The organism is Cupriavidus sp. 10L45 (assembly GCF_056395225.1).
Genome location: NZ_JBFTJC010000007.1, coordinates 283,351 through 341,021 on the forward strand (window position 1 = coordinate 283,351; position 57,671 = coordinate 341,021).

Genomic DNA, 57,671 nt, shown 5'->3' on the forward strand with positions numbered 1-57,671 from the left:
CTCCAGGAGATGGTGAAGAAGGGCTACTTCAGCTACGGCGGCCGCAAGGCAGAGTCGCAAGCCAAGTTCTTCAACGGCGAGTGCGCGATGTTCACGGGCTCGTCGGCATCGCTGGCCAACATTCGCAAGAACGCCAAGTTCCAGTTCGGCGTGTCGCAGTTGCCGTACTACCCGGACGTGCAGGGCGCCCCGCAGAACACGATCATCGGCGGCGCGTCGCTGTGGGTGATGGGTGGCAAGAAGGCCGAGGAATACAAGGGCGTAGCCAAGTTCTTCACGTTCCTGTCGCAGCCTGAGATCCAGTCGGACTGGCACCAGGCCACCGGCTACCTGCCGGTGACGATGGCCGCCTACGATCTGACCAGGAAATCGGGTTACTACGACAAGAACCCGGGCGCCGATGTGTCCGTGCAGCAAATGGTCGTGAAGACCACGGACAAGTCGCGCGGTGTGCGCCTGGGCAACCTGGTGCAGATCCGTACCGTGGTGGACGAGGAACTGGAAGCCGTCTGGGCCGGCAAGAAGGAGCCGAAGGCTGCGCTGGACACGGCGGTGGCGCGCGGCAACGACCTGCTGGAGCGCTTCCAGAAGACTGCGAAAGAGTAAGTCAGGGGCGTCGCGCGGCCTGGCCGGTATGACCGGTCCGGGCTGAGGGCGCCAGACGTGCGGCAAGTGGGCGGCGGCGAAACCGTCGCCCGCTTGCGTTATGAAAAGGTTTGACGATGGAAAAACGCGTCGTTTTCCGGTCGCCGTGGCTGCCGTATCTGCTGGTGTTGCCGCAGATCGCCATCACGATGATCTTCTTTTTCTGGCCGGCCGGCCAGGCGCTGTGGCAGTCGCTGCTCCAGCAGGATGCCTTCGGCATCAATCTCGAATTCGTAGGGCTCGACAACTTCAGGACGCTGTGGGCAGACCCGCAGTATGTGGAGTCGTTCGAGGTCACGGCCATCTTCGCCATTGGTGTGACGGTGGTCGGCCTGTCGGTGGCGCTGCTGCTTGCCTACTTCGCCGACCGCGTGGTGCGCGTGGCCACGGGCTACAAGACCCTGCTGATCTGGCCGTATGCCGTGGCCCCGGCCGTGGCGGGCGTGCTCTGGATGTTCATGTTCAACCCGACGCTGGGCGTGGTGTCGTACGCGCTGCGCAAGGGCGGCGTGGACTGGAACTTCCTGCTCAATGGCAATCAGGCGCTGACGCTGGTGGTGCTGGCCGCCGCGTGGAAGCAGATCAGCTACAACTTCCTGTTCTTCCTGGCCGGGTTGCAGAGCATTCCACGCTCGCTGATCGAGGCGGCCGCCATCGATGGCGCCGGACCGTGGCGGCGCTTCTGGTCCATCATATTTCCGCTACTTTCGCCGACCACGTTCTTCCTGCTGGTCATCAACGTGGTCTACGCATTCTTCGATACCTTCGCCATCATCGATGCCGTGACGCATGGCGGCCCATTCAATTCGACGAACACGCTTGTGTACAAGGTGTTCCACGACGGCTTCCGCGGCATGGACATCGGCGGCTCGGCCGCGCAGTCCGTGGTGCTGATGGTGATCGTGATTGCGCTGACCGTGGTGCAGTTCCGGTTCGTGGAACGCAAGGTCCAGTACTGACACGAAAGGCGCCCAAAAATGGTAGAACGTCGTCCAATTCTTGATGTCATCACCCACGTGGTGCTGATCCTCGGCATCATCGTCGTGGCGTTTCCGGTGTACCTGACCTTCGTGGCGTCCACGCTGACGGCCGAACAGGTGCTCGATTCGCCCATGACGCTGATCCCCGGCAGCCACATGGTTGAGAACTTTCGCACCGTGCTGTTCAAGGGCGTGGGGGAGGCCGCCTCGCCGGTCGCCACCATGATGAAGAACAGTCTGATCATGGCGCTGGGCATCGCGCTCGGGAAGATCGCGATCTCGATCATCTCGGCCTTCGCCATCGTTTATTTCCGATTTCCGCTGCGCAAGACCTTCTTCTGGCTCATCTTCATCACGCTGATGCTGCCTGTGGAAGTGCGGATCCTGCCGACCTACAAGGTGGTGTCGGACCTCGGCCTGCTGGACAGCTACTTCGGCCTGACCATTCCGATCATCGCATCGGCCACGGCCACGTTCCTGTTCCGCCAGTTCTTCCTGACCATTCCCGATGAACTGGCCGAGGCCGCGCGCATCGATGGCGCCGGTCCGCTGCGCTTCTTCTGGGACGTGGTGCTGCCGCTCTCGCGCACCAGCATCGCGGCGCTGTTCGTAATCCAGTTCATCTATGGCTGGAATCAGTACCTGTGGCCGCTGCTGATTACTACGCAAAAATCGATGACGCCGGTGGTGGTTGGCGTGACGCAGATGATTTCGCGCTCGGGCGATGCCGCGACGGACTGGAATCTCGTGATGGCCACTGTGATGCTGGCGATGATCCCGCCTGCCGTGGTGGTGGTGCTGATGCAGAGGTGGTTCGTCAAGGGCCTGGTCGAAACAGAAAAGTAAGCGAAACAAGCGGATTACGAGAAAGCCATGGCAAAACTGTCACTTCGCAACGTTCAGAAAACCTACGCCGGCGGCACGCAGGTCGTGCACGGCATCGACATGGAAATCGCCGACGGCGAGTTCATCGTCATCGTCGGCCCCTCGGGCTGCGGCAAGTCCACGCTGCTGCGCATGGTCGCCGGGCTGGAAACCGTTACCGGCGGCGAGATCCATATTGGCGACAAGGTAGTCAACGACTTCGAGCCGGCCGAGCGCGACATCGCGATGGTGTTCCAGAACTACGCGCTCTACCCGCACATGACCGTGTACGACAACATGGCCTACGGCCTGCGGATTCGCGGCATGTCCAAGGCCGAGATCGACCAGCGCGTGAAGCACGCGGCGGGCATCCTGGAGCTGGGCGCGCTGCTCGAACGCAAGCCGCGCGCGCTCTCGGGCGGTCAGCGCCAGCGCGTGGCGATGGGGCGCGCCATCGTGCGCGAGCCGGCCGTGTTCCTGTTCGACGAGCCGCTGTCCAACCTCGATGCCAAGCTGCGCGTGCAGATGCGGCTCGAGCTGAAGGACCTGCATCGCCGCCTGGGCACCACCAGCCTGTACGTCACCCATGATCAGGTCGAGGCCATGACGCTGGCCGACCGCATGATGGTGCTGAACGGAGGCCGGGTGGAGCAGATCGGTACGCCGCTCGAGGTCTACTCGCGTCCGGCCAGCACCTTCGTGGCCGGCTTTATCGGCTCGCCGCCGATGAACCTCGTGCCCGTGGTGCGTACCAACGCCGCCCAGGGCGAGGCGCAGATGCGCGTGGTGCCGAAGGCGAATGGTGCCGGCGAAGGGCAGGGTGCGCCGGCCACGCTCGGCCATCTGCCGATGGGCCTGCACCTGCCCGAGCAGGCGTTGATGGGGCTGCGCCCCGAGCATATCGAGCCGTGCGCGGCCCACGACGCCATCGCGCATGTCGATGTGCGCGTGGTCGAGGCGCTCGGCGCCGATTCATTCGCCTATGGTTCGCTGGGCGGCCAGTTGATCGTGGTCCGGCTGGACAGCCACATGCCAGTGCGTGCCGGTGACCGTCTGCCGATCACGGCTTCGGCTGATCATCTGCACTTCTTCGACGCGACGTCGGGCAAGCGTATCGAGGCACTGGCATGAGTGCGTCAATCGTCACGTTTCCTGTGGTCGATGCAGCCAACTGGCCGTATCCGCGCCATATCGCGCACCGGGGTGCCGGCAAGCTCGCACCCGAGAACACGCTGGCCGCGTTCCGGCACGGGGCGTCGTTCGGCTACCGGATGTTCGAGTTCGACGTGAAGTTGTCGGCCGACGGCAAGCCGGTGCTGATGCACGATGCCACGCTGGACCGCACCACGTCCGGCAAGGGCCGCGTCGACGCTATGACGCTGGGCGAACTGGCCGCGCTGGACGCCGGAAGCTGGCATAGCCCGGCCTATGCCGGCGAACCGGTGCCGACCCTGGCGACGATCGCCCGCTACACGCGCGCCAATGGCTTCCACGTCAATATCGAGATCAAGCCGGTGCCTGGCACGGAATGGCGGACCGGCGCAGCAGTGGCGATTGATGCGCTTTCGCTCTGGCAGGGCGCCGACGTGCCGCCGCTGCTTTCGTCGTTTTCCGAGGAGGCGCTCGACGCCGCCCGCCAAGTGGCGCCCGGCCTGCCGCGCGCGCTACTGCTCGACAAGCTGCCCGCCGACTGGCCCGAACGCCTGCGCCGGCTGGGCTGCGTAGCCTTGGACGCCAACCATCGCGAGCTGGACGCGGCCGTCATCGCCCGCGCCCATGCGGACGGTTTTCAAGTGTTGTGCTACACGGTGAACGACGCGTCCCGGGCCGCCGAGCTATTGTCCTGGGGGCTGGACGGACTGATCACGGACGCGGTCGATCGGATCGAGCCGGCCGCCTGATGGCGTAGCACCGATGTGTGGCGGCAACGGTCATGATTTTGCATCACGAAAAGTCCCCACTGTCGTTGGGCAAACGTGCTATGCTTTTGCGAGTGAAGACTAAGGTCCTTCCCCGCACAACTTGCCCTTTCGGGCTGTCGGTGAGACCCCAGACAGACGGCACCTTCGCGGTGCCGTTCGTTCAAGGTAGCGCTGTCTGGCTCCCAAGAGTTGTTTGCAATCCGCTAACCGGTCAAGCCGTGTCGCGGAAGGTTGATGAACCCGCTTAACTCCGGCATTCCCGGAGAATAGTGAGCGCCCCATGATGCAGCAGTATCAGAGCAATTCGTACCTCTTCGGCGGCAACGCCCCCTATGTGGAAGAGCTGTACGAGGCCTATCTCCAGAATCCCAGCTCGGTTCCCGACAACTGGCGCGCGTATTTCGACGCGATGCAGAATGTCCCGGCTGTGGATGGGTCCAACTCCCGCGATATCCCCCACGCACCGATCGTTGCCTCGTTCGCCGAGCGCGCCAAGCAGGGCCCCATCAAGACCATCGTTGCCTCGGCCGATTCCGACATGGGCCGCAAGCGCGTTGCTGCGACCCAGCTGATCGCTGCCTACCGCAACATCGGTACCCACTGGGCCGACCTCGATCCGCTGAAGCGCCAGGAGCGTCCGCCCCTGCCTGATCTGGATCCGGCGTTCTACGGTTTCTCCGAGGCCGACCTCGACATCGTCTTCAATGCCAGCAACACGTATTTCGGCAAGGAATCGATGAGCCTGCGCGAGTTGCTCAACAACCTCCGTGAGACCTACTGCGGCACCATCGGCGCCGAGTTCATGTACGTGAGCGACCAGGCGCAGAAGCGCTGGTGGCAGGAGCGCCTGGAAACCACGCGTTCCAAGCCCGTGTTCACGCTGGAAAAGAAGAAGCACATCCTGGACCGCCTGACCGCGTCCGAGGGCCTTGAGCGCTTCCTCCACACGAAGTACGTCGGCCAGAAGCGCTTCTCGCTCGAAGGCGGCGAGAGCTTTATCGCCGCGATGGACGAGCTGATCCAGCACTCCGGTTCGAAGGGTGTGCAGGAAATCGTGATCGGCATGGCCCACCGTGGCCGTCTGAACGTGCTGGTCAATACGCTGGGCAAGATGCCGGCCGACCTGTTCGCCGAATTCGAAGGCAAGCACGTCGATGACCTGCCCGCCGGCGACGTCAAGTACCACAAGGGCTTCTCGAGCGATGTCTCGACCGAAGGCGGCCCGGTTCACCTGTCGCTCGCGTTCAACCCGTCGCACCTGGAAATCGTCAACCCGGTGGTCGAGGGTTCGTCGAAGGCCCGCCAGGAACGCCGTGGCGAAGCCGGCCACAAGGAAGTGCTGCCGGTGCAGGTGCACGGCGACGCCGCCTTCGCTGGCCAGGGCGTGGTCATGGAGACGCTGAACCTGGCGCAGACCCGCGGCTACGGCACGGGCGGCACCATGCACATCGTCATCAACAACCAGATCGGCTTCACGACGTCTGACCCGCGCGACGCGCGTTCCACGCTGTACTGCACGGACGTGGTCAAGATGATCGAGGCTCCGGTGCTGCACGTGAACGGCGACGATCCCGAAGCCGTGGTGTACGCCATGCAACTGGCCACCGACTTCCGCATGGAATTCAAGAAGGATGTCGTGGTTGACATCATCTGCTTCCGGAAGCTGGGCCACAACGAGCAGGACACGCCGGCTGTAACGCAGCCGCTGATGTACAAGAAGATCTCGCAACACCCGGGCACGCGCAAGTTGTACGCCGACAAGCTGGCCGCGCAGAACCTGGTGCCCGCCGACTTTGGCGACCAGCTGGTCAAGGAATACCGTGCCGCGATGGACGCGGGCAAGCACACGGTGGACCCGGTCCTGTCGAACTTCAAGAACAAGTTCGCCGTGGACTGGATGCCGTTCCTGAACCGCAAGTGGACCGACGCAGCCGACACCGCCGTGCCGGTGACCGAGCTGAAGCGCCTGGCCGAGCGGATCACGACCATCCCCGAGCACCTGAAGCTGCACCCGCTGGTGGAAAAGGTCATTAAGGACCGCGCCAACATGGGCCGTGGCGACCAGCCTCTGGACTGGGGCATGGGCGAGCACCTGGCGTTCGCATCGCTGGTGGCCTCGGGCTACCCGGTGCGTATCACCGGCCAGGATGCTGGCCGTGGCACCTTCACCCACCGTCACTCGGTACTGCACGACCAGGGTCGCGAGCGCTGGGATGCCGGCAGCTACGTGCCGCTGCAGAACGTGTCCGAGAATCAGGCCCCGTTCACCGTGATCGACTCGGTGCTGTCCGAAGAAGCCGTGCTCGGCTTCGAATACGGCTACTCGACTGCGGAACCGAATGCGCTGGTGATCTGGGAAGCCCAGTTCGGCGACTTCGTGAATGGCGCCCAGGTGGTGATCGACCAGTTCATCTCGTCGGGTGAAGTGAAGTGGGGCCGCGCCTCGGGCCTGACGATGATGCTGCCGCACGGCTATGAGGGCCAGGGTCCGGAACACAGCTCGGCCCGTATCGAGCGTTTCCTGCAGCTCTGCGCAGACCACAACATTCAGGTTGTGCAGCCGACCACGCCGGCACAGATCTTCCACCTGCTGCGTCGCCAGATGATCCGGCTGTTCCGCAAGCCGCTGGTGATCATGACGCCGAAGTCGCTGCTGCGTAACAAGGATGCGGTGTCGCCGCTGTCCGACCTGGCCAAGGGTCACTTCGAGACGGTCATCCCCGATCACGAAGAACTGAACGCCAGCAAGGTCAAGCGCGTGATCATGTGCTCGGGCAAGGTCTACTACGACCTGGTCAACACCCGCAAGGAGCGTGGTGCCACCGACACGGCGATCATCCGCCTGGAACAGCTGTACCCGTTCCCGCACAAGGCTGTGGCCGCCGAGCTCAAGAAGTACCCGGGCGTGACCGAAATCCTGTGGTGCCAGGACGAGCCGCAGAACCAGGGTGCCTGGTTCTTCGTGCAGCACTACATCATGGAAAACATGACGGAAGGCCAGAAGCTCGGTTATGCCGGTCGTCCTGCCTCGGCTTCGCCGGCGGTGGGCTACTACGCAAAGCACAACGAGCAACAGAAGGCGCTGCTGGACGCTGCGTTCTCCAAGCTCAAGGGCTTTGTGCTGACCAAGTAATAAGACGGCCGGCCCGGCGCGCAGTGGTGCGCGCCGGGCTTCGGCCTGTTTGAACATACACGCATACATCGAGGAAAATTTCTCACCATGGCTATTGTTGACGTCAAGGTTCCGCAACTGTCTGAATCGGTCGCCGAAGCGACCATGCTGAACTGGAAGAAGAAGCCGGGCGAAGCTGTTGCCCAGGACGAGATCCTGATCGAGATCGAGACCGACAAGGTCGTGCTGGAAGTGCCGGCGCCCGCCGCCGGCGTGCTGTCGCAGATCATCAAGAACGACGGCGATACCGTCGTGGCCGATGAACTGATCGCCAAGATTGATACCGAAGCCACCGCTGGCGCCGCCGCTCCGGCTGCCGCCGCCCCGGCTCCGGCCGCTGCACCTGCCGCCGCCGCCCCGGCTCCCGCTGCCGCCACCGGCGCCAGCGGCATCGCCATGCCGTCGGCTGCCAAGCTGATGGCCGAAGGCGGCCTGTCCGCCGGTCAGGTTGCCGGCACTGGCAAGGATGGCCGCATCACCAAGGGTGACGTGCTGGCCGCCGGCTCGGCGCCCGCACCGGCCGCCAAGGCCGCCCCGGCACCGGCTCCGGCCAAGCCGGCCCTGCAGCAAGTGTCCGCCCAGGTGGACTTCGCCGCGCTGGGCGACCGCCCGGAAGAGCGCGTGCCGATGAGCCGCCTGCGCGCCCGTATCGCCGAGCGCCTGGTGCAGTCGCAGTCCACCAACGCCATCCTCACTACGTTCAACGAAGTGAACATGAAGCCGGTGATGGACCTGCGCAACAAGTACAAGGACCGCTTCGAGAAGGAGCACGGCGTGAAGCTGGGCTTCATGTCGTTCTTCGTCAAGGCTGCCGTGCACGCCCTGAAGAAGTACCCGATCATCAACGCCTCGGTGGATGGCAACGATATCGTCTACCACGGCTACTTCGACATCGGTATCGCGGTGGGTTCGCCGCGTGGCCTGGTGGTGCCGATCCTGCGCAACGCCGACCAGATGAGCCTGGCCGACATCGAGAAGAAGATCGCCGAGTTCGGCGCCAAGGCCCGTGACGGCAAGCTGTCGCTGGAAGAACTGACGGGCGGCACGTTCTCGATCTCGAACGGCGGTACGTTCGGTTCGATGCTGTCGACGCCGATTATCAACCCGCCGCAATCGGCCATCCTGGGCGTGCACGCCACCAAGGATCGTGCCGTGGTGGAAGACGGCCAGATCGTGATTCGCCCGATGAACTACCTGGCCATGTCCTACGACCACCGGATCATCGATGGTCGCGAGGCTGTGCTGGGCCTGGTGGCGATGAAGGAAGCGCTGGAAGATCCGGCCCGCCTGCTGCTGGACCTGTAAGCGTCCGTCTCCTCCCTCTGAATTGAAGGACACCCGCTCCCCGCCGCCCGTTGAATCGGGCGCGTGGGAGCAGGCCGTCCAGAAGGAAACTCCATGAGCAAACAATTCGACGTGCTGGTGATCGGCGCCGGCCCCGGCGGCTATATCGCCGCCATCCGCGCAGCCCAGCTGGGCCTGAACGTGGCCTGCTGCGAAGGCAACGCCTATGACGACCCCAAGGGCGAGCCGCGCCTGGGCGGCACCTGCCTGAACGTGGGCTGCATCCCCTCCAAGGCATTGCTGGCTTCCTCGGAAGAGTTCGAGAACGCCTCGCACCACCTAGCCGACCACGGCATCACCGTGGGTGACGTCAAGGTGGACGTGCCCAAGATGCTCAAGCGCAAGGACGACATCGTCGGCAAGATGACCAAGGGCATCGAGTTCCTGTTCCGCAAGAACAAGGTGACGCTGCTCAAGGGCTACGGCAAGTTCGCCGGCAAGGCTGCCGAGGGCTTCCAGGTGGAAGTGGCCGGTGAGGTCGTGACCGCGAAGCAGGTCATCATCGCTACCGGTTCGAAGGCCCGTCACCTGCCGGGCATCACCGTGGACAACAACCTCGTCAGCGATAACGAGGGCGCGCTGAAGTTCCCGACCGTGCCGAAGAAGCTGGGCGTGATCGGCGCCGGCGTGATCGGCCTGGAACTGGGCTCGGTGTGGCGCCGCCTCGGTGCCGAAGTGACCGTGCTGGAAGCGCTGCCTGCGTTCCTGGGCGCTGCCGATGAAGGCGTGGCCAAGGAAGCGCAGAAGCTGCTGACCAAGCAGGGCCTGCAGTTCAGCCTCGGCGTGAAGGTCAACCAGGTCAAGACCGGCAAGGACAGCGTCACCGTCAGCTATGACGACAAGGACGGCAAGGCCCAGACGCTGGAAGTGGACCGCCTGATCGTGTCCGTCGGCCGCGTGCCGAACACCGACAACCTGAACCTGGAAGCGGTGGGCCTGGGCGCGGACGCGCGCGGCTTCATCGAGGTGGACGACCACTGCCAGACCAAGGTGCCGGGCCTGTGGGCCATCGGCGACGTGGTGCGTGGTCCGATGCTCGCCCATAAGGCGGAAGACGAAGGCGTGGCCGTGGCCGAGCGCATCGTCGGCCAGAAGCCGCACATCGACTTCAACACGGTTCCTTGGGTGATCTACACCTTCCCGGAAATCGCGTGGGTCGGCAAGACCGAGCAGCAGCTGAAGGCCGAAGGCCGCCAGTACAAATCGGGCCAGTTCCCGTTCATGGCCAACGGCCGTGCGCTGGGCATGGGCGCCTCGGACGGCTTCGTCAAGATGCTGGCCGATGCCAAGACCGACGAGATCCTGGGCGTGCACATCGTGGCCGCCAACGCGTCGGACCTGATCGCCGAAGCCGTCGTGGCGATGGAGTTCAAGGCCGCCAGCGAGGATATCGGTCGCGTCTGCCATCCGCACCCGTCGATGTCCGAAGTCATGCGCGAAGCCGCGCTGGCCGTGGACAAGCGCCAGCTCAACATGTAAGGCTGATGCCTGCCATTGCGTGAGCACCGGCGCGCCGCAACCAGCGGCGCGCCGTTTTCACTTGCAGCGCCCGCGCATCTTGCGCCGGACGCCCCCAGCGTGAACCCAGCATGAACGTCACCGAGTTTTACGAGAAAGAACTGCAACAGCGCGGCTACCAGTCGGACGAGGCGCAACTGCGCGCCGTGGCACGGCTGCAGCAGTGCTACGACGAATGGGTGGCCTACAAGAACCGGCGCAACAACGCGCTGAAGAAGCTTCTGGTGCACCCCGATGTGCCCAAGGGCGTCTACCTGTGGGGTGGAGTGGGGCGCGGCAAGTCGTTCCTGATGGACAGCTTCTACTCTTGCGTGCCCGTGGTGCGGAAGACGCGGCTCCATTTCCACGAGTTCATGCGCGAAGTGCATCGCCAGTTGGAGGAATTGCGAGGTCGGCCCGACCCCCTCGACGAACTGGCCAAGCGCATCGCGCGCAAATACCGGCTGATCTGCTTCGACGAATTCCACGTCAGCGACGTGGCGGACGCCATGATGCTGCACCGCCTGCTGGACCAGATGTTCGCGAATGGCGTGCAATTCGTGATGACGTCGAACTATCGCCCGGACCTGCTGTACCCGGATGGTCTGCACCGCGAACGCGTGCTGCCCGCGATCGACCTCCTCCAGGAGAAGCTCGACGTGCTCAACGTGGACGCGGGTATCGACTACCGCAAGCGCGCCCTGGAGCAGGTCGAGGCGTACCACACGCCGCTGAACCGCGAGGCCAGCGCGGCGCTGCGCGATGCCTTCGTGGGTATCGCCGGCACGGCCGACGAATCGCCGATCCTCCATATCGAGCACCGTGAACTCAAGGCGCTGCGTAAGGCGAACGGTGTGGTCTGGTTCGACTTCGCCACGCTCTGCGGCGGCCCGCGCTCGCAAAACGACTATCTGGAGCTGGCGTCGCAGTTCCATACGGTGATCCTGTCGGATGTGCCGAAGATGACGCCGCGGATGTCGTCGGAGGCGCGCCGCTTCACCTGGCTGATCGACGTGTTCTACGACCACAAGGTCAAGCTGCTGATGTCCGCCGAGGTGCCTGCCGACGAGTTGTATACCGAAGGGCAGATGGCTGGCGAGTTCCATCGCACGGTGTCGCGGATCATCGAAATGCAGTCACGGGAGTACCTGGAGTCCGAGCGACGGACCATGGATACCTCGCTGACCTGAGCGGGCTGGAAGCTGTTGTCGGACTGGTACGAATCCGACCTATTTGATCTGCATCAAGGCGTATGGTGTGCGTGCTACCTACTATCCGTGGGTATTAAAAGCGCGCCATGCCGTCCCCGTCCCTACCTACCCCATCGCTCGCACCAGCCGGCGGCCCCCTTGGGGTGCTGCCAGCGACAACGACGACCTTACCGCCCCCATCCGCCGCCCGGCGCGCGATTCCCGCGACGCCTGCGGCCCCCACGATGGCGGGCGCTTCGCCATCCCCATCGACTTCCACGCACGTAGACGGCCATTGCTTTCACTGCGGCCAGCCGCTGACGCCAGCGGAGCCGGTATTCATTGCCGATGTCGAAGGCAGCGCGCGCAGTTTCTGCTGCGGCGGCTGCCAGACGCTGGCGCAGATGCTCCACGCGGCCGGTTTCGGCCATCTGTATGGCGATACCTCTCGCTTCGCGCGTCCTATCGACGACGCCGCGCGCCGGGAAGCCGAGCCGGTCTGGGCTGCCTACGACACGCCCGAGCTGCGCCAGCAGTTCGTCCGCCCGCTAGGCGATGGCAAGGCTGAGGTCACTCTGGCGCCGGAAGGTATCCGCTGCGCTGCCTGCGCGTGGCTGATCGAGCAGCGCCTGGGCCAGCTGCCGGGTGTGGAACTGGCGGTGGCCAACGTGGCAACGCGCCGCGTGGTGGTGCGCTGGCGGGAATCGCGACAAACCGTGTCAGCCTTGCTCGGCGCCCTAGCGGACATCGGCTATATGGCGTGGCCATTCGAGGTGTCCCGCAGCGACCGCCAGGACCGCCGCGAACGGCGCGGGCTGCTGATGCGGATGGCCGTGGCGATGCTCGGCATGATGCAGGTCATGATGTACGCGTGGCCGATCTACACCCATGAAGCCACGATCGATGCTGGCCAGTTGCAACTGATGCGCTGGGCCAGCTTCGCGCTGACGCTTCCGGTCGTCTTTTATTCTGCCTCCCCGATTTTCACCGGCGCCTGGCGCAGCCTGCGCCAGCGCGCGATGGGCATGGACGTGCCCGTGGCCATCGGCGTGGCCGCCGGCTTTCTGGCCAGCGCAGCCGCCACGGTGCGCGGCGTGGGTGAGGTCTACTTCGATTCCGTGACGATGTTCGTGGCCTTCCTGCTGCTGGCCCGCTATCTGGAACTGCGCGTGCGTCAGGCGTCCCGAAGCGGCGCCGAGATGCTCGCGCGTCAGCTTCCGGCCACCTGCGAGCGCCTGACGGAGGGCGGCACCGCCGAGCGCGTGCCGGTGGCCCGCCTCGGCGCGGGCGACCGTATCCGGGTCAAGGCCGGTGAAATCATGCCCGTGGACGGCGTGGTGCTGGCTGGCATCAGCGAACTCGACGAATCGATGCTGACCGGCGAGGCACGACCGGTGCGGCGGGGTATCGGCGATGCGGTACTCGCCGGGTGTTTCAACACGGCCAGCCCGCTCGAGGTGCGCGTCGGGCGCATCGGCGCCAATACGCGGCTGGCCGAGATCGTGGCGGTGCTGGACCGTGCCCTTGCGGAAAAGCCACGACTGGCGATGCTGGCCGACCGCGTCGCAGGCTGGTTTGTCGGCGCGCTGCTTGGGATGGCGGCGGTCACCGGTATCGTCTGGGCCGTCTGGATCGATCCGTCGCGCGCGTTGTTGGTGACGGTGGCGGTGCTCGTGGTGAGCTGTCCCTGCGCGCTGTCGCTGGCTACGCCTGCGGCGCTGGCGGCCGCCGGTGCGGCACTGTCGCGGCGCGGGGTGCTGCTGACGCGGTCTCACGCCATCGAAACCCTCGCGCGCGTCACCGACATCGTGCTCGACAAGACCGGCACGCTGACCGAGGGGCGCTTCGCGGTGGTACTGACCGAAGCCACAGGCCGCCTCGAAGCGGACATCTGCCTGGCGATTGCCGCGGCGATGGAGCAGGGCGGCGAGCATCCGATAGCCCGGGCGTTCCTCGATGCCCGCGCACCATCGACCGGGCGGGAGCAGCCCTCGGTGGACGATCTGTGCAATGTGCCGGGGCAGGGAGTCGAAGCCTGTGTCGACGGGCGGCGCGTGCGGCTTGGCCGGCGCGACTTCGCGGCGGCGTTGGCGCTGGAGGCGGGCGTCTGGGTCGGCGATGACGCGGCCATCGGCGCCTCTGGCAACGCCCATCGCGGCGCTACCGAGGTCTGGTTGGGCGCTGCCGAGGGCCTGCTGGCACGGTTTTTCCTGTCCGATATTGCACGCCCGCAGACGCCGGCGCTGATCGACGCGCTCGACCTGCTTGGCATTCGTACTCATCTGATTTCTGGCGACAACGTCGAAGCGGTGCGCTGGTGGGCCGACCATTTCGGCATGGAAACCGCCCATGGCGCCGTGACGCCCGAGGGCAAACGCGCCTATGTGGCCGCGCTGCAAGAGCAGGGCGCTGTGGTGCTGGCCGTGGGCGACGGCATCAATGACGCGCCGGTGCTGGCCCAGGCACAGGTCTCCATCGCAATCGGGAGCGGCGCACCGCTGGCCCAGGCAGGCGCCGACGCGGTCCTCACGCATGGCGGCGTGGCCGAGATTGCCAACACCATCGCCGCCGCGCGCCGTACGCGCCGCGTGGTGCGGCAGAACCTCGGCTGGGCCTTCTTCTACAACATTGTGGCCATTCCGCTGGCCGCCACAGGGCTGGTCACGGCCTGGATGGCAGGCATCGGCATGTCCGTGTCGTCGCTGCTTGTGGTGGCCAATGCCTGGCGCCTGCTGCGTGCACCGAACAAGGAGCGCTGACCATGGAAACCCTTTACCTGCTCGTGCCAATGAGCCTGGTGCTCGTGGCGCTGATCGCTGGCGCGCTCTGGTGGGCGCTCAACGCGGGCCAGTACGACGACCTCGACCGACCCGGCGAAGCCATCCTGCTCGATAACGACAAGCCATGAATTGCAAGCTTTTTACGAGCCCGAGTGGCGCGCGGCAGCAACAGTTCCCTTCGTTGAATTGCGACTTGACCGGGATCAACGCGCGGGCGGCGGCGACTTTCTAAAGTCACACCAACACTAGGGTTAAACGATCTTTACTTCTGTATTTGGGGGTCTGAATGGATGTCTCTACCGCGTCTCCACGCGTCGACACCTTTAACTACGGCGTCGTACGGCAGTTTGCCGTGATGACCGTGGTTTGGGGGATCGTCGGCATGGCCGTCGGCGTTCTGTTGGCGGCGCAACTGATCTGGCCAGATCTCAATTTCAATACCCCGTGGCTGTCCTTCGGGCGCCTGCGTCCGCTGCACACCAACGCGGTGATCTTCGCCTTCGGCGGCAGCGCGCTGTTCGCCACGTCGTACTACGTGGTGCAGCGCACCTGCCAGGCGCGCCTGTTCTGCGGGCCGCTGGCAGCGTTCACGTTCTGGGGCTGGCAGATCGTCATCGTGGCGGCTGCCATCACGCTACCGCTCGGCATCACGACTTCCAAGGAATATGCGGAACTCGAATGGCCAATCGACATCCTGATTACGCTGGTCTGGGTCGCCTACGCGGTGGTGTTCTTCGGCACCATCATCAAGCGCAAGACGCGCCATATCTACGTGGCCAACTGGTTCTTCGGCGCGTACATCCTGACCATCGCCATCCTGCATATCGTGAACAACATCGAGATGCCGGCGTCGATGTGGAAGTCGTATTCCGCCTATGCGGGCGTGCAGGACGCGATGATCCAGTGGTGGTACGGCCATAACGCCGTGGGCTTCTTCCTGACCACCAGCTTCCTCGGGATGATGTACTACTTCATCCCGAAGCAGGCCGGACGGCCGATCTACTCGTACCGGCTCTCCATCGTCCACTTCTGGGCGCTGAACTTCACCTATATGTGGGCCGGCCCCCACCATCTGCAATACACCGCGCTGCCGGACTGGGCGCAGTCGCTCGGCATGGCGTTTTCGCTGATCCTGCTCGCGCCGTCCTGGGGCGGGATGATCAACGGGATCATGACCATGTCCGGCGCCTGGCACAAGCTTCGCACGGACCCGATCCTCAAGTTCATGGTGGTTGCGCTGTCGTTCTACGGCATGGCCACGTTTGAAGGATCGATGATGTCCATCAAGACCGTGAATGCGCTGTCGCACTACACGGACTGGACGATCGGCCATGTCCACTCGGGCGCGCTCGGCTGGGTCGCGATGATCTCGATCGGCTCGCTGTACTACCTGATTCCACGCCTGTTCGGGCAAAAGGAGATGTTCAGCGTCAAGCTGATCGAGTGGCACTTCTGGATCGCGACGATCGGCGTGGTGCTCTACATCGCCTCGATGTGGATCGCCGGCGTGATGGAAGGGCTGATGTGGCGCGCCACGCAGCCGGACGGCACGCTGACCTACGCGTTCGTCGAAGCGGTCAAGGCGAAGTATCCGTTCTACCTGATCCGCCTGCTCGGTGGCCTGTGTTTCCTGACCGGCATGCTGGTCATGGCCTACAACGTGGTGCGCACGATCGCCGGCAAGACGGCCACGGACGCGCCGATCCCGGCCAGCCTGCCGGCTTCCGCCCAGGCTCCCGCACACTGACCGCCGAGGATTGCTGAGATGTCACAAAAACAAGGATTCTTCACCCACGAAACACTGGAAAAGAACGTTGGCTGGCTGATCATCGCCACGATCATCGTGGTGAGCATTGCGGGTCTGGTGCAGATCGTGCCGCTGTTCTTCCAGCATTCCACGACCAAGCCCGACGCGGGCATCGTGCCCTACACGCCGCTGCGCCTGATGGGCCGCGATATCTATATCCGCGAAGGCTGCGTCGGCTGCCATTCGCAGCAGGTGCGCACGCTGCAGGCCGAGACGGAGCGCTATGGCCATTTCTCGACGGCCGGCGAGTCGGTGTATGACCATCCGTTCCTGTGGGGTTCCAAGCGTACCGGTCCAGACCTCGCCCGCGTGGGCGGCCGGTATTCGGATGACTGGCAGCGCATCCACCTGCGCAATCCGCGCGATGTGGTGCCGGAATCGGTGATGCCGTCGTATCCGTGGCTCGAGAGGACCGCGCTGCCGACGGGCGATATCCAGGGCCGGATGCGCGCCCTGAAGCGGTTGGGTGTGCCGTACACCGAGGAGCAAATCGCCCATGCCCCTGAGGAACTCGCCGGCAAGACCGAAGAGGACGCGATGGTGGCCTACCTGCAAGGCCTCGGCCTGAACCGCCGCAACGTGCGCCTGGACGCCGCCACGGCGGCCGCGGCACCGAAGGAGTAACCGCCATGGCCATCCTGACCTCCGCTGCCACCGTGCTGTCGATGCTGGCCTTCCTCGCCATCTGCTGGTGGGCCTGGTCGTCGCGGCGCCAGGCCGCCAACGAGGAGTCAGCCATGCTGCCCTTCGCGTTGCCCGACGAGACCACGATAACGACAAGCCGGAACCCACAGTCATGAGCGATTTCTTTTCCGATTACTGGAGTTACTACATTACGGCCATCTCGCTGGTCGGCATCGCGTGGTGCGTGTGGCTGCTGTTCTCGCAGCGCCGGGCGCCAAAAAGCCAGGGTGCGACCGAGGATACCGGCCATGTCTGGGATGGTGACCTGCGCGAGTTGAACAACCCGCTGCCGCGCTGGTGGATGTGGATGTTCCTGCTGGCCTGCATCTTCAGCGTGTGCTACCTGGTGCTGTATCCGGGCCTGGGTTCCTACGCCGGCGTGCTGGGGTTCTCCTCGCAGGGCGAACTGGCGGCGCATCGACAGGCCGCCGAGAAGATGCAGAACGAGATCTACGGGAAGTACATGTCGATGGACGTGACGAAGGTCGCCGCCGATCCCGACGCCCGTGAAATTGGCCAGCGCCTGTTCCTGAACTACTGCGCGCAGTGCCATGGCTCCGACGCGCGCGGCAGCCGCGGCTTTCCGAACCTGGCCGACAACGACTGGCTCTATGGCGGCGACCCCGAAACGATCCGTCAGACGATCACCAAGGGTCGCAACGGCATGATGCCGCCGTTCGCGGGCGTCATCGACGCCAAGCTCGCCGGGGACACGGCCCAGTATGTGCGCTCGCTGTCGGGCCTGGCGTCTGACCCGATCCGCGCGTCGCGGGGCGAGGGCACCTTCAAGACCACGTGTGCGGCCTGCCATGGGGCCAGCGGCAAGGGCAACCAGGCGCTCGGCGCGCCGAACCTGTCGGACAGCGTCTGGCTCTACGGCAGTTCGGAAAATGCCATCGTCGAGGCGATCCAGAAGGGTCATAACGGGCACATGCCCGCGCATGAGGAAATCCTGACGCCCGAGCGCATCCGCATGCTGACCGCCTACGTGTGGGGTCTCTCCAATACAGGAGCGGCCGGACAATGATCAACAGCCCCCGGGCAGGGCGGCCAGCCGCCTGCCGGGGCGCGAGGAACACAAGATGAACGCGCCCCCCAATGCTGCACAGCCCGTAGCGGACGACCCCGCTACGTCGGAGCCCTCACGGCCCGACGACAGCCCGCCATGGCGCCCGGCTGCCACGCCGCTATCCGGGCAATCTGCCCAATCGGCTGAATCTTCGGAAGAAACACTCTACGAGGTCCGGCGCAAGATCTATCCGCGCTCGGTCACGGGCGCCTTCTCGAGCTGGCGCGTCTGGCTCGTCATCCTCACCCAGCTGGTCTACTACGGCGCCCCGTGGCTGCAATGGAACGACCGCCAGGCGGTGCTGTTTGACCTCGGCGCGCGCAAGTTCTATATCTTCGGCCTCGTGCTGTGGCCGCAGGACGTGATCTACCTCGCGGTCCTGCTTGTCATCTCGGCGCTCGCCCTGTTCCTGTTCACCGCCATCGCGGGCCGGCTGTTCTGTGGCTACGCGTGTCCACAGACCGTCTACACAGAAATCTTCATGTGGATCGAGCGACGCGTGGAAGGCGATCGCATCGCCCGCATCCGGCTGGACGGCGACCCGTGGAGCCTGCGCAAGCTGCGGCTCAAGGCGACCAAGCACACGCTCTGGGTGGTGATCGCCCTGTGGACCGGCTTCACGTTCGTCGGCTATTTCTCGCCGATCCGCGAGCTGGGCGGGCAGGTGATCGACCTCTCGCTGGGGCCGTGGCAGTCGTTCTGGATGCTGTTCTATGCCTTCGCCACCTGGGGCAACGCCGGCTTCATGCGCGAGCAGGTGTGCAAGTACATGTGCCCATATGCGCGTTTCCAGAGCGTGATGGTCGACCGCGATACCTTCGTGGTGACCTATGACGTAGGCCGTGGCGAGCCGCGCGGCAGCCGCTCGCGCAAGACGGACCGGCACACCGCCGGCATTGGCGATTGCGTCAATTGCAGCATCTGCGTGCAGGTCTGCCCGACCGGGATCGACATCCGTGACGGATTGCAATACGAGTGCATTGGCTGCGGTGCCTGCATCGACGCCTGTAACCAGGTCATGGACAAGATGGCCTATCCGCGTGGCCTGATCCGCTACACCTCTGAGAACGCGATGCGCAAGGGCCTGTCGGCAGTCGCCGCGCGCAAGCGCTTGTTCCGCACGCGGACGATTGTCTACGCGGTGATCTGGTCGGCGCTGGTGGGGGGCTTCATCGGGTCGCTGGCGATGCGCACGCCGCTCAAGGTCGATGTCATCCGCGACCGTGGCGCGTTGGGCCGCGAGGTCGAAGGTCGCTGGATCGAGAACGTGTACCGGCTGCAACTGATCAATACGACCGAGACGCCGATGCGCGTCCGGGTACAGGCGACGAGCGCGGAGCTGCAAGGGTTGACCATCGAGTATGACAAGTCGGCAGAAACGCTGCCGCCTACGTCGAACCGGCTGTTGCCGGTGCGGATCCGTATCCCGCTCGACCACGCGCCGCAGGGCACGCACAAGATCCGTATCACGGTCACGGGGGAGGGTATGGACGACGCACGCGGACGCGCGCAGATCCAGGAAGCGACCAGTTTCATCGTGCCGCGCGGCCTGTAGGACAGGTCATTCAGGAAATATTCGACGCAAGGAGTAGGCAATGACAGCGCAACAAGTCAAGCCGTGGTGGAAGGAACCGTGGCCGTGGCTGCTGATGAGCGGACCGCTGCTGGCGATGATCGGCTGTGGTGTGACGATCTGGCTCGCCAATACCCACGCCGACGTGCCGGTGCGCGATGCCGCGCGGCATGGGCTGGTGGTGGAGAAGCTGGATGGGTCCGCCGTGCGTGCCGACGCCCATGTCAATGACACGGCGAGGCGGCCATGAGACTACGCTGGCTGATGTGGGTGATGTGGCCAGCGTTCCTGATGGGCGGCGTGGCCACGGCAACGGTGTTCTCGATTGTCGATCCCAGTGACCTGAGCTTCTTCGGTCATCCGGTCGACGCGTCGCGTGAGGCGATCTATACCGTGGGATTCCTGCTGGCGTGGCTGTTCTGCGCCTTGTCGAGCGGCCTGACGCTCTACACCATGCCAACGCCGCTCAGCAATACCGATGAACTCGAGTAGCGAGTGCACCGCCGCCGGCGAGCCGGCCTTAGCAGGAGCGGTTGTAGATCTGCTTGATGCCGGCCATGTCGATGAGCTTGACGTGGCGCTGGCGGATCTGGATCAGGCCCGCCTCGGCAAAACGAGAGAACAGGCGGCTGACGGTTTCGAGTTTCAGGCCAAGATAACTGCCGATCTCCTCGCGACTCATGCGCAACACGAACTCGCTCGACGAGTAGCCACGCGCCGACAGGCGATCGGAAAGATTGACGAGGAACGCGGCAAGCCGCTCCTCGGCCCGCATCGAACCCAACGTCATCAGCATCACCTGGTCCTGCGAAATCTCCTTGCTCATCAAGCGCAGGAACTGGGTTTGCAGCGAGGGCAGGTCAGACGAGAGCGCCTGCAAGTCGTTGAAGCGTACGACGCAGACTTCGGCATCCTCGAGGGCCGTGGCATCGGAAGCATGCTGCATTTCGCCGAGGCCATCCATACCGACCATCTCGCCGGGCAGATGGAAGCCGGTGATCTGCGAGCGGCCGTCTTCGAGTGTCACGTGCGTCTTGAGCGTGCCGAAACGCACGGCATAGACGGCGGTGAGCGGATCGCCCATGCGGTAAAGCGTTTCGCCCTTGTGCACGCGCACGCGTTCCTGCACGAGCGTGTCCATCTTCAGGAGGTCCTGGTGCGACATGCCTACCGGCAGACAAAGCTGGCCCATCCCGCACGTAGAGCAGCGGGGCGAGATCTCGGTGACGGGTATGGAGGTAAGCAATTGAGGGCTCTTGGTGATGCGCATTGCAGCGAGGGCGCGACAGATCAATTTTACCGCGTGAAGTGACGCGGAAGCGAGGGACCGTTGCCATTTGGTGTGCTTTTCAGCGTTTTTATCGTTGCGTTGTTTGGTGGCGTCCACTGTGCTGCGATGTGTGGCGGCATTGCGATGGCGGCCGAGCAGCGCGCGGCGGTGCGCGTGCCGGTGACGATCCATCGCTCGCCGCGCGGCTGGCTCGTGGAATTGCTGGCGATGCACGCCGGCCGCCTGACCACCTACGCGTTGCTGGGGGCGGTGGTGGGTGCCGTCGGCGCCACTGTATGGAAGCAGGACTATCTGCCTGTGCAGCGATGGCTCTATGGCGCAGGCGGAGCGATGCTGGTGATGTCGGGCTTGTGGCTGTTGCGTGGGCGCACCATGCGTGCGGCGCGCCTGGAGGCGTTCGCGGTGCGCATGGCCCAAGGGGTGGTGGGTCGCATGGGCGCGCTCGGTATCAGGCTGCCTGCCGGCCTGGCCCGGCATGCGCCGCTGCTGCGGCGCTTCGGTCTGGGACTCGCCTGGGGGATCGTGCCGTGCGGGATGGTCTATGGGGCACTCGCAATGGCGTTGCTGGCCGGCAATGCGGCGTCGGGCGCGCTGGTCCTGTTCGCCTTTGGGTTGGGAACGCTGCCAAACCTGCTGGTGATTTCGGGGTTGTCGGGCTATGTGCGCCATGTGTCGCGCCGGCCGGCGGTCCGGACCGTGGCGGGCGTGCTGATCATCGGCTTCGGCATCGTGGGCGTGGCGCGGGCGGTCTGGCTCCCGGAGACGCTGGCTGCGCATGGGTTCTGCGTGGTGTTCTAGGACGATTCCGGGCGGCGGACAGGCCGCCCCGGTTCGTGCCATTCGCCACGCCGGGCGGCGGGCAGGTTGCGGAGGGGGGCGGGAATGCCATACAATCGCGAGAACCACGGTATCGCGCCACGTAATTCCCTGGCGTCGCCGGGCCGGCATCCCTGATCTGGGATGCGTGTCCATGGGTCCGAGGCAGCATTGGCTTGCCGGATCCGTCCCCACAGTGCATCCGGTTCAAAAGATCTGGTTTAAAAGGCCGGTCGGCCTTGTGGAGTGGTGGCGCAGGCGCAGGACGAAGCTTGTCCGGGCCGATATCCGTTTTTTCTTGCCGCCTTGGCAATCTGATTGTCCTGGCGAATGTCCGCTCCAAGGGGAAGGGTTCCGCCTGCGAGGGTAAAGGCGAGAGCGCGACGCAAGAGGTTCGACTCCCGGCGAAGCCAGCCGGATGCGGACGATCTCCTGCCGGAACGACCCGGCAAATCGATGCAAAAGAACGAAGTGCACCGCTTGGCTGCCTGGGCTGCGACAGGCTGCGAGTTGGCTGCGCAATGAGATGGCGGTGGCATCGGTACCGCTGTATCCGAAATCTCCAGTGCTCCGGGATTCGTCCGGGAGCAGGTGCAAAGACAGGCTGCACACAATCACATGAATACCCAAGAGGCGAAGATCGTCCTCGAGACCGCGCTGATTTGTGCGCAGGAGCCCCTGCGCGTCAACGATCTCCGCCGTCTTTTCGCCGACGATGTCGGCGCCGACACCATCCGCGCCCTGTTGGACGAATTGCGACAGGACTGGCAGCAACGCGGTGTGGAACTCGTGGCCCTGGCCAGCGGTTGGCGTTTCCAGAGCCGGCCCGAGATGCGCGAGTTCCTCGACCGGCTCAACCCGGAAAAGCCGCCCAAGTATTCGCGCGCGGTGATGGAGACGCTGGCCATCATCGCCTATCGCCAGCCCGTGACGCGCGGCGATATCGAGGAAATTCGCGGCGTGACGGTCAGCACCGACGTGGTCAAGAAGCTCGAGGACCGCAGCTGGATCGAGGTGATCGGGCATCGCGACGTACCGGGCCGTCCCGCGCTCTATGCCACGACCAAGGCGTTTCTGGACGATCTGGGGCTGCGCACGCTGGATGAGCTGCCGCCGCTCGAGGATGCCCAGGCCCAGGTCCAGGCAGCCCTGCTGGACCAGCAGGCGATAGATTTTGAAGAAGTTGCCACGGCCAACCCGCCGGCTGGCGATGAAGAGACCTTTGCCGAGCCCCAGGCCGCCGAGACCGCTACCGATGCGGTGGAAGCGGAAGTCGTGGCCGTGGCGGAGAGCGACCATGCGGAGCCGGTGGAGACGGAAGCCCACGGCGCCGATACCGAACAGAACGACACGCCGCACCCGCAAGACAACAGCGTTGCGCAGTGGTCCGCCGATGGCGGGCATGACGACGACGCGCCGCTGGCCCACGCCAACGGTTTCCACGTGGACACAGCTGCTTCCTCCCCGGAAGCGGCCGACGATTCGGTCCGGGACGGCAACGCGCCGCATCCTGCTGAGGACGACGAACGCGTGTCCAACTGAATAACACGCAACATCGATAGTGAATACTTTGTCTGATTCCGCTGAGCAAGACGTCCGGCAACCGGACGCGCCGGGCGATACCGGCGCTGCGCCCGACGCGGGCAATGGCACCGACGGCGCGCCGCGCCGCAAGGGCCTGCGCCGTGGCCTGCGCAATCTGGTGGCGTCGCGCCGCCAGTCCGCACAGGACCGCGAGGGTGGCCGTGCCGAGGGCGATGCCGCCGCACCGGCGCAAGCCGACGCGCCGCAGCCCGACGCCGCCGCACCGGCCGGTCGCGAGCCGCGCGCCCGTGGCCGCCGCAAGCCGGCAGCCGATCGTGATGCCCGTGACGTCCGCGAACCGCGCGCCGAGGCGAGTGACGCCGACGGCCAGCCTGCGCAGCCACAGGGTGCCGGCGTGCGCAAGCGCCGCCAGCAGCCCCAGCGCAAGGCTGCGCTGGTCGATGGCGACAACAAGCCGGCAGCCCAGCAGCCGGGCCGGCGCGACAAGCGCGGCCAAGGCGGTCAGGGTGGCCAAGGCGGCCAGGGTCAGCGCAAGGGGCAGGCGGGCGCCGCAGGCGGCAAGCCTTCGGAAAAATTCGAGCAGCGCGCCGGTGACAAGCCGGCTCGCGGCGCGAAGGCCGGCAAGCCTGCTGGCGGTGCCGAGGACGTCTTCAAATTCGTGATCTCGGAACAATTCGATCAGGAAGAGATGGCGCTGCCGCGCACCAAGGCCAAGCCGGTGCGCGAACTGTCCGCCGACGATGACGCGCCCAAGCTGCACAAGGTGCTGGCCGAAGGCGGCCTCGGCTCACGCCGCGAAATGGAACAGCTGATCCTCGAGGGTCGTGTCTCGGTTAACGGTCTGCCGGCCCACATCGGCCAGCGGATCTTGCCGACCGACCAGGTGCGCGTGAACGGCAAGCTGATCCATCGCAAGGTGTCGAGCAAGCCACCGCGCGTGCTGCTGTATCACAAGCCGTCCGGCGAAATCGTGAGCCAGAGCGATCCGGAAGGCCGTCCGACCGTGTTCGACAGCCTGCCGCGCATCAAGGCCGGCAAGTGGGTGGCGGTGGGTCGTCTCGACTTCAATACCGAAGGCTTGCTGATCTTCACGACCTCGGGCGATATCGCCAACCGCTTCATGCACCCGCGCTACGGCGTGGAGCGCGAATACGCGGTGCGCACGCTGGGCGAGCTGGCCGAGGCCGACCGCCAGGCGCTGCTGCACGGTATCCAATTGGACGATGGCGAAGCGAACTTCCTGCGCATCGCTGATGGCGGTGGCGAAGGCGTGAACCAGTGGTATCACGTGGCGCTGACCGAAGGCCGTAATCGCGAGGTGCGCCGCATGTTCGAGGCCGTTGGCCTGACCGTGTCGCGCCTGATCCGTACGCGCTACGGCCAGTTCCTGCTGCCGCGCGGCCTCAAGCGTGGCCGCTGGCAAGAGCTGGACCCGACCGACGTGCGCGCGCTGATGGCCAATATCGGCCTGAAAGCGCCGGCGAAGGGCGAGCAGGGCGGCAAGGGTGCCACCAAGGTGGGCGGCCGCAAGGCGCGTACCGAGGCGGCCATTGCGGGCATGCCGATGCACACCGGCATGGACGGCCTGCCGCGCTACGAAAAGGGAGGCGCGCGCGGTAACGGCGGCGGTGCCGGCCGTGGTGGCCAGCCCGATCCGATGCAGACCTCGATGGGTTACATCCCGACCGGCCCGGCGCCGCTGACGTCGCATACCACCAAGTTCAGTGGTGGCGCGGCCGGCGGCCTGCGTGGCGGCGGTGCCGGTGGGCGCGGTGGCAATCGCGGCGGCCTTGGCGGCGGTGGTGGCCTGGGCGGCGGAGGCATGGGTGGCCAGCGCGGCCAGCAGCGTCGCGGCGGTGGTGGCGAGGCCAACGGCAATGTGATGCCGAAGGCAGCCAAGGGCGGCGGCAATGCCAGCGGCCCGCGTCGTCCGCGCGGTCGTGGCGGCAACCAGGGGGGTGGCGGTCACCGCTAACCCAGGCAGGCGGCATGCCGGCCGGGGCTCGCCCTGGCCGCACGCTGCCCGCGGATCCTGTCCGGCTTTTGCCTTTTGGACATAATCCGCGTATAATCCAAGTCTATTCAAAAGTGTCATCCTTAGCGAGGGTGGGCGAATGATGGGCATTGCGCCCATTTTTTTTTGGTTCGCCCGTTTTGTGCTTGTGGCCGCGACTGCGCCACGCCGGCGCCGGGGATGACGGGGCAGGCAAGGCAGCGGTTCGTTCCAGAACCTCGTTTCAGGACCTAGTTTCAGAACGGAAGTCGTTGTCCGGTGTCTGCCATGGTGTTGAAGGCCACTATTCGGGAATACAGTGCATCTGGCAGATTTGATCGAAACCACCCTTAACGGCATGGGCTACGAGTTGGTTGAGCTTGAGCGTGCCCCCGTCGGACTGCTGCGTGTCTATATCGATCAGCCTGAAACCGGCATCGTCATTGAGGATTGCGAGAAAGTAAGCCGCCAGCTTACCCATGTGCTTACGGTCGAAAATGTCGACTACGAGCGCCTCGAGGTGTCCTCGCCCGGTCTGGACCGGCCGCTGAAGAAGCTGGCCGATTACGTCCGTTTTGCCGGCGTCGAGGCCAGAATCACGCTGCGCCTCCCGGTGAATGGCCAGAAGAATTTCGTCGGCATCATCCAGGCACCCACTGGCGATGACGGAGCCGAGAAAATCGGCCTGGAATTCGAAGGACGCGACGGCCCGGCACTGCTGGAATTCGCCATATCCGACGTCGACAAGGCACGGCTCGTGCCAGTGATCGACTTCAAGGGAAATCAAAGAAAAGGGAACAAGCAATGAGCCGCGAAGTTCTGTTGCTCGTCGATGCGCTTGCGCGTGAAAAGAACGTCGACAAGGATGTGGTATTCGGTGCGCTCGAAGCAGCACTCGCTTCGGCCACCAAGAAACGCTTCGAGGAAGACGTGGATATCCGCGTCGCCATCGACCGCGAATCCGGTGAGCACGAAACGTTCCGCCGCTGGCTTGTCGTCCCCGACGAGCAGGGCCTGCAGGAGCCGGACAAGCAGATCCTGCTGTTCGAAGCCCGCGATCAGGATCCGGAGATCGAGCTCGAGGAGTTTGTCGAAGAGCAGATCGAGTCCGTGGAATTCGGCCGGATTGGCGCCCAGGCGGCCAAGCAGGTGATTTTGCAGCGGATCCGCGACGCCGAGCGCGAGCAGATCCTGAACGATTACCTGGATCGTGGCGAAAAGGTCATGACCGGCACGGTCAAGCGTGCCGACAAGAAGGGTCTGATCGTGGAGTCCGGCCGCGTGGAAGCGCTGCTGGCCCGCGACCAGATCATTCCGAAGGAAAATCTCCGTACCGGTGACCGCGTACGGGCGTATATCCTCAATGTGGATCGCGCCGCGCGCGGCCCGCAGATCGAACTGTCGCGTACGGCACCCGAGTTCCTGATCAAGCTGTTCGAGAACGAAGTGCCGGAGATGGAACAGGGCCTGCTCGAGATCAAGGCGGCCGCCCGCGACCCCGGCGTGCGCGCCAAGATCGCCGTGGTGGCCCATGACAAGCGCATCGACCCGATCGGCACTTGCGTGGGCGTGCGCGGTACCCGCGTGACGGCTGTGCGCAACGAGATCGGCGGCGAGGCCGTGGATATCGTGCTGTGGTCGGAAGACCCGGCGCAGTTCGTGATCGGCGCACTGGCGCCGGCGCAGGTGCAGTCCATCGTCGTGGACGAGGAAAAGCATTGCATGGATGTGGTGGTGGACGAGGAAAACCTCGCCGTCGCCATCGGCCGCAGCGGCCAGAACGTACGCCTGGCGTCCGAACTGACCGGCTGGCAGATCAACATCATGACGCAGGAAGAATCGGCGCAGAAGCAGGCCGAGGAAAGCGAAGTGGTACGCAAGCTGTTCATGGCCAAGCTGGACGTGGACGAGGAAGTGGCGGACATCCTGATTGAGGAAGGGTTCTCCACGCTGGAAGAAGTTGCCTACGTGCCCATCAGTGAAATGATGGAAATCGAGGCCTTCGATGAGGACACCGTCACTGAGCTGCGCAACCGCGCACGCGATGCGCTGCTGACGATGGAACTGGCCCGGGAAGAAAAGGTGGAAGAGGTGTCGCAGGATCTGCGCTCGCTCGACGGCCTGACCCCCGAGCTGATCGGCAAGCTGGCCGAAGGCAATATCCACACGCGTGACGACCTGGCCGAACTGGCTGTGGACGAACTGGTCGAGCTGGCCGGCGTGGCGGATGAGGAAGCCAAGGCGCTGATCATGAAAGCACGGGAACATTGGTTTAACTGAGGGACACGTACGGGGCCAGGGGCCCCGGCGCTTTCCGCATACGATTTGTCCCGACGTAGAAACCGAGCATTGAAAGGGTTTGAATGGCAAGCACAACAGTTGCCCAACTGGCCGCAGAACTGAGCCGCAGCGCAGCTGCCCTGCTGGAACAATTGCAGGCAGCTGGGGTGGGCAAAGCGACGCCGGAAGACATCATCACCGAATCGGACAAGACCCGACTCCTTGATTATCTCAAGCGGTCGCACGGTCAGGCCGACGACAGCGCACGCAAAAAGATCACGCTGACCAAGCGCGAAACGTCCGAAATCCGTCAGGCCGATTCCACCGGCAAGACCCGTACCGTTCAGGTCGAGGTGCGCAAGAAGCGCGTCCTGATCAAGCGTGACGAGGTCGCCGGGGATGCACACGCCGATGGCGTGGACGCCGCGGAAGCGGCCGAGGCCGCCGCCGAACAGGCACGCCGCGAGGAAGAGGAAAGCCGTCAGCAGGCCGAGGCGCTCGCGCGCCAGGAAGCCGAACTGAAGGCACGCCAGGAAGCCGCCGAGCGCGAGGAAGCCGAGCGCCGTGCGCGCCAGGAAGCCCTCGAGGCCGAGCAGCGCCGCCAGACCGAACTTCTCGCCCGCAAGGCCGAGGAAGAGGCCGTGGCTGCCCAGGCGGTGAACAACGCCGTCGAGGACGCTGCCGTGCGCAAGAAGGCCGAGGACGACCAGGCCCGCGTGGCCGCCGAGCGCGTGCAGGTGCAGAAGGATGCGGATGACGCGAAGGCAGCGGCCGACAAGGCCCGTGCCGAGCAGGACGCCGCCCGCCGCCGCCGCGAGGCTGCCGAGGCCGAGGCCCGTGCGATCCAGCAGATGCTGAACGCCCCGGCCCGCGTGCTGAAGGCGCCGTCGGAACGCAAGGCCGAGGAAAAGAAGGCCGAGCAGACCGGTACGCTGCACAAGCCGGTGAAGCCGCCTGGCACGACGACCGAAGCCAAGAAGGACGACAAGAAACCGGCCACGACCACCACGGCCACGACCACCGTCGACAAGAAGACCGGCAAGCCGGTCAAGACCGGTACGTGGCAGGACGATAGCTCGCGCAAGAAGGGCAGCGGCCTGAAGACGCGCGGCGATACGTCGGGCGGTGTGGGTGGCTGGCGCGGTGGCCCGCGTGGCCGCGGCGGCAAGCAGCATGCCGACGATCGCAGCAACTTCCAGGCGCCGACCGAGCCGGTGGTGCGTGAAGTGCACGTGCCGGAAACCATCTCGGTGGCCGATCTGGCGCACAAGATGGCCGTGAAGGCGTCCGAGGTCATCAAGCAGATGATGAAGCTCGGCCAGATGGTCACGATCAACCAGGTGCTGGACCAGGAAACCGCCATGATCGTGGTGGAAGAAATGGGCCACAAGGCGTTCGCCGCCAAGCTGGACGATCCGGAAGCACTGCTGGTGGTGGATGGCGAAGACCATACCGACGCCGAACTGCTGCCGCGTCCGCCGGTGGTGACCGTGATGGGTCACGTCGACCACGGCAAGACCTCGCTGCTCGATTACATCCGCCGCACCAAGGTTGCCGCGGGCGAAGCCGGGGGCATTACGCAGCACATTGGCGCGTACCACGTCGAAACCGAACGTGGCGTGATCACCTTCCTGGACACCCCGGGTCACGAGGCCTTCACGGCCATGCGTGCCCGTGGCGCCAAGGCCACCGACATCGTGATCCTGGTGGTTGCGGCGGACGACGGCGTGATGCCGCAGACCAAGGAAGCGATTGCGCACGCCAAGGCCGCCGGCGTGCCCATCGTGGTGGCGATCAACAAGATCGACAAGCCCGAAGCCAACCCGGACCGCGTGAAGCAGGAACTGGTGGCCGAGCAGGTGTTGCCGGAAGAGTACGGCGGCGATTCGCCGTTCGTGCCGGTGTCCGCCAAGACCGGCCTGGGCATCGACGACCTGCTCGAGCAGGTGCTGCTGCAAGCCGAAGTGCTGGAGTTGACGGCACCGGTGGACGCCCCGGCCAAGGGTCTGGTGGTGGAAGCCCAGCTCGACAAGGGCAAGGGCCCGATCGCGACGATCCTGGTCAGCAGCGGCACGCTCAAGCGTGGCGACGTGGTGCTCGCAGGCAGTGCCTACGGCCGCGTGCGCGCCATGCTGGACGAAAACGGCAAGCCGACGAAGGAAGCTGGTCCGTCGATCCCGGTGGAAATCCAGGGTCTGTCGGAAGTGCCGGCCGCCGGCGAGGAAGTGCTGGTGCTCCCGGACGAGCGCAAGGCGCGTGAAATCGCCCTGTTCCGTCAGGGCAAGTTCCGCGACGTGAAGCTCGCCAAGCAGCAGGCCGCCAAGCTGGAAACGATGCTGGAGCAGATGAGCGAAGGCGAAGTGCAATCGCTGCCGCTGATCGTGAAGGCCGACGTGCAGGGTTCGCAGGAAGCACTGGTGCAGTCGCTGCAGAAGCTGTCGACCGAGGAAGTGCGCGTGCAGATCGTGCACGGCGGCGTGGGCGGCATCTCGGAGTCGGACGTCAACCTGGCTGTGGCCTCGAAGGCAGTCATCATCGGCTTCAACGTGCGGGCTGATTCCGGCGCGCGCAAGCTGGCCGAGCACAACGGCATCGACATCCGCTACTACAACATCATTTACGATGCGGTAGACGAGATCAAGGCGGCGATGTCCGGCATGCTGGCGCCGGAGAAGCGCGAGACCACGATCGGCCAGGTGGAAGTCCGCCAGGTCTTCCGTGTGCCGAAGATTGGCGCCGTGGCCGGCTGTATGGTCACCGACGGCATGGTCAAGCGCAACTCGCTGGTGCGCGTGCTGCGCAACAACGTGGTGGTGCACACCGGCGAACTGGACTCGCTCAAGCGGTTCAAGGACGACGTCAAGGAAGTCAAGCAAGGCTTCGAGTGCGGTTTGTCGATCAAGAACTTCAACGACGTTCAGGAAGGCGACCAACTCGAGGTGTACGAAATTACCGAAGTGGCGCGTACGCTGTAAGGCGATACGCAAGACGGCAGGCTCCGGCCTGCCGTTTTCACTTTGGGCACAAGACAGGTTTGAATGGCCAAGAAAGGCAATATCTCTTCCCGCAATCTGCGGCTTTCCGACCAGATCCAGAAGGAACTGGCCGAGATGATCCAGCGCGAACTGCGCGACCCGCGCCTGGGCCTGGTCACGCTGCAATCGGTGGCGCTGACGCCCGATTACGCGCACGCCAAGGTCTACTTCACGGTGCTGGGCGCCGAGCCTGAGGTGGCCGCCGGTATCCTGCGCGAGAAGGCCGGTTACCTGCACTCGCTGCTATTCAAGCGCCTGCACATCCACACCGTGCCGACGCTGCATTTCCATCACGACACCTCGGTGGAACATGCCATCGAAATGTCGAAGCTGATCAACGAAGCCAATTCGACGCGCGCCAAGGACGACGAGTAAGTCCGTCGCGCCGTTCCGCCTTTGTGACGCGCGCCGGACCCGCTCCGGCGCCGCGCTTCTCTCCCCGCCGCAATGACCGATTCCTCCGCAACCCGTCCGCTCCGGCTGCCGCGCCGCGACGTGCATGGCGTGCTGCTGCTCGACAAGCCACTGGGCCTGTCGTCCAACGACGCGCTGGTGCGCGCCAAGCGCATGCTGCGCGCCAACAAGGCTGGCCACACGGGCACGCTGGACCCGCTCGCCACCGGCCTGTTGCCGCTGTGTTTCGGCGAGGCGACCAAGTTCTCCCAGGATCTACTCGAGGCCGACAAGACCTATGAGGCCGTGGTGCGGCTCGGCGTGACGACGACCACCGGCGATGCCGAGGGCGAAGTCGTTGCCGAACGCCCGGTCACCTGCGACCGCGCCGCGCTGGATCTGGCGGTATTACGATTTACGGGCCCAATCGAACAGGTGCCGCCGATGTATTCGGCCCTGAAGAAGGACGGCAAGCCGCTATATGAATACGCGCGCGCCGGCCAGACCATCGAACGCGCGGCGCGGGCGGTGACGATCCATGCGATCGAACTGCTCGACGTGGCCCTCGACGCCAGTCCGCCGCAATTCACGATGCGCGTGCGCTGCAGCAAGGGCACCTACATCCGCACGCTGGGCGAGGACATTGGCGAAGCGCTCGGTTGCGGCGGCCACCTGACCGCCTTGCGCCGCACGGCCGTGGGCGACCTCACGCTCGATGGCGCGGTCACGCTGGAACAAATCGACCAGCAATCCGACGATATTCGCCCGACCATGCTCGCGCCCGTGGACGCCTTGCTGCAACGCTGCGTGCTCGTGCAGCTCGACGACGCCGCGATGGCGCGATTCCTCCAGGGCCAGCGCATCGCCCGGCGCGACCTGCCCGAGGGCACCGCGCTGGAAGAGGAAACCCTGGCGCGCGTGTACGGCGGCGAGCCGTCCCGCCTGCTGGGCGTGGCCCGGATGCGAGAGGGCGCACTGCGCCCGGAGCGGCTCGTAAAGATCTGAAATCTGGCCGGGCAGCGGCCAGCCAGTCCCCGACGGACGTGTTGTATATTCACGCGTGATGCCATAGGCATCGGCGCGGCCAGCGGGCAGGGCCGCAATAAAAACAACCACTTACGGGGCTGACGATGTCTTTCCGATCCTTCGGTGCCGCGCTGCGCGCGCCGCATGCTGGTCTGTCGTCGGCCCGGTCGTGGCTGGCGATTCTCTTTCTGGGTGGTGGGGCGTTGCTGTCGGGATGTGTCACCGATGAAGACGACGGGAAAGTCCAGGCACCGGCGGGGCTGAGCTACGCCATGACATCGGCGATCTACGTAGCCGGCCAGCCCATCGTGCCGAATCGACCCAGCGTCAGTGGCGACCCTGTGACGCGCTATTCCGTGGCACCGGTCTTGCCGGCCGGGCTGACGATCGACGCGGCCAGTGGGGTGATTGCCGGTACGCCCGCCTCGGTCAGCGCCGCCACTGTATACGTAGTGACCGCCGAGAACGCCGGCGGCAGCGCTACCGCCCGGGTGCAAATCGAGGTGCGCAATACCGGGGCGGCGCCTTCGGGGCTGACTTACCGGGAATCGGCCGTCATCTACACCGTCGGCACAGCCATCACGGCCAATACGGCCACCAGCACCGGCGGCCCCATTTCCACATTCCGCATCGCGCCCGCACTGCCGGCCGGGATGGCATTCAATACCCAGACGGGCGCCATCACTGGCACGCCGACCGTCGTGTCGGCCGAGTCGAGCTATACCGTCACGGGCAACAACGGGGCGGGCGAGACCACCGCCACGCTGCGTATCGCCGTGCAGGCGGGCGTCGTGGCACCGGCCAGCCTGGCGTTCAGCACGCCCACGGCCCGCTACGTCGTGGCGGAAGCCATCGTACCCAATACCCCTGTGGTGACTGGCGGCGCGGTCATCGCCTATACGGTCAGCCCGCCCTTGCCGGTGGGCCTGAGCATGAACACGCAAACCGGCGTGATCTCCGGCACGCCAGCGGTCGTGCAGTCGCAGGCGGTCTACACGGTCACGGCCCGCAATGCTGGAGGCAGCACGCAGGGGCAGGTGCAGATCTCGATTGTGGCGCGAGGCAGCTAGGCTTCGGCTACGCCCCCGGCCCCTGACCGAGCGGCCCCGGGCCGAGGCTCCCATGACCTATCCTTGACCCACCAGCCACGAATCAGCGGTGGGAGCCATGCGTTGCCTGATTTTTTGCGCGGTGCAGTGCCTGCTGGCCGTGACGTGGACGCTCTACGCGGCCTTCCTGCCGCAACTCGCCGCGCAGGTCGGCATTGGCAAGGCGCAGGTCGCGTGGATCTTGTTGATGGATCAGGCGATCTTCGTCATCGCCGACAGTGCCATGGGCATCGCCGCCGACCGCATGGCCAACGCCATGCACCGTCTGGGCGTCTGGATCCTGGCGATTTCGGTCGTCTCCGGCGTCGCTTTCGTGCTGCTGCCGGCCGCCACGTCGCCGGCGCTGCTGGTGGGCCTGACCGCGCTCTGGGCCGCCAGCTCGTCCGCGCTGCGTGCACCGCCGATGGTCATCATCGCGCGTCGTCTTGAACGCTCCGCCACGCCGCTTCTGATTGCATGGTCGATACTGGGCATCGGGCTGGCCGGGGCGCTGGCCCCGATGCTGACGGCGGCGCTGCGCCAGTCGTCGCCCGTAGTGCCGTTCGTGCTGGCGAGCGCCGGCCTCGTGGTGGCAGTGGTCGCACTGCGCTGGATCGAGTTGCCGCCGCGCGAAGCTCTCCCGCCCCGCCGCGCCCCGCCCGCGCCGATGCCGGCGCTCTGGCTGTTCTTCGCCGCGACGTGGCTGCTGGCGTTCGGCTTCCAGATCCACATCGCGATCAATTCCGGTCCCGCCTATCTCCGCTTTGCGCCCGCCACAGAGCTGGTGCGCTACATGCCGGCCTTCTGGGTGGGCTTCGTCCTTGGGGTGTTGCTGCCGCAGGCGCCTTTGCTGAAGCGCGTGCCGGCCGCCGTGCTGCTGCTGGCTGCAGCCCTGCTGGGGGCGCTCACGCTGGTCGGTTTCGCCACGGCCTCCACGCTCCCCGGCGTGTTGCTCGCGCAGGGCGTTGCGGGCGTGTTGTGGGCGATGGTCTTCGGCACGGTGGTCAATGCGGCGACCGATGCCGGCCATGTGGGGCGGGAAGGGCGCTTCGTCGGGCTGGTGTTCTCGCTCGCGGCGCTGGCGGCGTTGGCGCGCATCGCCATGCTGGCCGCCGGTGCCGCCGCGCCGCTGGCGGGCTGGTTGCCCTGGCTGCCGGTGTTCGCCTGGGGCTGCGCCGCCGTGTTGCTGGCCGCGTTTGCCTGGCAGGGCGGCACGCGGATGGTGCCGCCCGTTGGCGCCGCGTCGCCGCCGGAGCGGCGATAGCGGCGGGTGCGCTTTGTGACGCGCTCAGTGCGCGCCGGCCGCCTCGGCGCCGCCGCCGCCCTGGCTGCGCTTGGTCAGCCAGACAAAGCCGATCAGCACGAAGAACAGCACGCCCGAGATCCAGAAGATGTCGTTGGCGCCCAGCATCGACGCCTGGAGCGAGATGTTCCGCTCCATCAGTCCGATGGCCTGCGTCTGCGTCATGCCCATCTGCATCAGATGGTTCAACTGCTCGGTGTAGGTGGCGCTGTAGGGGTTGATCTGCTCCACCAGTTGCGCGTGATGGAGCGCCGAGCGGTTTTCCCAGATCGTGGTCGAGATCGACGCCCCGATTGCCCCGAACGTAATCCGCACGAAGTTCGACAAGCCGGAGGCCGCCGGAATCTTCTCAGGCGGCTGGCCGGACAGGATGATCGACGTCAGCGGAATGAAGAACAGCGCCATCGCCGCGCCCTGGATCAGCGTGGGAATCATCAGCGTGCGCGTATCCACCCCGGTGGTGAAGCCGGCCCGCATGAAACTGACGATGCCGAACGTGATGAACGCGCCCGTCGCCACCCAGCGCGCGTCCACCTTGGGCAGGATGCGCCCGATGATCGGCGACAGGATGATCGCGAAAATGCCCACCGGCGCCATGACGATGCCCGCGTCCGTGGCGGTGTAGCCGACGATGGTCTGCAGCCACAGCGGCAGGATCACCAGGTTGCCGAAGAACAGCCCGTACGCGACCGAGATCGCCACCACGCCGGCGGCGAAGTTGCGCCCCTTGAACAGATGGATGTCCACCACCGGATGTTTCTCGTAGTTTTCCCAGATCAGAAAGAACAGGAAGCCCACCACGGCAATCACGGTCAGCGCCACGATCACGTTGGAATGGAACCAGTCGAGTTCCTTGCCCTTGTCGAGCATCAGCTGCATCGAGCCGACCCAGATCACCAGCAGCGCCAGCCCGATGCGGTCGATCGGCAGCGTCTTGGTGGGCGTTTCCCGCTCGCGATAGATCGCCCAGGTGGCGTAGGCGGCACCCAGACCAACCGGGATATTGATATAGAAGATCCACGGCCAGGTCATGTTGTCCGAGATCCAGCCGCCCAGCAGCGGCCCCATGATCGGCGCGACCAGCGTGGTCATGCCCCACAGCGCCAGCGCCATCGAACTCTTGGCTGGTGGATAGCTGGCCAGCAGCAGCGACTGGGAGAGCGGGATCATCGGCCCGGCCACAGCACCCTGGAGGATCCGGGCGGCCAGCAGCGTCTCAAGGTTCGGCGCCACGCCGCATAGCCACGATGAGACCACGAACAGCAGGATCGACAGCACGAACAGCCGCACCGCGCCGAAGCGCGTGGTCAGCCAGCCGGTCAGCGGCACCGAGATGGCGTTGGCCACCGCGAACGAGGTGATGACCCAGGTGCCCTGGTTGGGCGAGACGCCGAGATCGCCCGAGATGGCCGGGATCGACACATTGGCAATCGACGAGTCGAGCACGTTCATGAACGTGGCCAGCGACAGCGCGATCGTGCCGATCACGAGCTTGCCGCCGGTCAGCGGCGGTGGCGTGGCGGAGGGCGCCTTGGCCGGTGCCGGCGAAGCGCCCGCGCCCGGCGTGGCGGTGGTGGAATTAGCCATGAGCGGTCAGCCGTGCGGAATCAGGGAATCCGAACATCAGGAAATCAGACAATTACGTATTGGCCGGCTTGGCCACGGGAGCCGCGGCGCCCGCCTTGCCGGTCACGGCCGGTGCCCCCTGCGGCGCGGCCGAGGTGCGGCCGCCGTTGTTCAGCGAGATGATCTTGGCGATCAGTTCGTCGGCGTCCTGCGCCACCTTGTCGTAGACATCGGTCTGGAGCGGCTTGGCGGCGGAGGCGCTGAGCATCGCGCCGCCTTCTTCCTTGCGCACGTCGACGGTGACGTTCATCGACAGGCCCACGCGCAGCGGATGGTCCTTCAACTGCTGCGGATCCAGCGCGATACGCACCGGCAGGCGCTGCACCACCTTGATCCAGTTGCCCGTGGCGTTCTGTGCCGGCAGCAGCGAGAACGCGGAGCCCGTGCCGGCCGAGAAGCCCGCCACGTGACCCGTGTACTTGACCTTCGAGCCATAGACATCGGCCTCCAGCTCCACCGGCTGGCCGATCCGCATATGCGTGATCTGCACTTCCTTGAAGTTGGCATCCACCCACACTTGGTCTAGCGGCACCACGGCCATCAGCGGCGTGCCGGGGCTCACGCGCTGGCCCACCTGGACCGAGCGCTTGGCCACGTAGCCGGTGACCGGCGCGGGCATCGTCGAGCGGGCGAAGGCGAGGTAGGCCGAACGCAGGTTCGCGGCAGCGCGCTGCACATTGGGATGTTTCTCAACCGTAGTCTGGTCGGTCAGCACCTTGTTCGAAGCGAGTTGCTCCTGCGCGGCCAGCAGCGCCGATTCGGCGGCCTTCAGCCCGGTCTGCGCATGAGAAATTTCTTCGTTCGACACGGCACCCGAGCCGGCGATGGCCTGGCGGCGGCGCAGGTCGTCGCGCGCCTTGGCTACGTCGGCCTGGCGCATCGCCACGTTGGCGGACAGCGAGCCGTTGTTCACGTAGAGCGTGCGCACCTCGCGCACGGCCTGGGCGAGCTGGGCCTCGGCCTGTTCCATGGCCACCTGGGAGTCGGCGCGGTCGAGCTGGATCAGCGGCTGGCCGGCGGTAACGAGCTGCGTGTCGTCGGCAGTGATGGAGATCACCGTGCCACCCACCAGCGGCGTCACCTGCACCACATTGCCGGCGACGTAGGCATCGTCGGTATTCTCGAAATGGCGCGCGTAGACGCCCCAGTACAGGCCATAGCCAAGCCCGGCCACAACGACGGCGGCGGTCAGCGCCACCAGCAGGCGGCGGCGCTTGCCATTGTTGTCGGCGGCGGGGGTCGGGGTTTGCGGCGCGGCAGATTGCGGAGTGTTGCTCATGATGTCTGTCTTTTGCGTAGTCTTTGACGGATTGTCTGGTGTCGGCGGGCGAGCGCCCGGTCAGCCTTGGGCGGCGTGCGGCGCTTGCGCGGTATCCGGCGTCTCGCCCTGGTAGCCGCCGCCGAGGGCCTTCATCAGCCCCATCTGCAAATCGAGCCGCCGCGCCTGGAGGTCGGTGGCCAGCCGACGCTGCTGGAGCACATTGCTTTCGGCGTTGAGCACGGTCAACTGCGTGCCGAGACCGGCCTTGTAGCGCGTGGTGGCCAGCGCGTAGGCGTGCTCGGCCAGGTCCAGCGCCTCGCGCTGGGTCTTGATCTGGGTGTCCACGCTGCGAATGCTGGTCACGGTGTCGGCGGTTTCGCGCAGCGCGTCGACCAGCGTCTGGTTGTAGTTCGCCACGGCGATGTCGTATTGCGCGTTCTTGCCCTTGAGGTTGGCGCGCAGCCGGCCGCCTTCGAACACTGGCAGCCGCACCGAAGGACCGATGCCGAAGGTGCGGCTGATGCCCATCAGCAGGTTCGACGGATCGAGCGAGGCCACGCCGGCGAACGCGGTCAGCGTCACGTCGGGCAGGAACTCCTTCTTTGCCACGCTGATGTCCTTCGACGCCGCCTCCACGCGCCAGCGCGCCGCCACCACATCCGGGCGACGGCCGATGAGGCCGATGGTCAGGTCATCGGGCAGCAGCGGCGTGGCGTTGGCGAGCAGGGTGGGGCGGGCGATCTGCAGTCCACGATCCGGGCCCTTGCCCAGCAGCGCGGCGATCTGGTTGCGGGCGAGGGCGATTTCCTCTTCCACGCGTTGCAGGTCGGTCTGCGCGGCGGCCACGGTGCCGCGTGCCTGCGTGGTCTCGACCTGGGTATCGAGCCCGGCGGCCAGACGCTGGCGCGAGAGGTCGGTCAGGTCGCGACGCTGGGCGATGGCGCGCTCGGCCACATCGCGCTGCGCATACAGCGCGGCCAGCCGGTTGTAGTTGCGGGCGATGGAGGTGGTCAGGATCAGGCGCGCGGCCTGACTCTCGGCCTCCATGGCGCGGTCGTCGGAGAGCGCAGCTTCCAGCGCATCGCGGTTCTTGCCCCAGAAGTCGAGGTCCCACGACAGGCCCATCTGCAGCCGCGACTGGTTCTGCCAGGAGCCGGCCAGCGGCGTGCCTTCGAACAGGTCGGTTTCGGAAAACCGCTGGCGCACGATGCTGCCTTCGAAGTCCACGCTCGGATACAGCGCGCCGCGCGTGGCTTCGGCCAGTGCACGCGATGCCGCCACGCGGCCAATCGCGGCCTGCAGGCTCGGATTGTCCTTGACGGCCTCGTCGGCCAGCGCGCGGAGTTGCGCATCGTGGAACTGGTCGACCCAGTCCTGCGACGGCCACTGGCCGTGATCGTTGGTAAAGGTCTGCGGCGACGCCAGCGCCTGCGGCTCGGCCAGGTTTTGGGTGCTGTGCGAGTCACCCAACGCCGCGCAGCCGGCCAGCACGGCCGCGGCCATGACCGTGAGGGCCAGGGCGCCCAGACGGCGCGATGCGGAGGAGATAACGGGTTGCATATCGATCTGACTTCTTATTTAGCCTGTCGCCAGGATGGTGGCGCCGGGTGATGAGAAAACGTGCAAAGGGCGGGGCAGGGGTGCGCTAGCCGCCATCGCGCTCAGTCCAGCAGGTGCCGACGGCCTGCCCGCCACCGTTGTCGATGACCCGATGCAGCATGCCGCGCAGTACGTCGATTTCCGCCTGGCTGAAGCCGACGAAATGGCGCCGCATCACGTTGCAGAAGACGGCAGGCAGTTGGGCGGCGATGGCCGTGCCCTCGGGCGTCAGCGACAGGTCCACCACGCGGCGATCGTCGTCGCGGCGCGTGCGCACGATAAGTCCCCGTTTCTCAAGCCGRCTCAACATGCGGGTGATCGATCCGGCATCGGTGTTCAGGCTGCGGCCGATGTCGGTGACGGTACTGGCGCCACCCATCGACAACATGATTAGGCAGCTCGCCTGGGCGTGCGTGATGTCCAGGCCATTCACTTCCTGCTCGATGCCGAGCGTTAGCAGGTTCTTGGCCCGGGCCAGCAGGTAACCAACGCTGGAGCCAAGCTCGTAGACGGCCGGATCGAAAAGATCCGGCTCGGCAGGCCCTGCGCCGGAAGTGGTCGTAAAAGTGGCGTTAGATTCACTCATTGTTTGTCGCCGCAATCTTTGCTGTGACAAATATATGCATGTGACGCACGATCCGCAAGAACGGAAATTCGTCATTGCAGAAACCGCAACGACGCCTAACATAGAAGGTCGATCCGCAGCAGAGCGTTTTGCGCCGCAGCATGCTAGAATGTCGGGTTAATTTTTCGAACGCTCCGCGTCAAGGGGACGCCGCAATGACCCGCGCCATCCGTAACATCGCCATCATCGCCCACGTCGATCATGGCAAGACCACCCTGGTCGACCAGCTCCTGCGCCAGGCAGGTACCTTCCGTGAAAACCAGCAAATGGTTGAACGCGTGATGGACTCGAACGACCTGGAAAAGGAACGCGGGATCACGATCCTCGCGAAGAACTGTGCCGTCGAGTACAACGGCACGCACATCAACATCGTGGACACCCCGGGCCACGCCGACTTCGGCGGTGAAGTGGAGCGCGTGCTGTCGATGGTCGACGGCGTGCTGCTGCTCGTCGATGCCGTGGAAGGCCCGATGCCGCAAACGCGTTTCGTGACGCGCAAGGCACTCGCGCTCGGCCTGAAGCCGATCGTCGTGATCAACAAGATCGACCGTCCGGGCGCACGCCCTGACTGGGTGATCAACCAGACCTTCGACCTGTTCGACAAGCTCGGCGCCAACGACGAGCAGCTCGACTTCCCGGTGATCTTCGCCTCGGGGCTGAACGGCTATGCCGGTCTGACCGAAGACGTGCGCGATGGTGACATGAAGCCGCTGTTCGAGACCGTGCTGACCAAGGTGCCGGTTCGTAACGACGACCCGGACGGTCCGCTGCAGATGCAGATCATCTCGCTCGACTACTCGAGCTACGTCGGCAAGATCGGCGTGGGCCGCATTTCGCGTGGCCGCGCCAAGTCGCTGCAGGACGTGGTGGTCAAGTTCGGCCCGGAAGGCAACCCGATCAAGGGTCGTATCAACCAGGTGCTGAAGTTCCGTGGCCTGGAGCGCGAAATCGTGCCCGAGGCGGAAGCCGGCGACATCGTGCTGATCAACGGTATTGAGGAACTGGGTATCGGCTGCACCGTGTGCGCGCCGGACGCCCAGGACGCCCTGCCGATGCTGAAGGTGGACGAGCCCACCCTGACCATGAACTTCTGCGTGAACACGTCGCCGCTGGCCGGCCGTGAAGGCAAGTTCGTGACCAGCCGCCAGTTGCGCGAACGCCTGGACCGCGAACTGAAGTCGAACGTGGCCCTGCGCGTGGCCGAGACCGGCGACGACACGATTTTCGAAGTGTCGGGCCGTGGCGAACTGCACTTGACCATCCTGCTGGAAAACATGCGCCGCGAAGGCTACGAGCTGGCCGTGTCGCGCCCGCGCGTGGTGTTCAAGGAAATCGATGGCGTGAAGCATGAGCCGTACGAACTGCTGACCGTGGATGTGGAAGACGGCCACCAGGGCAGCGTCATGGAAGAGCTGGGCCGCCGCAAGGGCGAACTGCTCGACATGGCATCGGACGGCAAGGGCCGTACCCGCCTGGAGTACCGTATTCCGGCGCGTGGCCTGATCGGCTTCCAGGGCGAGTTCCTGACGCTGACGCGCGGCACGGGCCTGATCAGCCACATTTTCGACGACTATGCACCGGTGCGCGAAGGCGGCCTGGGCGAGCGTCACAATGGCGTGCTGATCTCGCAGGACGACGGCGACGCCGTGGCGTACGCACTGTGGAAGCTGCAGGATCGCGGTCGCATGTTCGTGAAGCCGGGCGATGCGCTGTACGAAGGCATGATCATCGGCATCCATAGCCGGGACAACGACCTCGTCGTGAACCCGATCAAGGGCAAGCAGCTGACCAACGTGCGCGCCTCGGGTACTGACGAAGCCGTGCGCCTGGTGCCGCCGATCCAGATGTCGCTTGAATACGCGGTGGAATTCATCGCCGATGACGAACTCGTGGAAATCACCCCCAAGAGCATTCGTCTGCGCAAGCGCCACCTGAAGGAGCACGAGCGTAAGCGTGCTTCGCGCGACACCGTGTAACACCGGTTTGCCCCAGAAAAAACCGCGCCCTCGAGCGCGGTTTTTTCATGGTTCAACGTGTTTGGGGCTGCGCCACTCGGGCGGCTTCCAGAAGTAGCGCGGGTCTCGGGCGTGCCAGGCGTCGCGGAACATGTCACGCCATTCGTGGAAGGTGAGTGTCAGCGGGTTGTGCGTGCGTATCTGCCGCGTGATGCCGTATTCGGGCGCGGCCTCCTCGGGCACGAAGCTGCCGAACAGGCGATCCCAGAGGGTCAGCACGCCCGCGTAGTTACGGTCGATGTACTGCGGATTCTTCGCATGGTGGACCCGATGTACCGACGGCGTATTGAGAACCATCTCAACGAGCGGCCAGCGCCGGCCCAGCCGCGTATGGACGAAGAACTGGAACGCGAGGTTCAGGCCGACGGCCAGGATCACCCAATCTGGCGTAAATCCGATGAACGCGAGCGGAATCCAGAACAGCCACATGCCCGAGATCGGATAGGTCAGGCTCTGCCGGAACGCCGTCGAGAAATTCATGCCTTCCGATGAGTGGTGCGCCACGTGCGACGCCCACAGCCAGCGCACCCGATGGCTGGCCCGGTGGAACCAGTAATAAAGAAAATCCTGTAGTAACAGCAGCAGCGCGAACGACCACCAGGTCTCCGGCACCGCGCGCAGACCGTGCGCGTAGCACCACGTGTAGACCGTGCGGATCAGCAGCCAGAGGAAGAAGGCGTCCGACGCCTGATGCATCAGCGCGAGGCTGGCGTTGGATAGCGTGTCCCGCCAGCTATAGACGGCGGGGTCGCGGCGCGCCCAGTACCAGGCCTCCCAGCCGATAGTCAGCAGGAAGACCGGCGCGAAGGCCATCAGGATCAGGCCGGGATCGAAGCCGGCGGATTGCGGGGGCGTGACGTGCATGGCGCAAGTGTGCACATTCTCAAGGTTTTTGCGTGGAGGGCTTCCTCCATACGCACCATGTGCTCGATCGTGCGCGCGCGCGTCGTCTATCGCACATCATCACAAATCTGCAACACAGACTATCCATCGCGATGCATCAAGGTTCGTGCGGGCGCGCCGTCATTGCGTGAACGGCCAGAGAGGAGTGGCCGCTTTTCACGTTACGGAGAGTCGCCCCCATGTTTCGCAACACTACGATCGGAGCCAGGCTGTGGCTCCTCACGATTGTCACGAATTTGTTGCTGCTGATTGTCGGCGGCGTCGGTTGGCTGGGCATGTCGCGCAGCAACGACGCCACGCGTCAGGTCTATCAACAGCAGCTTGCCGCCGCGACGTATCTGGCCGAAGCGCGCTCCAACCAGTTGCTGGTGCGCGTGCTGCTGGACCAGGCCGCGTTCGCCACCGATCCGGCCGACGCCAAGGCGCGCGCCGCCACGGCACAGGACTTCGCGCGCCAGTCGGACGCGGCCTGGAAATCGTATCTTGAGATTCCTCGTAATGAGGAGCAGACGCGCGCCACCGAGGCCGTGTCGGCCCGTCGCCAGGTGCTGTTCACGCAGGGCGTGGCGCCAATGATTGCCGCGCTCCATGCCGGTAACCGCGACGCGATGATGACGGCGGTCATGGACACGATTCCCAAGCTCGACATCCAGTTCACGGCCGTCAACACGGAACTGGCCCGTCTACAGGTGGCGAGCGCCAAGGCCGTGTACGAAAGTTCTCAAGATCGTTACGGTCGGCTGCTGACGCTCTCGCTCGTCGTGCTGGCCGTGGGTCTGGTGTTCAGCACCGTGGTGGCCTGGCGCCTGCGGGTCTCCATTGTCCGGCCGCTCGACGTGGCCATCGCCCGCTTCGCCCGCATTGCCGACGGGGATCTCGGCACCGCGCATCGGGAGGACGCCGGCGTAATGGTCGACGAGCACGCCAGGAATGAGACGAGTCGCATGCTGGGGATGCTCGGCCGCATGCAGGCGCGGTTGCGCGAGATGGTGGGCGAGGTGCGCGGCGGCGCCGACTCGATCGCCGCTGCCAGCGCGCAGATCGCCAGCGGCAACGCCAACCTGTCGCAGCGCACCGAGCAGCAGGCCGCGTCGCTGGAGGAGACCGCATCGAGCATGGAGCAGCTGACCAGCACCGTACGCCACAACGCCGATAGCGCGCGCGACGCCACCTCGCTGGCGACTAACGCCCAGACGCTTGCCGAGCGCGGCAGCGCGGCGGTTTCGCGCGTGGTGGACACCATGCGCGCCATCGACGCCGGCGCCAACAAGATCGTCGACATCATCGAGGTGATCGAGAAAATCGCGTTCCAGACCAACATCCTGGCGCTCAATGCCGCCGTGGAAGCCGCCCGGGCGGGGGAGCACGGGCGCGGCTTTGCCGTCGTAGCGGGCGATGTTCGAGATTTGTCTCAACGCTGCGCGGCGGCGTCGAAGGAGATCCGGGGGCTGATCGGCGCGTCGGTGTCCAGCGTGCGCGAGGGCACCTCCCTCGTGGACGGGGCGGGCAGGGCGATGCAGGACATCGTGGACGAAGTACGACGCGTGAGCGACATCATCGGCGGCATCAGCGCGGCATCGGACGAGCAGTCGCGCGGCATCGAACAGGTGAACGTGGCGGTGTCCCATATGGACGGCATGACGCAGCAGAACGCGGCGCTGGTCGAGGAAGCGGCTGCCGCGGCGGCGTCGCTCCAGGACCAGGCCCAGCGGCTGACGGGTCTCATGGCCGCCTTCCGGCTGGCCTGAGCCGAGTCCGTTGAGACGATTCTGAATCGCAAAGTGGCCCGGCATCGTCATGTGGCTGGCGTAAAATCGCTGGCAACAAGAAAGGAGCAGAGACACATGACGGAGTTTGGATCGACGCAGGCAGTGGTGGAAGTGACGACCGAGGAGCGTGGCGGGGTGGCGTATCTGACGCTGAACCGCCCGCAGGCGCTGAACGCGCTGTCGCTGGAGATGATTCGCGCGATCACGGACGCGCTGACGCGCTGGGAGGCCGATCCGGCGGTGCACGCGGTGGTGGTGGCGGGCGCAGGCGGCAAGGCGTTCTGCGCTGGCGGAGACATCCGCTGGTTCCACAAGGCATGGCACGCGCAGGACCCGCTGCTCGACCAGTTCTTCGTCGAGGAATACGCGCTCAACCACTTGATTCACCGCTACACGAAGCCCTATATCGCGCTGATGGACGGCGTGGTCATGGGCGGTGGAATGGGCATTTCGCAAGGTGCCCGCCTGCGCATCGTCACGGATCGCACGAAGATGGCGATGCCCGAGACCAATATCGGCCTGTTCCCAGACGTGGGCGGCGGCTGGTTCCTCGCCCGCACGCCGGGCCGGCTGGGCGAATACCTGGGCTTGACCGGCACGGTCATCCACGCCGCCGATGCGCTGTACGCGCGTCTGGCGGATGCCTACCTGCCCGCCAATGCGCTGGCCGAGATGGTAGCGGCGCTGCAGGCGGCCCGGTTCAGCAGCCCCGAGTCGGTGCTGGCACATATCGCCAGGTTCACGGACCAGCACGCAGCGGCCTGCCAGCCGGCCGACAGCACCCTCGCGCGGCTGTCGGACCAGATCGACACCGCGTTCGCGGGCGCGACGGTGCCGGCCATCCTCGCCACCATCAGCGATGCCGAAGGCGATTGGGCCGCCCAGACCGCCGCGATGCTGCGCAGCCGTTCGCCGCTGATGCTATGCGTGACGCTCGAGCAGATTCGCCGTGCGCGGTCGATGGCGCTGGACGACGAGCTGCGCATGGAACTGGACATGATGTACCACGTGTTCCGCATTGGCGAGAAGGTGGAAGGCATCCGCGCGCTCGCCGTGGACAAGGACCATCAGCCCAAATGGCAGCCGGTGCGGCTTGACGACGTGACCACGGCACGTGTGCGATCATTCTTCGATAGCCCGTGGCGGCGCGAGGAACATCCGCTGGCCGGTCTGGGTCGATAGACTGAATCGATAGACAACTCGGGCAGGGCAACATGCCCCGCCCGGATTTTCGCTGCATCCGTTGCAATCCGTTGTACTTCAACCGTCAACAGTGAAAGGAACCCGTGATGAGCAATCCTCGTGATGTCGCCGTAGTGGTGGGAAGCCTGCGCAAGGAATCCCTGAACCTGAAGCTGGCCAAAGCGCTGGCAGCGCTGGCGCCGCCGCAGCTGAAACTGGATATCGTGGATATCCGGCAGCTGCAGATGTACAACCAGGACGACGACGACAATCCACCGGCCGAGTGGGTGGCGTTCCGCGACCGCATCCGCCGCGCAGATGCGGTGCTGTTCATCACGCCCGAGTACAACCGCTCGGTGCCCGGCGTCCTCAAGAACGCCATCGACGTCGGCTCGCGCCCCTATGGGCAGAGTGCCTGGGACGGCAAGCCGGGCGGCGTGATCAGCGCATCGCCGGGTGCCATTGGTGGCTTCGGCGCCAATCACCACCTGCGCCAGTCGCTGGTATTCCTCAATATCCCGGTCTTGCAGCAGCCCGAAGCCTATATCAGCGGCGCAGACAAGCTGTTCGACGCGCAGGGCGGGATTGCGAACGAATCGACACGCGGCTTCCTGAGCAAGTACCTGACGACGTTTGCCAGTTGGATCGACAAGAACGCCGCTCGCTGATCCAGGTGGGGAAGGTAGGGTCAGCCCAGTCCTACAGTGCGAAGCGGGGCGGCCCCGACATCGCCGGCAGGTGCCTGTTTCTATAGTGGAGTCAAGCCCACTACAGATATTCAGGAGGAAAACCATGCCGTACATCGTCGCGTGGCTACTCGGCGTCCCGGCCTTCGTGCTGGTTCTGATCTGGCTGTTCATGCATTGATGCCCCCCGCATCACGAGCAAGAGCCGAACGGCGCTTTCGGGCGCCGTTTTCTTTGACGCAGCACCCCGCCGAGTGCAGCCGGCGCATCCCTTACCACGCCCTGCAACGCACGCCCAGCTCACGTATACTGCGGGTCTCCCAATAGCCGGGTTCGTCCCAGGCTACATCCGCTATCCCACGACCCGCATGACCGTAAATCCCCGCCGCATCTCGGTGGCCCCGATGATGGATTGGACTGATCGCCATTGCCGCACGTTTCACCGCGCGTTGAGCCGGGACACCTGGCTCTATACCGAAATGGTGACGACGGGCGCGCTTCTTCATGGCGATGTGGCGCGCCACCTCGATTTCGACGCCGCCGAGCAGCCCGTAGCGCTTCAACTGGGCGGCAGCGAGCCTGCCGACCTCGCCCAGGCGGCAAAACTCGGCGAACAATGGGGTTACAAGGAAATCAACCTCAACTGCGGCTGCCCGTCGGAGCGCGTGCAGCGTGGCGCGTTTGGCGCTTGCCTGATGGCGGAGCCGACTCTGGTGGCGGATTGCGTGAAAGCGATGCGCGATGCGGTGTCCATTCCGGTGACGGTCAAGCACCGGATCGGTATCGACACGATCGAGCATTACGATTTTGTCCGCGATTTTGTTGGCACGATCGCTGATGCGGGATGCGAGACGTTTATCGTCCATGCGCGCAACGCGATATTGAAGGGCCTGAGCCCAAAAGAAAATCGCGAAATCCCGCCGCTCCGTTATGAGGTCGCTTATCAGCTAAAACGCGAGTTTCCGAAACTCGAGATTCTGATCAATGGTGGCATCGTGACCTACGACGAGATCGCCGAGCATCTGCAACACGTGGATGGCGTCATGATTGGCCGCGAGGCGTATCACCAACCGTATTTCCTGTCGGAAATGGATACGCGCTTCTATGGCGCGACCACGCCTATTTCTGCGCGGCAGGAAGTGGAGTTGGCGATGCAGGACTACATCGGCGCTTTGGTGGAGCAAGGCGGTTACATGGGCGCCGTCACGCGGCACATGCTGGGCTTGCATCGTGGCATTCACGGTGGCCGGGGTTGGCGGCGTGTGCTGTCAGATGCACGTCGCATGCACGCCGCGCGTGGCCGTATCGCCGTGGACGCGCTCTTCGAAGAAGCGCGTAGCCACCTGCGTCCGGACCTGCTTGAGGCAGCCTGAGCGCCCGCCGGAATCGAAGGAAAACTCTAATTTCGAACGATCGTTCTATGCAGGGTGCCCGGACGGGTGCGTGCAGCGGTGTATTGGGCAGTCGGTGGCGTCGAATCCCGCACCAGCAAAGGGATTCCCCTAATTCGCCGCTTAGCGGGCACCTTCTTACACTGTGCTTGCCCTCGAATACAGGGCTTTCTTCAACTGATTATTGGGCCCGCCGTGTGCGGGCTCTTTTTTTGTCCGCCGTACCTTGGGTTTGCCCGAATAGTGCTCACGATCCGGGCCGACTACATTGATCCTGCCTTCAGGGCATTGAGATCGCTAATTTAAGAGTCCGCTACGGCGGGCTCTTTTTTTTCGTCCTCACATTCTGCGCGTCCCCAAAAAAAGCAGGCGACTCTTGGTTACCAAGGCCGCCTGACGGGAATGTCGAGGGGGGTCAATGTCCCTCGCGAAAGAGTATCTATCAGCACCCATTGCGCCAGAACCCTGCGTTCGTGGGGCTCTCCGCGTTTTTCGTGCGGTAGCCGATAGACATTTTGACTTGGCGAAACGGCGTTCGATGTCCCACGCTATAGACATCTGGATTTCTGAAAGTAGGTAAGCGGCGTTTTCGTCATGTTACGATGCCATCAATGCCGCGGCAGTCGGCATGTGGCCTGTGAATCCTGTGCAACCAGGGTTTCGGTGGGGGAAAAGCAAGTGGGCTGGCCGGTAGTCGGCGTCGCAGCGCGTGCACGAGCATGGGCCGGCGCGACGGATCGGAAGCGAGCCTTGGGGGATAGCACATGGTGGATGGGGAAGAGCCATTTGGCGAGGTCTTCGAGGACTTCCGCCTGATCTGGGTGGCCGAGCGTCTGCAGGACGGCAAATGGACTGCGCGGTACTGCTGGCACGCCGGCACCTCGGTGGAAGCGGGTAAAGCATTGCAGCGCGATGTGCTCAATGGCAAGTCCCGGCGACTGCTCGGCTTGTTCCCGAGCGAGGCCGAGACTGTTGCCGCAATCAAGGAGGCGGTGCTGCTCGAAGCGAAGTGGCATGGCAGTCGATAAGGCAGGCGAGGCCGGTTGAAATTTTTTGTGCGGAATACTAGCCATCCTCTGAAGATCCTTGTAGAATCTTGTTTTTCGTTGAACGGCAACGCCGGTTAGCGGAAGCGCCAGCGGCAAGCTGGCAAAACCTCTACGGTGGCTGTAGCTCAGTTGGTAGAGTCCAGGATTGTGATTCCTGTCGTCGTGGGTTCGAGTCCCATCAGCCACCCCAAATTGCTTAACAAAACGGCCACTTACTCAAGTGGCGGTTTTGCTTTTCTGCGCGCCGTTGCTACCCGCTCAGCGAGCACTCCCGTCCTGATTCCCCTCCGAGAAATAGTAGAGATGGGTGTTGTCCGGCGCTTCGGCGTGGCGACGAAATTTTTCGCTGTCCGATTCGGCGCTGGCCTTGGCCAGTTCCGCGGCTTGTCGATAGGGCATCGGCTCCTTGTCCTTCTCGACCTCCAGCAACCGCGTCTGCTCATTCACGCGCACGCTGAACCGGCCCAGGTTGTAGAACAGGTACATGGCGTAGAGATTGTCGAAGTCGCGATAGGCCCCTTGCTCCCTGCGGAAATCGAGCGACAGGACGGAGGGGAAGCGGTTGGGCAGGTCCTTGAATGCCACCTTCTCCTCTTCGCGAGGTTCCACATAGGTGGAGCTGCCGTACTTCTTGTACAGCACTACGTCCATACCGTATCCGCGCTTGCCCCATTCCTTGATCAGCTTCATCGCCATCTCCGTGGGAATATTCGCGGTCGCGGCGGCCACCACGCGTCGCCCGGATAGGACTTTGGGGCTCTTTATCGTCAAATTTTTGTAGCCGGCGCCGTACTTGAAGGCGGCGCCGATGGTCTTGGCGCAGTTCAGGCGCAAATAATCGTATTGGATTGTGCCGCTGTGATATTCGGTGTCCGTTGCCCGCCGATGGTAATCGTCGTTGATGCGGCGGAAGTAATCGACCAGCGACTGTTTTTCCTGCGTGGGCACGCCGTAGACCCGCACACCGATCACCGACCGCTTGTAGATCTCGCCATAGTCGAGGCCAAACATCGTCGTTTCCGCGATGGAGGAGGCCGTCTTGAACAGATATTCCTTCTTTGGGATGCCCGCCATCAGATTGGCGGTGTAAAAATCATTCTCGTGCTTGGGCGTGCGGTCGGCGTAGAAATTTGCCGAGTAGACAATGTCGTCGCCGAGCGTGTCGTCACGGACGCCCAGGGCGATATGGCCAGCCGATCCGCCCTTCGATGTCCCAAAGCTGATCAGTAGCTCCAGGTCGTAGGGCTCTTCGCGAAGTAGGTCGGTAATCTGATCGATATTGGCGGGCTCGGGGCCACCCTTGCTACCGAACTCAGCAGCAACCCCCGGCCCCGAAATCAGTGCGGCGATGACCAGGAGCCATGCCGCCAGGCTTGTCCTCATTGCGTCCCTTATATCGTCAGCCAGTGTCCGTCGATCCTTCACCCAAAGAATAATCGTTGATCGGCCCATGTGCCGGAAAACCGTCGGGGGCGTGGATGCACTGGGCTTTGTTCCCGGATCATGTGCGACAGCCCACATAGTGACAAGTTTTCGAGAATGATTTTCGCTACGCTTCACGGCGGGCCAAATGGTCTAATCCATATCATCTAGGCAAATCACCTATACGAAGCGCGAGGTCATGCCGTGGCGGAGCGAATTCGATTCAACCCTGATGTAGCACTGGCGGCATTTTCCAGTGTGATTCCGATGCCGACCTTGGCTGCCATTAACGCGGCTATCGATCGATCCTTCGGCGAACAGCCCGAGCGTGCCGAGCCATTCGCAATGGCTGAGTTACTACGTCGCAATGAAGCCTTCCGCAAGCTCGAGGAGACGGTGTGCGCCGAGACTCGGGCCATGGCCACCACGCTCCTGAAGAAGTCGCTGCGTTGGGAAGCGTTCCACGTGATTCGTTGTGCCAGCACGTATACGCGCAACGAGAGCCATTGCCGCCACTACGATTCGCATCTGCTGACGCTGCTGATTCCGCTGAAGCTCGCCCCCGATGGCGTTTGCAACGGTGATCTGCTGGTTTATCACCCGCCACGGCTGGCGGTATCCACTGTGGCCAATGTTTTTTGCAAGCTTCGTCATGGCATTCAGCGCAATCTGCCGTTTCCCATCAGAAAATGGCTGACGCTACGGGATCTGCGCCGTGGCCGCTGCAACCGCGTGCCGGTGGAGCCGGGCAGCGTCTATGTCTTCAACGGCTTTGTGCTCCAGCATGCCAACCTTGATGTGGAAGTTGGCGAGCGCCGGTCGTTGCTGATTCACTACTACGACCCTGGCTACTCGGCGGGTCTGAGCGGGACCGTGCGGGGCGTGCGTATGCTGTGGGACCGTCTGCGCAAGAACATGACTGGCATGTATCCTGGTACCTGATCCAGCCGGGGAGGGCGAAAAAAAACCGGCACTCGGCGGGGTCGACAAGTTCCGGTTTCGCGCATCGGCGCCAATGCGCCAGTACTACGGATGCGCGCCATCGAGTGTAAAGCACCTCTCACGACGAATTAAACGTTCTCTTAATTTCACGTGGTGGGCTCGCAACTGCACTATTTACAATGATTTGGGCGACGCGGATCCGCCGCTAGCGGTTCATGCGTCCAGTTTGTCGGGCATATCCGCAAGTTCCAGCATCCGGCAGATTGCAGCCATGCTGCCGACCATCGTACGACGCTGGGCGCCCTGGTAGACGCGCACGCCCTTGGTTTGGCGGAACGGCACGGGCTTGACCGGGCGGCGGGAAGCGGTGTGGTTGACTGGCAGCATGGCGGCACCTCGAAGTTTGCGACAGCAGGAGTCCACGCCCGTCGTCCGGAGAGAACGGGGCGGCGTTGGCACTGCAAAACTGGGGACCAGGACAGGCGGCCGCCCGTCCGGTCTCGGAAGTCAGAAGCCCGAGGAGCGGATTAGCCCGACGGCGATGCCTTCCAGCGAAAATTCCTCGCGGCCGGCCTGCACCACGATATTCTCGAAATCCGGGTTTTCGGCGATCAGCTCGATCATGTCGCCGCGCCGCTTCAGGCGTTTGACGGTCACATCGTCGCCGATCCGCGCGACGACGATCTTGCCGTTGGCGGCTTCGCTGGCTTTCCTGACGGCGAGCAGGTCGCCGTCGAGGATGCCGGCATCGCGCATGCTCAGGCCCCGCACGCGCAGCAGGTAATCAGGTCGATCATCAAATACCGAGGCGTCTACCTGGTACTGACGGTCGATGTGCTCTGCGGCAAGGATCGGGCTGCCTGCGGCCACGCGGCCCACGAGCGGCAGCGTCAGCTGCATCACGCCGGCCATCGGCAGCGAGAACTGGTCCGTCATCTCCGAATCGCTACGTGCCACCTTGAGGCGGATGCCGCGCGACGCGCCTGGCGTCAGCTCGATCACGCCCTTGCGGGCCAGCGCTCGCAGGTGTTCCTCGGCAGAGTTGGGCGAGGAGAAACCGAATTCGGACGCGATCTCGGCACGGGTCGGCGGAATGCCGGTGTGCCGGATCGTGTTGCGGATCAGGTCGAAGATCTGCTGTTGCCGGGGTGTCAGGGTCGCCATGGGTCGCCGGTCTCTCGTGGTGCCGAAGCACTGTATGTTTAAACAGTATGCTGTGATTTTATACAGTATCGAGTGAAGTGCAAGCACAATTTGCAGTGGCAATGTGGGGCATGCGCGACACCAGGCGGACTCCAGTGCGCCCGGCGACACGGGTTTGCGAGAGCGGCGGCCCTCGGCGTGCCACAGTTACAATCGCCTGCACCACCCGCTCACTCGCTCGATTTTCTCGCTATATGTCTACGTCATTGCCCCGCATCGTCGTGCTCGCCACCGGCGGCACCATCGCAGGCTCGTCCGCCAGCCCCGCCAGCAGTGCGCAGTACCGCGCGGCCACCGTGCCGGTCTCGTCGCTGATCCAGGCCGTGCCTGCGCTGGGCGAGGTGGCCCGTGTGGAGACGGAGCAGGTGGCCCAGATCGACAGCAAGGACATGGCCTTCAGCCTGTGGGCGACGCTTGCCGCGCGGGTGGCGCATTGGGTCGCGCAGCCCGATGTGGTGGGCGTGGTGATTACCCACGGCACGGACACGCTTGAAGAAACGGCGATGTTCCTGCACCTGACGCAGCGGAGCGCGGTGCCGGTGGTGCTGACCGCGGCAATGCGCCCGTCCACGTCGCTCTCGGCCGATGGTCCGCTGAATTTGCTCGACGCAGTGCGCGTGGCGGCAAGCCCGGATGCGCGCGGGCAGGGCGTGCTCGTGGTCCTGAACCAGGAAATTCATGCGGCCCGCGATGTCGCCAAGGCCCATACCTCGGCGGTCAATGCGTTCACGTCGCCGGCGGGCGGGCCAATTGGTTTCGTGCAGGATGCCTACGTGCGCTTTGGACGCGCGTTCGCCCCCGGCGACGCGCCAGCGCTGCCCGTGCCTACGGCGTGGCCACTTGTCGAAATCGTGGCGAGCTATGCCCAGCCGGGCAGGGTGGCCGTGGATGCGATGGTCTCGGCCGGCGTAAAGGGGTTCGTGGTGGCGGCCACCGGCAATGGCTCGGTTCATGAGACGCTGGGCGACGCGCTCGCCGATGCAGCTGCGCGAGGCGTGGCCGTGGTGCGAAGCTCCCGCACGGGCGCCGGCCATGTGGCGGGGCCGGCACGCCCGCGCCTGGCCTCGGGCGAATTCGCCTCCGCCGGCAATCTCAATCCGTACAAGGCGCGCGTGCTGCTGCTGGTGGCGCTGGCGGCGGATGCGTCGCTTGGCACCGATCCGGCTCGCCTGCAGGCTGTTTTCCGACAATACTGAGAGATTCCCAGCGTCCTGCCGGGATGCCGGCTTGCGTGCTGGCTCGGAACCGGGCTATACTCGCGGGCTATTCAACCTTGCTACACCGGACATGGCGCCCGGGTGGCTACATCCAAAAGGAGCGTCAATGCGTCATTACGAAATCGTATTTATCGTCCATCCGGACCAAAGCGAACAAGTGCCGGCGATGATCGAGCGTTACAAGCAGCTCGTCACGTCGCAAAACGGCCAGGTTCACCGCGTGGAAGACTGGGGCCGCCGTCAGATGGCCTACATGATCCAGAAGCTGGCCAAGGCTCACTACGTTTGCCTGAACATCGAATGCGGCAAGGAAACCCTGGCCGAACTCGAGCACGCCTTCAAGTTCAATGACGCCGTGCTGCGTCACCTGATCGTGCAGACCAAGAAGGCCGAGACCGCTCCTTCGCCGATGATGAAGGAAGTGCAGCGCGAAGAAGCCCGCAAGGCCGCGCAAACGACCACGGAAGGCCAGGCTGCCTGAATGCAGTCTGCGGTGCCGGTCGTGGCAGGCGAAATCCGCCACGGCAGGCCAGGTAGCGAGAGCGGGGGAGCACAGCGGTGAACCAGTTAAGGCTGACCGCCGCCCTCGCGGAGCGCGATGCGCTGCGCTACACCCCGGCCGGTGTGCCCGTCGTCAACTGCATCCTGCAGCATGCCGGCGAGGTCATGGAGGCGGAAACGCCCCGGCAGGTGGAATTCGCCATCGCGGCGATGGGGATCGGTCCCGTCGGCCAGCGTCTAGAGCGGTTACCGCTCGGCACGCTGCTCGACTGCGAAGGATTCCTCACCCGCAGGCACCGCAACAGCAAGGCACTCGTCTTTCACATCACTGGATGTAAAGCATTCGTAAAGGATTGAATCATGGCATTCGTCAAACGTGACAACAAGAACAAGAAGCGCTTCCAGCAACAGAACCCGCTGTTCAAGCGCAAGCGCTTCTGCCGCTTCACCGTGGCTGGCGTGGAACAGATCGACTACAAGGATCTGGACACCCTGAAGGACTTCATCGGCGATAACGGCAAGATCACGCCGGCTCGTCTGACCGGTACCAAGGCTCACTATCAGCGTCAGCTGGATACGGCCATCAAGCGCGCCCGCTTCCTGGCGCTGATGCCGTACACCGACCTGCACAAGAACTGATAGTCCCAGGACCGCAAGGAGAAATACACGATGCAAGTCATTCTGCTGGAAAAAGTCATCAACCTGGGCAACCTGGGCGACATCGTTCGCGTGAAGGACGGTTACGCTCGTAACTTCCTGATCCCGTCGAAGAAGGCACGTCGCGCCACGCAAACCGCGATCGCCGAGTTCGAAGTGAAGCGCGCCGAGCTGGAAAAGGCCGCTGCCGCTAAGCTGGCCGCCGCTCAAGGCGAAGGCGAGAAGCTGAACGGCCTGACCGTCCAGATCACCCAGAAGTCGGGTGTGGACGGCCGACTGTTCGGTTCGGTGACCAACGCCGACATCGCCGAAGCCCTGGAAACCCAAGGCTTCAAGGTCGAGAAGGCCCAAGTGCGTCTGCCGAACGGCCCGCTGAAGATCGTTGGCGACCACCCGGTCAACGTTGCGCTGCACACCGACGTGGTGGTGGACGTGACCGTGTCCGTCCTGGGCGAGCACGTCTAAGCAGCACCGTATCGATGCGCCGGCCCCGGCCGGTGCGTCCGATGCACAAGAAGGCAGGAGCTGCGCTCCTGCCTTTTTTATTGCCGCCGCGCCCTTGGGCCGGGTCCGGCGCCGCTATAATCCCACCCCATGAATGCGCCTGCCGCCGATCCCCAACTAGACAGTCTCAAGGTTCCCCCGCACTCCATCGAGGCCGAGCAATCGGTACTCGGCGGTCTGCTGCTGGACAACGCCGCCTGGGACCGTATTGCCGACTTCCTCTCCGAATCGGACTTCTACCGCTTCGATCACCGCCTCATCTTCCAGAGCATTGCCCGCCTGATCTCCGCCACCAAGCCGGCGGACGTGATCACGGTGTATGAAATGCTCCAGGTGGCCGGCAAGGCCGAGGAGGTGGGTGGGCTGGCCTACCTGAACTCCCTGGCGCAGAACACGCCGAGCGCGGCCAATATCCGCCGCTATGCGGAAATCGTGCGCGAGCGCTCGGTGCTGCGCAAGCTGGTCACCGTGGCGGACGACATTGCCTCGGCCGCCTTTGCGCCGAAGGGCCGCGAGGTCCGTGAGCTGCTTGATGAAGCAGAATCCAAGGTTTTTGCGATTGCCGAAGAGGGCTCGCGGGGGCAGAAGGGCTTCCAGGAAATCCAGCCGCTGCTGACGCAGGTGGTGGAGCGGATCGACGAGCTGTATCACCGTGATTCCGCCACCGACGTGACCGGCGTGCCCACTGGCTTTATCGACCTGGACAAGATGACCAGCGGCATGCAGGCCGGCGACCTGATCATCGTGGCAGGCCGTCCGTCGATGGGTAAGACGGCATTTTCGCTGAACATCGGCGAACATGTGGCCGTGGAGCAGGGTCTGCCCGTGGCTGTGTTCTCGATGGAAATGGCCGGTGTGCAGCTGGCCATGCGTATGTTGGGCTCGGTGGGCCGGCTCGACCAGCACCGGTTGCGTACCGGCCGCCTACTGGACGAGGACTGGCCGCGTCTAACCCATGCCATCCAGCGCATGAACGACGCACAATTGTTTATCGACGAAACGCCAGCACTGAACCCGATGGAGCTGCGCGCGCGTTCGCGCCGCCTCGCGCGCCAGTGCGGGCAGCTTGGCCTGATCATCATCGATTACCTCCAGCTGATGTCCGGCTCGGGCAGCGGCGAGAACCGCGCGACCGAGATTTCGGAGATCTCCCGGTCGCTGAAGGGCCTCGCCAAGGAACTCAACTGCCCGGTGATCGCGCTGTCGCAGCTGAACCGAAGCCTGGAACAGCGTCCGAACAAGCGTCCTGTGATGTCCGATCTGCGTGAATCGGGCGCCATCGAACAGGATGCCGATGTGATCCTGTTCATTTATCGCGACGAAGTCTACAACCCGGACTCGCAGGACAAGGGGACGTCGGAAATCATCATCGGTAAGCAGCGTAACGGCCCGATCGGCACCGTTCGGCTCACGTTCCTGGGTCAATTCACGAAGTTCGACAACTTCAGCGGTGGGCCGGCGTTCTTTGACAACGACACCTGATCCCACACGGCAACCCCTGAGCGGGCCGTAACCCTGTAAAATATTGCGCTTTGATGACAGCCGCCCAGCGCGGCTGTCGTGCAATCTGCGCCGGCGTGTGCCGGGCTCCCCTTTGCAACACAACCTGACGCGCCAGCACGCGCGCCACAAGGACATTTCATGTTCGGCCGATTCATGCCCACCGAGGGCAAGTTCTTCGAATACTTCAACCAGCACGCCGATTGCGCGGTGACCGCCGCCCACGAGCTGGAAGCCCTCGTCAACGACCTGCCCAACGCTGAAGCCCATGCCCGGCGCGTGCAGGCCACCGAGAAGAAGGCTGACCGCATCACGCACGACACGATCGACCTGCTGCACAAGACCTTCATCACGCCGCTGGACCGCGACGAGATCCACAAGCTCATCACGACCATGGACGACATCCTGGACCTGATGGAAGACGTGGCCGAGACGATCTCGCTCTACGACGTGACCAGCCTGACGGACGAAGCCCGCCGCCTGGCCACCATCTGCGTGCAGTGCTGCGATCAGGTGAAGATTGCCGTGGGGCTGCTCGAAGACATGGGTAATGCCAGCACGATCCTGAAGACCGCACAGCAGATCGACCAGCTCGAGTCCGAGGCAGACCGCGTGATGCGCTCGGCCATGTCGAAGCTGTTCCGGGAAGAGACCGACGTGAAGCGCCTGATCAAGTTGAAGGCGATTTACGAGCAGTTGGAGACCATTACCGACAAGTGCGAGGACGTGGCCAACATCATCGAAGGCATCGTCCTGGAAAACGCCTGAGGCGCGCACTCGCATGCAAACCATTCAAATGAGCTTGTGGGTGATCGGCCTGCTGGTCGTGCTCGCGTTGCTGTTCGACTTCATGAACGGCTTCCACGATGCGGCCAACTCGATCGCCACGGTGGTGTCCACGGGTGTGCTGAAGCCGCACCATGCCGTGGCGATGGCCGCCATGTGCAACGTGGTCGCGATCTTCGTGTTCCACCTGAAGGTGGCCGCCACCGTCGGCACGGGCACGATTGACGTCAACATCGTCGATCACTACGTTATCTTCGGCGCGCTGGTCGGCGCCATCGCGTGGAACGTCATCACGTGGTTCTACGGGATTCCGTCGTCGTCGTCGCACGCGCTGATCGGCGGACTGGTCGGCGCAGCGGTGGCCAAGGCCGGCACCGGCGCGCTGGTTGGTAACGGCCTGATCAAGACCGTGGCCTTCATCCTGATTTCGCCGCTGCTCGGCTTCGTGCTGGGATCGATAATGATGGTGGTGGTGGGCTGGACGTTCTTCCGCACGCCGCCGTCGCGCGTGGACCGCTGGTTCCGCCGTCTGCAAC

General features: G+C 64.5%; 52 protein-coding genes and 1 tRNA gene (2 of these 53 only partly in view). 44 read left to right on the plus strand and 9 right to left on the minus strand.

Annotated features, from left to right (window positions below):
- The 18 genes from ugpB to AC1DFU_RS15270 all read left to right on the plus strand — a co-directional run.
- Window positions 1-606, plus strand: the final stretch of a protein-coding gene (gene ugpB, locus AC1DFU_RS15185) for a sn-glycerol-3-phosphate ABC transporter substrate-binding protein UgpB (protein WP_092289636.1). 705 nt of this gene lie to the left of the window's left edge; only the last 606 of its 1,311 coding nucleotides appear in the window; its start codon lies beyond the left edge, outside the window; the stop codon is at window positions 604-606.
- A gap of 116 nt (window positions 607-722) precedes the next feature.
- Window positions 723-1,604 carry a sn-glycerol-3-phosphate ABC transporter permease UgpA gene (gene ugpA, locus AC1DFU_RS15190; RefSeq protein ID WP_092289634.1) on the plus strand — a complete coding sequence of 294 codons (882 nt, stop codon included), beginning with the start codon at window positions 723-725 and terminating at the stop codon, window positions 1,602-1,604.
- 18 nt (window positions 1,605-1,622) lie between these two features.
- A complete protein-coding gene (ugpE, locus tag AC1DFU_RS15195) occupies window positions 1,623-2,471 on the plus strand; it encodes a sn-glycerol-3-phosphate ABC transporter permease UgpE (protein WP_092289632.1) in 849 nt (282 codons plus the stop codon).
- 27 nt (window positions 2,472-2,498) lie between these two features.
- Window positions 2,499-3,620, plus strand: coding sequence for a sn-glycerol-3-phosphate import ATP-binding protein UgpC (locus tag AC1DFU_RS15200; RefSeq protein WP_092289630.1), 1,122 nt, complete (start codon window positions 2,499-2,501; stop codon window positions 3,618-3,620).
- A complete protein-coding gene (gene ugpQ / locus AC1DFU_RS15205; protein ID WP_092289628.1) occupies window positions 3,617-4,390 on the plus strand; it encodes a glycerophosphodiester phosphodiesterase in 774 nt (257 codons plus the stop codon). Before AC1DFU_RS15200 ends, ugpQ begins: the two co-directional genes overlap by 4 nt.
- A gap of 301 nt (window positions 4,391-4,691) precedes the next feature.
- A complete protein-coding gene (locus AC1DFU_RS15210; protein ID WP_092289626.1) occupies window positions 4,692-7,544 on the plus strand; it encodes a 2-oxoglutarate dehydrogenase E1 component in 2,853 nt (950 codons plus the stop codon).
- An 87-nt stretch (window positions 7,545-7,631) separates the two neighbouring features.
- A complete protein-coding gene (gene odhB / locus AC1DFU_RS15215; protein ID WP_092289624.1) occupies window positions 7,632-8,888 on the plus strand; it encodes a 2-oxoglutarate dehydrogenase complex dihydrolipoyllysine-residue succinyltransferase in 1,257 nt (418 codons plus the stop codon).
- 93 nt (window positions 8,889-8,981) lie between these two features.
- A complete protein-coding gene (gene lpdA, locus AC1DFU_RS15220; RefSeq protein WP_441593554.1) occupies window positions 8,982-10,406 on the plus strand; it encodes a dihydrolipoyl dehydrogenase in 1,425 nt (474 codons plus the stop codon).
- A 110-nt stretch (window positions 10,407-10,516) separates the two neighbouring features.
- The gene (gene zapE / locus AC1DFU_RS15225) at window positions 10,517-11,614 is read left to right on the plus strand and encodes a cell division protein ZapE (protein ID WP_441593555.1); all 1,098 of its coding nucleotides are present in this window, start codon (window positions 10,517-10,519) and stop codon (window positions 11,612-11,614) included.
- 245 nt (window positions 11,615-11,859) lie between these two features.
- Window positions 11,860-14,373, plus strand: coding sequence for a heavy metal translocating P-type ATPase (locus AC1DFU_RS15230; RefSeq protein WP_441593556.1), 2,514 nt, complete (start codon window positions 11,860-11,862; stop codon window positions 14,371-14,373).
- A 2-nt stretch (window positions 14,374-14,375) separates the two neighbouring features.
- Window positions 14,376-14,522: a cbb3-type cytochrome oxidase assembly protein CcoS gene (gene ccoS, locus AC1DFU_RS15235; RefSeq protein WP_092289615.1), complete on the plus strand. Its 147-nt coding sequence runs from the start codon at window positions 14,376-14,378 to the stop codon at window positions 14,520-14,522.
- Window positions 14,523-14,680: 158 nt separating this feature from the next.
- On the plus strand, window positions 14,681-16,141 hold the full coding sequence (gene ccoN / locus AC1DFU_RS15240) for a cytochrome-c oxidase, cbb3-type subunit I (protein WP_092289613.1): 1,461 nt from the start codon (window positions 14,681-14,683) through the stop codon (window positions 16,139-16,141).
- Between the two features lie 18 nt (window positions 16,142-16,159).
- On the plus strand, window positions 16,160-16,825 hold the full coding sequence (gene ccoO, locus AC1DFU_RS15245) for a cytochrome-c oxidase, cbb3-type subunit II (RefSeq protein ID WP_441593557.1): 666 nt from the start codon (window positions 16,160-16,162) through the stop codon (window positions 16,823-16,825).
- Window positions 16,826-16,830: 5 nt separating this feature from the next.
- Window positions 16,831-17,001: a cbb3-type cytochrome oxidase subunit 3 gene (locus AC1DFU_RS15250; RefSeq protein ID WP_092289610.1), complete on the plus strand. Its 171-nt coding sequence runs from the start codon at window positions 16,831-16,833 to the stop codon at window positions 16,999-17,001.
- Complete coding sequence (gene ccoP / locus AC1DFU_RS15255) at window positions 16,998-17,912, plus strand: cytochrome-c oxidase, cbb3-type subunit III (protein WP_092289608.1); 915 nt, start codon at window positions 16,998-17,000, stop codon at window positions 17,910-17,912. The genes AC1DFU_RS15250 and ccoP overlap by 4 nt, the downstream gene beginning before the upstream one ends.
- Window positions 17,913-17,967: 55 nt before the next feature.
- Window positions 17,968-19,509: a cytochrome c oxidase accessory protein CcoG gene (gene ccoG, locus AC1DFU_RS15260; protein WP_441593558.1), complete on the plus strand. Its 1,542-nt coding sequence runs from the start codon at window positions 17,968-17,970 to the stop codon at window positions 19,507-19,509.
- A 40-nt stretch (window positions 19,510-19,549) separates the two neighbouring features.
- Window positions 19,550-19,777 (plus strand): hypothetical protein, encoded by a 228-nt coding sequence (locus AC1DFU_RS15265; protein ID WP_092289604.1) that lies wholly within the window; start codon window positions 19,550-19,552, stop codon window positions 19,775-19,777.
- Window positions 19,774-20,019, plus strand: a complete 246-nt coding sequence (locus AC1DFU_RS15270) for a hypothetical protein (RefSeq protein WP_441593559.1) — start codon at window positions 19,774-19,776, stop codon at window positions 20,017-20,019. Before AC1DFU_RS15265 ends, AC1DFU_RS15270 begins: the two co-directional genes overlap by 4 nt.
- A gap of 28 nt (window positions 20,020-20,047) precedes the next feature.
- On the opposite strand, the gene fnr is transcribed toward AC1DFU_RS15270, so the two are convergent.
- A complete protein-coding gene (gene fnr, locus AC1DFU_RS15275; RefSeq protein WP_092290819.1) occupies window positions 20,048-20,773 on the minus strand; it encodes a fumarate/nitrate reduction transcriptional regulator Fnr in 726 nt (241 codons plus the stop codon).
- Window positions 20,774-20,857: 84 nt separating this feature from the next.
- On the opposite strand from fnr, the gene AC1DFU_RS15280 reads away from it, so the two are divergent.
- The 10 genes from AC1DFU_RS15280 (at window position 20,858) to AC1DFU_RS15325 (ending at window position 34,258) form a co-directional block, all read left to right on the plus strand.
- The gene (locus tag AC1DFU_RS15280; protein WP_441593560.1) at window positions 20,858-21,616 is read left to right on the plus strand and encodes a sulfite exporter TauE/SafE family protein; all 759 of its coding nucleotides are present in this window, start codon (window positions 20,858-20,860) and stop codon (window positions 21,614-21,616) included.
- A gap of 636 nt (window positions 21,617-22,252) precedes the next feature.
- Window positions 22,253-23,176: an SMC-Scp complex subunit ScpB gene (gene scpB / locus AC1DFU_RS15285; protein ID WP_441593561.1), complete on the plus strand. Its 924-nt coding sequence runs from the start codon at window positions 22,253-22,255 to the stop codon at window positions 23,174-23,176.
- A gap of 28 nt (window positions 23,177-23,204) precedes the next feature.
- Window positions 23,205-25,154, plus strand: coding sequence for a 23S rRNA pseudouridine(2605) synthase RluB (gene rluB, locus AC1DFU_RS15290; protein ID WP_092289597.1), 1,950 nt, complete (start codon window positions 23,205-23,207; stop codon window positions 25,152-25,154).
- A gap of 337 nt (window positions 25,155-25,491) precedes the next feature.
- On the plus strand, window positions 25,492-25,980 hold the full coding sequence (rimP, locus tag AC1DFU_RS15295; RefSeq protein WP_092289595.1) for a ribosome maturation factor RimP: 489 nt from the start codon (window positions 25,492-25,494) through the stop codon (window positions 25,978-25,980).
- The gene (nusA, locus tag AC1DFU_RS15300; protein WP_092289593.1) at window positions 25,977-27,452 is read left to right on the plus strand and encodes a transcription termination factor NusA; all 1,476 of its coding nucleotides are present in this window, start codon (window positions 25,977-25,979) and stop codon (window positions 27,450-27,452) included. The genes rimP and nusA overlap by 4 nt, the downstream gene beginning before the upstream one ends.
- Window positions 27,453-27,535: 83 nt before the next feature.
- Window positions 27,536-30,427, plus strand: coding sequence for a translation initiation factor IF-2 (gene infB, locus AC1DFU_RS15305; protein ID WP_092289591.1), 2,892 nt, complete (start codon window positions 27,536-27,538; stop codon window positions 30,425-30,427).
- A gap of 63 nt (window positions 30,428-30,490) precedes the next feature.
- Window positions 30,491-30,862, plus strand: a complete 372-nt coding sequence (gene rbfA / locus AC1DFU_RS15310; protein ID WP_092289589.1) for a 30S ribosome-binding factor RbfA — start codon at window positions 30,491-30,493, stop codon at window positions 30,860-30,862.
- A 72-nt stretch (window positions 30,863-30,934) separates the two neighbouring features.
- Complete coding sequence (gene truB / locus AC1DFU_RS15315; RefSeq protein WP_441593563.1) at window positions 30,935-31,885, plus strand: tRNA pseudouridine(55) synthase TruB; 951 nt, start codon at window positions 30,935-30,937, stop codon at window positions 31,883-31,885.
- 125 nt (window positions 31,886-32,010) lie between these two features.
- Window positions 32,011-32,976, plus strand: a complete 966-nt coding sequence (locus AC1DFU_RS15320; protein ID WP_441593564.1) for an Ig domain-containing protein — start codon at window positions 32,011-32,013, stop codon at window positions 32,974-32,976.
- Between the two features lie 97 nt (window positions 32,977-33,073).
- Window positions 33,074-34,258, plus strand: a complete 1,185-nt coding sequence (locus tag AC1DFU_RS15325; RefSeq protein WP_441593565.1) for an MFS transporter — start codon at window positions 33,074-33,076, stop codon at window positions 34,256-34,258.
- A 24-nt stretch (window positions 34,259-34,282) separates the two neighbouring features.
- Here the strand turns inward: AC1DFU_RS15325 and AC1DFU_RS15330 are convergent, their stop codons facing one another.
- The 4 genes from AC1DFU_RS15330 to AC1DFU_RS15345 all read right to left on the minus strand — a co-directional run bounded on the left by AC1DFU_RS15330 (window position 34,283) and on the right by AC1DFU_RS15345 (window position 39,369).
- Window positions 34,283-35,884 (minus strand): DHA2 family efflux MFS transporter permease subunit, encoded by a 1,602-nt coding sequence (locus tag AC1DFU_RS15330; RefSeq protein WP_441593566.1) that lies wholly within the window; start codon window positions 35,882-35,884, stop codon window positions 34,283-34,285.
- Window positions 35,885-35,936: 52 nt separating this feature from the next.
- Window positions 35,937-37,202: an HlyD family secretion protein gene (locus AC1DFU_RS15335; protein ID WP_441593567.1), complete on the minus strand. Its 1,266-nt coding sequence runs from the start codon at window positions 37,200-37,202 to the stop codon at window positions 35,937-35,939.
- A 60-nt stretch (window positions 37,203-37,262) separates the two neighbouring features.
- The gene (locus tag AC1DFU_RS15340; RefSeq protein WP_441593568.1) at window positions 37,263-38,744 is read right to left on the minus strand and encodes an AdeC/AdeK/OprM family multidrug efflux complex outer membrane factor; all 1,482 of its coding nucleotides are present in this window, start codon (window positions 38,742-38,744) and stop codon (window positions 37,263-37,265) included.
- 85 nt (window positions 38,745-38,829) lie between these two features.
- On the minus strand, window positions 38,830-39,369 hold the full coding sequence (locus AC1DFU_RS15345; protein WP_441593569.1) for a MarR family winged helix-turn-helix transcriptional regulator: 540 nt from the start codon (window positions 39,367-39,369) through the stop codon (window positions 38,830-38,832).
- Between the two features lie 194 nt (window positions 39,370-39,563).
- Between AC1DFU_RS15345 and typA the strand changes: the two genes are divergently transcribed.
- On the plus strand, window positions 39,564-41,384 hold the full coding sequence (typA, locus tag AC1DFU_RS15350) for a translational GTPase TypA (protein WP_092289575.1): 1,821 nt from the start codon (window positions 39,564-39,566) through the stop codon (window positions 41,382-41,384).
- A 45-nt stretch (window positions 41,385-41,429) separates the two neighbouring features.
- On the opposite strand, the gene AC1DFU_RS15355 is transcribed toward typA, so the two are convergent.
- Window positions 41,430-42,287: a sterol desaturase family protein gene (locus tag AC1DFU_RS15355; RefSeq protein ID WP_441593570.1), complete on the minus strand. Its 858-nt coding sequence runs from the start codon at window positions 42,285-42,287 to the stop codon at window positions 41,430-41,432.
- A gap of 218 nt (window positions 42,288-42,505) precedes the next feature.
- On the opposite strand from AC1DFU_RS15355, the gene AC1DFU_RS15360 reads away from it, so the two are divergent.
- The 6 genes from AC1DFU_RS15360 (at window position 42,506) to AC1DFU_RS15385 (ending at window position 48,593) form a co-directional block, all read left to right on the plus strand.
- A complete protein-coding gene (locus tag AC1DFU_RS15360) occupies window positions 42,506-44,074 on the plus strand; it encodes a methyl-accepting chemotaxis protein (protein ID WP_441593571.1) in 1,569 nt (522 codons plus the stop codon).
- A 96-nt stretch (window positions 44,075-44,170) separates the two neighbouring features.
- The gene (locus AC1DFU_RS15365; protein ID WP_441593572.1) at window positions 44,171-45,277 is read left to right on the plus strand and encodes an enoyl-CoA hydratase/isomerase family protein; all 1,107 of its coding nucleotides are present in this window, start codon (window positions 44,171-44,173) and stop codon (window positions 45,275-45,277) included.
- 107 nt (window positions 45,278-45,384) lie between these two features.
- Entirely contained in the window at window positions 45,385-45,945 is a 561-nt protein-coding gene (locus AC1DFU_RS15370) for an NADPH-dependent FMN reductase (protein ID WP_092289568.1), read from the plus strand.
- Window positions 45,946-46,331: 386 nt separating this feature from the next.
- Entirely contained in the window at window positions 46,332-47,336 is a 1,005-nt protein-coding gene (dusA, locus tag AC1DFU_RS15375; RefSeq protein ID WP_441593573.1) for a tRNA dihydrouridine(20/20a) synthase DusA, read from the plus strand.
- A gap of 782 nt (window positions 47,337-48,118) precedes the next feature.
- Window positions 48,119-48,382, plus strand: coding sequence for a hypothetical protein (locus AC1DFU_RS15380; RefSeq protein WP_369823365.1), 264 nt, complete (start codon window positions 48,119-48,121; stop codon window positions 48,380-48,382).
- 135 nt (window positions 48,383-48,517) lie between these two features.
- Window positions 48,518-48,593: transfer RNA gene (locus tag AC1DFU_RS15385), tRNA-His, on the plus strand.
- Window positions 48,594-48,661: 68 nt separating this feature from the next.
- Here AC1DFU_RS15385 and AC1DFU_RS15390 read toward each other — a convergent pair.
- Window positions 48,662-49,786, minus strand: a complete 1,125-nt coding sequence (locus AC1DFU_RS15390) for a hypothetical protein (protein ID WP_441593574.1) — start codon at window positions 49,784-49,786, stop codon at window positions 48,662-48,664.
- A 243-nt stretch (window positions 49,787-50,029) separates the two neighbouring features.
- Between AC1DFU_RS15390 and AC1DFU_RS15395 the strand changes: the two genes are divergently transcribed.
- A complete protein-coding gene (locus tag AC1DFU_RS15395) occupies window positions 50,030-50,767 on the plus strand; it encodes a hypothetical protein (RefSeq protein ID WP_441593575.1) in 738 nt (245 codons plus the stop codon).
- A 213-nt stretch (window positions 50,768-50,980) separates the two neighbouring features.
- On the opposite strand, the gene AC1DFU_RS15400 is transcribed toward AC1DFU_RS15395, so the two are convergent.
- The gene (locus AC1DFU_RS15400) at window positions 50,981-51,154 is read right to left on the minus strand and encodes a hypothetical protein (protein WP_177219820.1); all 174 of its coding nucleotides are present in this window, start codon (window positions 51,152-51,154) and stop codon (window positions 50,981-50,983) included.
- A gap of 120 nt (window positions 51,155-51,274) precedes the next feature.
- Window positions 51,275-51,931 carry a transcriptional repressor LexA gene (gene lexA / locus AC1DFU_RS15405; RefSeq protein WP_092289457.1) on the minus strand — a complete coding sequence of 219 codons (657 nt, stop codon included), beginning with the start codon at window positions 51,929-51,931 and terminating at the stop codon, window positions 51,275-51,277.
- Window positions 51,932-52,122: 191 nt separating this feature from the next.
- On the opposite strand from lexA, the gene AC1DFU_RS15410 reads away from it, so the two are divergent.
- The 8 genes from AC1DFU_RS15410 to AC1DFU_RS15445 form a co-directional block, all read left to right on the plus strand.
- Window positions 52,123-53,166: an asparaginase gene (locus tag AC1DFU_RS15410; protein ID WP_369823371.1), complete on the plus strand. Its 1,044-nt coding sequence runs from the start codon at window positions 52,123-52,125 to the stop codon at window positions 53,164-53,166.
- A 127-nt stretch (window positions 53,167-53,293) separates the two neighbouring features.
- Window positions 53,294-53,668, plus strand: a complete 375-nt coding sequence (gene rpsF, locus AC1DFU_RS15415; RefSeq protein WP_019448365.1) for a 30S ribosomal protein S6 — start codon at window positions 53,294-53,296, stop codon at window positions 53,666-53,668.
- A gap of 77 nt (window positions 53,669-53,745) precedes the next feature.
- Window positions 53,746-54,045, plus strand: coding sequence for a primosomal replication protein N (priB, locus tag AC1DFU_RS15420; protein ID WP_441593576.1), 300 nt, complete (start codon window positions 53,746-53,748; stop codon window positions 54,043-54,045).
- A 3-nt stretch (window positions 54,046-54,048) separates the two neighbouring features.
- A complete protein-coding gene (rpsR, locus tag AC1DFU_RS15425; protein ID WP_006163606.1) occupies window positions 54,049-54,327 on the plus strand; it encodes a 30S ribosomal protein S18 in 279 nt (92 codons plus the stop codon).
- A gap of 30 nt (window positions 54,328-54,357) precedes the next feature.
- On the plus strand, window positions 54,358-54,810 hold the full coding sequence (gene rplI, locus AC1DFU_RS15430) for a 50S ribosomal protein L9 (protein ID WP_092289451.1): 453 nt from the start codon (window positions 54,358-54,360) through the stop codon (window positions 54,808-54,810).
- Window positions 54,811-54,939: 129 nt separating this feature from the next.
- Window positions 54,940-56,331: a replicative DNA helicase gene (locus AC1DFU_RS15435; protein WP_092289449.1), complete on the plus strand. Its 1,392-nt coding sequence runs from the start codon at window positions 54,940-54,942 to the stop codon at window positions 56,329-56,331.
- A 159-nt stretch (window positions 56,332-56,490) separates the two neighbouring features.
- Window positions 56,491-57,117: a DUF47 domain-containing protein gene (locus AC1DFU_RS15440; RefSeq protein ID WP_092289447.1), complete on the plus strand. Its 627-nt coding sequence runs from the start codon at window positions 56,491-56,493 to the stop codon at window positions 57,115-57,117.
- Window positions 57,118-57,130: 13 nt separating this feature from the next.
- Window positions 57,131-57,671 carry the 5' portion of an inorganic phosphate transporter gene (locus AC1DFU_RS15445; RefSeq protein ID WP_092289446.1) on the plus strand. 470 nt of this gene lie beyond the right edge of the window, so the window shows 541 of its 1,011 coding nt (coding positions 1-541); it begins with the start codon at window positions 57,131-57,133; its stop codon lies off the right edge, out of view.

Coding starts and splice junctions, on each gene's coding strand:
- nusA (WP_092289593.1), top strand. CDS start 25,977: ATGAGCCGCGAAGTTCTGTTGCTCGTCGATGCGCTTGCGCGTGAAAAG.
- ccoN (WP_092289613.1), top strand. CDS start 14,681: ATGGATGTCTCTACCGCGTCTCCACGCGTCGACACCTTTAACTACGGC.
- zapE (WP_441593555.1), top strand. CDS start 10,517: ATGAACGTCACCGAGTTTTACGAGAAAGAACTGCAACAGCGCGGCTAC.
- AC1DFU_RS15365 (WP_441593572.1), top strand. CDS start 44,171: ATGACGGAGTTTGGATCGACGCAGGCAGTGGTGGAAGTGACGACCGAG.
- lpdA (WP_441593554.1), top strand. CDS start 8,982: ATGAGCAAACAATTCGACGTGCTGGTGATCGGCGCCGGCCCCGGCGGC.
- AC1DFU_RS15355 (WP_441593570.1), bottom strand. CDS start 42,287: ATGCACGTCACGCCCCCGCAATCCGCCGGCTTCGATCCCGGCCTGATC.
- AC1DFU_RS15270 (WP_441593559.1), top strand. CDS start 19,774: ATGAGACTACGCTGGCTGATGTGGGTGATGTGGCCAGCGTTCCTGATG.
- AC1DFU_RS15210 (WP_092289626.1), top strand. CDS start 4,692: ATGATGCAGCAGTATCAGAGCAATTCGTACCTCTTCGGCGGCAACGCC.
- rpsR (WP_006163606.1), top strand. CDS start 54,049: ATGGCATTCGTCAAACGTGACAACAAGAACAAGAAGCGCTTCCAGCAA.
- AC1DFU_RS15250 (WP_092289610.1), top strand. CDS start 16,831: ATGGCCATCCTGACCTCCGCTGCCACCGTGCTGTCGATGCTGGCCTTC.
- ugpE (WP_092289632.1), top strand. CDS start 1,623: ATGGTAGAACGTCGTCCAATTCTTGATGTCATCACCCACGTGGTGCTG.
- ccoS (WP_092289615.1), top strand. CDS start 14,376: ATGGAAACCCTTTACCTGCTCGTGCCAATGAGCCTGGTGCTCGTGGCG.
- AC1DFU_RS15200 (WP_092289630.1), top strand. CDS start 2,499: ATGGCAAAACTGTCACTTCGCAACGTTCAGAAAACCTACGCCGGCGGC.
- scpB (WP_441593561.1), top strand. CDS start 22,253: ATGAATACCCAAGAGGCGAAGATCGTCCTCGAGACCGCGCTGATTTGT.
- AC1DFU_RS15330 (WP_441593566.1), bottom strand. CDS start 35,884: ATGGCTAATTCCACCACCGCCACGCCGGGCGCGGGCGCTTCGCCGGCA.
- rplI (WP_092289451.1), top strand. CDS start 54,358: ATGCAAGTCATTCTGCTGGAAAAAGTCATCAACCTGGGCAACCTGGGC.
- AC1DFU_RS15340 (WP_441593568.1), bottom strand. CDS start 38,744: ATGCAACCCGTTATCTCCTCCGCATCGCGCCGTCTGGGCGCCCTGGCC.
- AC1DFU_RS15370 (WP_092289568.1), top strand. CDS start 45,385: ATGAGCAATCCTCGTGATGTCGCCGTAGTGGTGGGAAGCCTGCGCAAG.
- AC1DFU_RS15230 (WP_441593556.1), top strand. CDS start 11,860: ATGGCGGGCGCTTCGCCATCCCCATCGACTTCCACGCACGTAGACGGC.
- ccoG (WP_441593558.1), top strand. CDS start 17,968: ATGAACGCGCCCCCCAATGCTGCACAGCCCGTAGCGGACGACCCCGCT.
- AC1DFU_RS15265 (WP_092289604.1), top strand. CDS start 19,550: ATGACAGCGCAACAAGTCAAGCCGTGGTGGAAGGAACCGTGGCCGTGG.
- AC1DFU_RS15400 (WP_177219820.1), bottom strand. CDS start 51,154: ATGCTGCCAGTCAACCACACCGCTTCCCGCCGCCCGGTCAAGCCCGTG.
- ugpQ (WP_092289628.1), top strand. CDS start 3,617: ATGAGTGCGTCAATCGTCACGTTTCCTGTGGTCGATGCAGCCAACTGG.
- lexA (WP_092289457.1), bottom strand. CDS start 51,931: ATGGCGACCCTGACACCCCGGCAACAGCAGATCTTCGACCTGATCCGC.
- AC1DFU_RS15390 (WP_441593574.1), bottom strand. CDS start 49,786: ATGAGGACAAGCCTGGCGGCATGGCTCCTGGTCATCGCCGCACTGATT.
- ugpA (WP_092289634.1), top strand. CDS start 723: ATGGAAAAACGCGTCGTTTTCCGGTCGCCGTGGCTGCCGTATCTGCTG.
- AC1DFU_RS15380 (WP_369823365.1), top strand. CDS start 48,119: ATGGTGGATGGGGAAGAGCCATTTGGCGAGGTCTTCGAGGACTTCCGC.
- dusA (WP_441593573.1), top strand. CDS start 46,332: ATGACCGTAAATCCCCGCCGCATCTCGGTGGCCCCGATGATGGATTGG.
- AC1DFU_RS15320 (WP_441593564.1), top strand. CDS start 32,011: ATGTCTTTCCGATCCTTCGGTGCCGCGCTGCGCGCGCCGCATGCTGGT.
- AC1DFU_RS15335 (WP_441593567.1), bottom strand. CDS start 37,202: ATGAGCAACACTCCGCAATCTGCCGCGCCGCAAACCCCGACCCCCGCC.
- ccoO (WP_441593557.1), top strand. CDS start 16,160: ATGTCACAAAAACAAGGATTCTTCACCCACGAAACACTGGAAAAGAAC.
- ccoP (WP_092289608.1), top strand. CDS start 16,998: ATGAGCGATTTCTTTTCCGATTACTGGAGTTACTACATTACGGCCATC.
- truB (WP_441593563.1), top strand. CDS start 30,935: ATGACCGATTCCTCCGCAACCCGTCCGCTCCGGCTGCCGCGCCGCGAC.
- AC1DFU_RS15325 (WP_441593565.1), top strand. CDS start 33,074: ATGCGTTGCCTGATTTTTTGCGCGGTGCAGTGCCTGCTGGCCGTGACG.
- odhB (WP_092289624.1), top strand. CDS start 7,632: ATGGCTATTGTTGACGTCAAGGTTCCGCAACTGTCTGAATCGGTCGCC.
- AC1DFU_RS15440 (WP_092289447.1), top strand. CDS start 56,491: ATGTTCGGCCGATTCATGCCCACCGAGGGCAAGTTCTTCGAATACTTC.
- AC1DFU_RS15360 (WP_441593571.1), top strand. CDS start 42,506: ATGTTTCGCAACACTACGATCGGAGCCAGGCTGTGGCTCCTCACGATT.
- infB (WP_092289591.1), top strand. CDS start 27,536: ATGGCAAGCACAACAGTTGCCCAACTGGCCGCAGAACTGAGCCGCAGC.
- rpsF (WP_019448365.1), top strand. CDS start 53,294: ATGCGTCATTACGAAATCGTATTTATCGTCCATCCGGACCAAAGCGAA.
- rbfA (WP_092289589.1), top strand. CDS start 30,491: ATGGCCAAGAAAGGCAATATCTCTTCCCGCAATCTGCGGCTTTCCGAC.
- AC1DFU_RS15435 (WP_092289449.1), top strand. CDS start 54,940: ATGAATGCGCCTGCCGCCGATCCCCAACTAGACAGTCTCAAGGTTCCC.
- typA (WP_092289575.1), top strand. CDS start 39,564: ATGACCCGCGCCATCCGTAACATCGCCATCATCGCCCACGTCGATCAT.